The organism is Cryomorpha ignava, assembly GCF_010686655.1.
GTDB lineage: Bacteria > Bacteroidota > Bacteroidia > Flavobacteriales_D > Cryomorphaceae > Cryomorpha > Cryomorpha ignava.
Map to the genome: position 1 here is coordinate 1 of NZ_JAAGVY010000001.1, position 57,671 is coordinate 57,671.

Sequence of the window (57,671 nt, forward strand, 5' to 3'; positions counted from 1 at the left end):
ACCATTCCGCTCTCTTGCCAGGCTTGAACCAGAGCAAACATTTTTTCTTGTAACTTCATCAAAATTATTTTCGACAAAGATCAGGCGGGGGTGGGAATTAGGCAATATGGGATGGTCGGGTGGATACATCTATTGGATATAGAATAAATAATAGTACTGGAGATATTACATCTTTGGAAGTAATAATTGACCAAGTAAACGCCTCTGGAGCAGTGATTCAAAATATATATACTAAAACAACTTCGGTAGCTGGAGTTGCCAACTATACTTATGAGAATTTGAATGGATATTGTATCTCTAGTGCCGTTTGGGGAATTAATCCGGGTTTTGGAAATTGCAGTAATGGATATTCAGGGTATACAGGATATTTTGCCTATTCAAATGGTCTTTTTTCGTTAGGAAACTACTATAAACTTACAGTTAGCGTAAGTAATCTCTGCGGTTCAAGTACACAATATAGCTACCTATATGCTAGTGTTCCAAACGGATTAATGGTTAATGATGAGAACTTCTTAGATTTTATTTCCGAAAAAGCTAAAATCTTTCCAAATCCATTTACTTCTACAATTGAAATTGAATTTGAACCAAAGCCTTCCGAGCAATACCAAATCGAACTTGTTGACGTTCTTGGTAGGAAAATTGTATTATTAAAAAGTGCACAACTTGAAGGATCAACTTTTAATAGAAGTTTCGACACATCCAACCTTGCAAAAGGAATGTACATTTATAATATAAAGTCACACTCTGACAATTATACTGGACTAATTTATAAATAGCTTTTATGATTTCTTAAACTAAACCTTTCTATATATTTAAGTCATGAGGTTTATTTAACAATATGAGTTCTTCTGGAGTTATAATTTTGTTGGTCATAAATCATACAAAAGGAATAAATTGACTAGTATTTAACAAAATTTTACTTAAGAGTTTGAAAAAATAGCTTTCTCAACAGTTGTTCTTAACCAAGAAGAGTTGGCATTTGGAGTTTGAAACTCTAAATGCCAACTTCACTTTTTTGTCTTGGTGATCAAGAATTATTTAAAGCGTTCTAATCCAATCTTTCCTTTCGACAAACATCCATCATTTAAACCGAAAATGCAACAATGAGAGAATTGGTTGATAAAGCATAAAGTAAACGCAATGCTCTAATAATAACGATAACAAAGCACTAGCTGGTATGTATGGATACATTATTACCCAAAAAAAACCGGCAACTTAAATGAAGCCGGATTCATTAAAAATAAGGATTCGAATTACTGTTTCACAATTAAATTAGTTGAAACAATTTTAGAACTAGCGTCAACCAACTTCAGAATATAATTTCCCGCCGCTAATTCCTGAATAGAAATTCTATTACTTCCATTTAACGAAGTGCTTAACACCATTTTTCCAGTCACATTATAGAGCTCAACTGACGATACAAAGTTTTTTGAATTGTCGATTGAGATAAAATCTTGTGTCGGGTTTGGATAAACTTTAATTGCTTCGCTGAGCTTTTCTGCAAGCCCTACAGTATGATTAAAAAAGTAAGTTGCCGAGGTGGTATTAGTAGAATCGTTAGATTGATACACTTCAACTTCGATAATTGCTTGTCCCTCAAAATTATTTGGATAAACATGCACATCCATAGTACCATCTTCACCTGCTCCTAATGAAAAATCCATCATAGTTACAGTCGGAAGATAGCATTGATTTACGTCACACACCGCAACTTGCCATCCGGGAGTCATCTCAACCACAGTTAAACTCCAAGTGAGGACTAAGTTAAAGTCGAAACCATTCGTAATAAATGAATGTCCAATTCCTTCAAAATCTTCCGGCATTACACCATCCTCAAAAACAGGGTTTGGTGAAATAGACAATTGTCCGAATAAATATTTTGATGGGGCAATGAAGACAGCACTAACAGCTAATAAAAGATAGATTTTTTTCATATTCGTAATACTTAATACTTAAAACCGTTTAAAGTTGATTCTTCTTGGATTACTGCAAATATAAGTATTTGTTCTTCGCTTTTTGGATAAACCAAAGCATAAATAATCCATTAGGACTCCAAGCCAAGCAGTGAATGCCTCAATTATAAGCTGCTTCTCTTATCCAAATAAGATAGCTCTAGTTAGCTCATACTAAAAACAAAAAGCAAAAAAATTGCTACTAACATTTCGTCCGGTCTACACGCGGGCAGTCTGTTTGGTCTTGTAAATCCAAGAGTAAGCATACTCATCTTTTAATTGACTTGGAAATAAATTCAATCTCTTAACCTTTTTAAAACCAATAAATAATTAGTAAATTGATAACTTTAATCAACCGAATAATTATCTATTGCGGAAATTGTGAGTCCAACAGAAAGCTGATAATGAACTATAAAACACATCCAAAATCAGGAATCATTCCTCTTAAAGAAATACTTTTACAACTCAAATCTCACTAACTAATCTTTATAAAATGAAAAAAGCTTTACTTCTATTTATGGCAGCCAGCCTTTCGATTGGCACAATGAAAGCTCAAATTGCCAATGGTACGGTATTGGAGGAAAATGTAATTATTACCGACCTTGACGGAAATGTTCATGACATTTTTGCTTACCTGGATTCAGGAAAGACAGTTGTTTTAGACTTGTACGCAGAATGGTGCGGCCCTTGCTGGAATTACCACAACGATGATTTAGGTCACCCTGCAGGTGGCGCTCTAAAGGACTTGTACTACACTTATGGCGATGGAGTTGATGGCACAAATGAGGTAATAGTTATTGGTATTGAGTCTGACGCTTCCACTCCAGTTTCTGCAATCGGCGGCGGTGCTGGGAGCACATATGGATGGAACTGGCTTAGTGAAGTTCCTTATCCAATGGCAAATGACAATTCTGTAGCTGGTATTTTCGAACAGGCTTATTACCCTTATATTATCCGAATTTGCCCCAACAGACAAATTTTTGAATTAGGGCAGCAAAATGCTGAAAACATTATGACTGATGTTGGTGGATGTGTTACTGGTGGCGGAGAAATTAATCCAGCAGTTCTTTCTTATAATGGAACTGTTGCTACTTGTGACGATGTTGAGGTAGAAGTAACAATTCAAAACGTAGGTAGCGCTAATCTTACAGCAGTTACTTTAGATGCTTCAAACACAGATGGGTCACTTTTAACTTATGAGTGGACAGGTGATTTGGCTCCTTTTGAAACGGCAGATGTAACTTTGGGAACGACTACAATTTCTGAAACATCCGACATTACAGTCACTATAACTTCAGCGGATGAAGACTCTGATTTTAGTTCGGTGACACAGAATGTCGCAATGGCAGTAGAAACGACTAATGTTATTAATGTTCATCTTGAACTTGACACATACGGTTCAGAAACTACATGGAAGATTCGAAACTCAGATAATGTTCAAGTTGCAAGTGGTGGCCCTTATGGTGCTCAGTCGCTCCAAACATTAGATATCCAAGTAATCGTCGATGCATCAGAATGTTACTCTTTTAGCATTTATGATTCATTCGGTGATGGTCTGAATGGGGCTTCTTGGACAAATGGTACTGACGGCTTTTACACTGTTACATCATCTGATGGAACTGTAGTTGTTTCTGGCGGAGGTGCTGCTCAATTTTCAGTGGAAACTTCACCTTTTGAAACAACAAGTGATGCTTCTGCAATTGAGGATGTATTGGTAAACAATTCTTTCAATTTATTCCCAAATCCTGCAAGTAGTAATCTAAGCATTGAATTAGATTTGCTTTCATCTGAAAGAGTTACGGTTGATGTTTTCGACATCGTTGGTAAAAATGTTCATAGCGTTGACTTTGGTAAAATGTCTGCGGGTTATTCTTTGCATACTCTGAAGGTAAACGAGTTGAATGATGGAGTTTACATGATGAATGTAAAAATTGGAGAGAATAATATTGCGTCTAAATTTGTAGTTAGACATTAAACCTTTTTGAATAATTATAATCAATTTAGAATAACGTTCAGGGCAATTGTCCTGAACGTTATTTATATTTAAAAACCATGAGTATGAGAATTCTAATTGCTTTGTCATTTATACTGTGCATGAGTAACGCACTAATCGCCCAAAATAAAGTACCATCCGTAATTGTAAAAGACTTAAAAGGCCAGTCGTTTAATACCGCAGATATTTCTAATGACGGGAATCCCGTTATTATAAATTTCTGGGCTACATGGTGTTCTCCATGCAAAAGAGAGCTCAATACAATTGCCGAAGTATATCCTGACTGGCAGGATGAAACCGGAGTAAAACTTATTGCTGTATCCATTGACGACTCCCGAAGCCAATCGCGCGTTTTGCCATACATTAATGGATCAGCCTGGGATTATGAGGTATTGATTGATACCAACCAGGATTTAAAACGTGCCATGAATGTAAATAATGTACCTCATACATTTTTGCTAAATGGCAAAGGCGAAATAGTTTGGGAGCACAACAATTACAGCCCCGGCGACGAAGACAAATTATACGAGCAGATTTTATTACTGAAAAAGTAGTTTAAATAATGAGAATGTTGAGATTTTTTGGCCTCCTTTCCGGCCTGCTCATTTTAAATTTATCTGGACAAGCGCAAGATTGGATATCAAAGGGTGAAGTGTCTGGAAACTTCCAGCTCGATGGCCAGTACTACGTTGAAGATTCGGCGATAAGTGCGGTTGTTCCACCCGAGATTATGGCGCTGAGCGGCTTTGGAAATATCATTTACCGAAACGCAAAGTTCTCTACCGGCTTGCGCTTTGAAACCTACCTCCCCGCCCCTGTGGCATATCCCGCAGGCGCTCCCTGGAACGGAACCGGAATAGGTTATAGATTCGCCCGGTACTCAGGAGATGAAATTGATATTACTGTCGGGAATTTTTATGAGCAGTTTGGCTCAGGAATGATTCTAAGAACCTGGGAAGATCGAGGACTCGGTGTTGACTATTCACTAGACGGAATTCGCGTAAAGGCGAGACCGTATAAAGGAATTGAATTAACCGGACTCTATGGAAAGCAAAGATTTAACTTCAACAATGGTTTCCAAAATGGTGACGGCATTGTAAGAGGTCTGAATGGTGATTTCAATCTGTCAGAATTACTTGATTCTACAGTCACTATACCAGGTCAATTATCCATTGGCGGAAGTTACGTAAGCCGGTATGAAAAAAACCTGAGTAATACTTATGATTTTCCCGAAAACGTGGATGGCGGGGCGGCGCGCTTAAGATACAATTTAGGTGGATTTCAATTTTCCGGAGAGTACGCCTGGACAGGATTAAATCCGACTGCCACCAATGCACAAATTATAAATATTCCAGATAGCCTCGACCCAAGCGTTGGATTATGGCATCGTGGAGAAGGTGTAAATCTCAATGCGACTTATTCTGTAAGAGGTTTTGGGGTTTCAGTTACCGCATCTAGTCTGGCCAGCATGGCATACCAAAGCCAAAGAGCATCAGGACCCTTCGATTCTTGGATTAATTACTTGCCGGCCACAAGCGTATTGCAAACGTATGCGCTCTCGCAACTCTACCCATATGCCACACAGCCAAATGGCGAAAATGCCTATCGCGCTGATGTGTTTTATAACTTTAACCGAAAATCAACGCTCGGCGGAAAATATGGTATGAAGCTCGAACTGAGCTATACACACATAATGTCGCCCAGTATAAACCCGATAAACGATTTGAGTACTACCCGGCAAGGAGCAGATTTTACGTTGTTTAAGCCGGGCAATGAACTCTATTATACAGACTTTAATGCGCGTATAACCAAAAAGTTGTCTAAAAAATTTAAGGGAACTTTATTCTACCAAAATATTGCCTACAATAACGATATTATAAAAGGCGCTTACGACTATAATAACGTGGCGACAAAAGGTACCGTTTACTCCGATTTATTTGTGTTTGAAGGAAATGTAAAGCTTAATTCCAAACACAATATCCGCTTTGAAGCGCAAGCATTATTTACCGATCAGCACGTGCAAGATTGGGTGGCAGGTGTTATAGAATACACTGTATCACCACATTATTTTGTAACAGTAGTAGATCAATGGAATTATGGAAATGCAGACGGCGACAAATTCCACTTTCCTTCTTTAAGCATTGGCTATATACAGAAAACTACACGTGTAAGTATGACCTATGGGCGCCAGAGAGCGGGTGTATTTTGTGTAGGTGGTATATGTCGTGTTGTACCGGCATCTAATGGTCTGGCAATTAGTATTACCAGTAGTTTTTAAATTTCAGATTATGAAAAATTTATTTACATTCGTTTTACTCCTAACTCTAGGAACCGTTTTTTTTTCTTGTCAGGATGCAGAAGATGACTGTATCTATGTAGATAAAAGACGTTGCGATCCTGATTTTGTGCTGCCAGATATTACAGGTACCGATACGACATCTACAGATAGCACCGATGGCATTATAACCCTTGCTTCTCCTATTACAAATTACGATGAGAAAATACTACTCGAAGATTTTACTGGTTTCAGATGCACCAACTGTGTGCCCGCAACCGTAACTGCAGTAAATTTAAAAGCAGCTCATCCAAACCGATTGAGTATTGTAGGTGTACATTGTACTCCGTTCTTCGCAGCACCTCTTACATCAGATACTACTCAACCTTATCATAGTGACTTCAGAACCCCGGAAGGCGAACAGTTTTTTGACTACTACGAGATGGCAGGATTGCCAAATGGAGCAATAAACAGATTGGGAAGTCAAGGCAATAAATACATTCCCTTTGCCGAATGGACCGACAGGATAAATGCGCTTATCGCTGAAAACAACCCGGAAGTCTATATCAGCATTGAGAACATAACCGTTGATGAAGAAAATCAGGAATTGATTGTAAAGGTTTATGCAAAACCGCTAATACCTAGTGAAACAGCTTATTTAATTAATCTTTCTGTAACTGAAAGTGGAATTGCTGATGCTCAAAAAAATTCAAGTTCGCCAGGTGGCCAAATTCTGGATTACGTGCACAACCACGTATACCGCGGAAGTGCTTATGGCCCGTGGGGAATTGATGTTTTTAACGGCAATATAGACCTGAATACTAACGAAGTACTTTCGCTCAAGCTAAAAATAGACATCAATACTGAATGGAATTTAGAAAATTGTGAAATACTTGTTTTCATCAGCAAATCATCAAACCGTGAAGTTGTACAAGTTGAAGAAGCACATATATTGTAAATACAAGGTTCTAATAATTATCCTGCTCTTATTGTGGCGCAGCGATTTGTTGCTGGCACAGGATAGTGGCTCATCTGCTTTTAATCTAGACATTCACGCAGGTATAACTGCAAGCCAGGTTCAGGGCGATGGCCTAAGTGGATTTAACAAATTGGGCTTTACGGGCGGACTTGGAATTACGACCACCTTTTCTACTAAATGGGATGGCGGATTTGAGCTCAACCTGATTCAAAAAGGCAGCATAAAAAGACCTGATCCCGACGCTGGAAATTACACAAAGTATAGCATGTTGCTGAATTACATTCAAATTCCGGTCTATGGCAAATACAAGGTTAATTCAAAGCTCAGTTTTCTAGCCGGTCCTGCAATCGGAATTCTTATAAGCAGCAAAGAAGAAGATATGAATGGTGAACTAACCGGAACGCCCGATTTTGAGAAACTCGAATTAGCGCTCATTCTTGGTGCAGAATATTCCTTTTCTGAAAAATGGGCTGCTCAAATAAGGCTTGAACAATCTTTATTGCCAATAAGGTCGAAAGGTGACTATTCCTCTAACACTTTGAAAGGCAGGCAATACAGCACAGTACTTGGGGTTTTGATCTCATACTCAATCCGTTAAGCCTAACCAATTGATTCAGAGCTTGATTCAAATATTCAGACTTGAAAATTTGTTAATCCGTCGAAATTTCACATAACATCCACAGAAATTTGCCGTTTATGTAGTACCTTAATCACGAAATTTAAAACTGCTGGATAATGTTGGAACTAAGTAAGCAGATTCTCCAAAAAGTAAGCTTTGACCGCCTACTCTTTAAGAAAGAATTAAAGAAATCGCTAAACTGGGTAAAGCCCCATGAACGTTTAGATTTAAAAGCCTGGTGCCTAATCACCTTTGGCGTCATCTACAAAGATTTAATACTCGAAGTTTTCGAGTCAACAAACCTAAGCGCTTCATTTTGAAGCGCTTTTTTTGTGCTTCTATTTTATTTATTGCTAGATTTAATAGATGCCTCACGGGCAGGGTAATATAATTACCAGCCGAAAGCTTTTTCCCCGGCCTTTGTGAATGACCCTGGCAATCGTCTTCACTAAAGGAATAACTCTCCCTGATCTGGCTTAGGTGTGCGACCAAGGTGTTTATACGATGCTTCAGTAGCCTGCCTTCCGCGTGGAGTGCGCATTAAGAATCCCTCTTGAATTAAAAAGGGTTCATACACCTCTTCTATTGTGCCAGGATCCTCTCCTACTGCCGTAGCAATGGTTGTAAGTCCCACCGGTCCGCCTTTAAACTTATCGATAATGGTGACGAGGATTTTATTGTCCATCTCGTCAAGACCATAGGCATCAACTTCGAGTGCTTCGAGTGCTATTTGGGATATATCTAGGTCAATAACTCCTGTACCTTTTACCTGAGCAAAATCTCTGACCCTTCTTAGGAGAGCATTGGCTATACGTGGCGTACCACGAGACCTTCTTGCAATTTCGTGTGCCGCATTATTTTCTATTGGAATATTCAATATATCAGCGCTTCGCTTTACGATTGTTGCAAGTACATCATGTGAATAGTACGAAAGTCTAGAATTGATACCAAACCGGGCGCGCAGCGGTGCCGTAAGCAAGCCAGAGCGGGTTGTGGCTCCTATTAGTGTAAACGGATTTAAGCTGATTTCAACACTCCGCGCATTGGGACCTGTATCAATAACAAGATCGATTTTAAAATCTTCCATCGCTGAGTATAGATATTCTTCTACTATTGGCGAAAGCCTGTGGATCTCGTCAATAAAAAGCACATCGTTCTCTTCGAGATTGGTGAGTAAACCGGCAAGATCGCCCGGCTTATCAAGTACGGGGCCGGAAGTAACCCGAAAGCCCACACCGAGTTCTTGCGAAATAATATTTGCAAGCGTTGTTTTACCCAATCCGGGTGGACCGTGTAGTAAAACATGATCAAGGGCTTCACCTCTGTTCATCGCAGCAGTAACAAATATCTTCAGGTTCTCCAGAATTTTTTCCTGCCCCGAAAAATCTCCAAATGTCTTTGGCCGTAAAACACGATCTATATCTGCATCCGTATATGACGCCGAACCACGTAAGTCAAAATCTTCATCCATTGTCTTCAAAGATAAACAAGAAAAAAATAGGTTTAAAACAAAAAGCCGTACTAAGTAGCACGGCTTTTAAAAGTTATTTAAGAATTAGTTAATGCTCTTCTTCGTCGGGACTTAATGGAACTGTCTGCGGCACATAATCAAGCTCTTTACCCGGCTTACTATAATCGTAAGGCCATCTGTAAACGACAGGAAGGGCACCTGGCCAGTTTCCATGTATGTGCTCTACAGGAGTAGTCCACTCCAGCGTATTTGATTTCCATGGATTCTGAATTGCTTTTTGACCTCTGTAAATAGAGTAAAAGAAATTGAATAAGAAAATGCCTTGTGCAAACGCCGCCATAATGGCAAATAGACTTATGATTACATTCAAGTCTTGGATTCCATCAAACATTGGGAAATCAGTGTATTGATAATACCTACGTGGTGCTCCGGCAACGCCTACAAAGTGCATAGGAAAAAACACCCCATATCCACCTATAACTGTCAACCAGAAATGGGCGTAACCCAGCTTGCTGTTCATCATGCGTCCATACATTTTTGGGAACCAGTGGTAAACTCCTGAGAACATACCAAAAATAGCAGATAGCCCCATAACTACGTGGAAGTGGGCGACGACAAAATAAGTATCGTGAACCTGAATATCGAGTGTGGCATCTGCGAGAATAATACCCGTTAATCCTCCTGTAACGAATGTAGAAACCAAAGCGATTGAAAACAACATGGCAGGCGTAAAGATGATATTACCTTTCCATAACGTGGTTATGTAATTAAACGCTTTTACAGCAGATGGAATAGCGATAAGCAGTGTAGTAAATACGAATACCGATCCGAGGAATGGATTCATTCCTGAAATAAACATGTGGTGAGCCCAAACGATAAACGAAAGGAAACCAATAGCCAAAAGTGATCCTATCATCGCGCGGTAACCAAAAATTGGTTTTCGCGAATTTGTTGAAAGAACCTCTGATGCAATACCAAGTGCCGGTAAAATTACAATGTAAACTTCGGGGTGACCGAGGAACCAGAATAAGTGTTCATAGAGAATCGGGCTGCCTCCTACCGGATCGAGCGCTTCTCCTCCTATATATATATCGCTTAGATAAAAGCTGGTGCCCAACGTGCGGTCCATAACAAGTAAAAGAGCAGCTGCAAACAATACAGGAAATGAAAGTACGCCCAGAATGGCCGTAATAAAGAATGCCCATATTGTAAGTGGCAATCTTGTCATTTTCATTCCTTTGGTACGCAAATTGAGAATAGTAACAATGTAATTGAGACTACCCAAGAGCGATGAAGCGATAAAAATAGTTATACTGATAAGCCATAGAGACATCCCAAGACCTGATCCGGGCATAGCCTGTGGCAAGGCACTCAAAGGCGGATAAACAGTCCAACCACCACTAGCAGCACCAGACTCTACAAATAGAGAGGCGACCATAATAATGCTGGAAATAAAGAAGAACCAGTAAGACAGCATATTCAGAAAGCCAGAAGCCATATCTCTGGCACCGATTTGCAACGGAATAAGTAAGTTACTAAATGTACCACTCAAGCCACCGGTAAGCACAAAGAATACCATAATGGTACCATGTATAGTTACCAGAGAAAGGTACATATTTTTGTCCAGAACCCCATCTGGCGCCCATTTATCTCCAAGGAAAAAATTTAGAATTTCAAAACTCTCTCCCGGCCATCCCAGCTGCAATCTAAAAAATACAGATAGCATCATAGCAATTATAGCCATGACTATTGCAGTGATCAGAAATTGCTTACTGATCATTTTGTGATCTTGCGAAAACACGTATTTCGATACAAAGCTCTCCTTTGCGTGGTGATGCGCGTGCTGAGAGGCGTGTGCTTCAGTTATAGCTGCCATATGCGATTTTTTTCAATTATTTTTCAGCAATGATGCGTTTTTCTTCCAATTTTCCCGTTTCGGGTTTCTTTTCGATCTGACTAACCATTGTAGCGGCAAAAGTCTTTTGATCTAAAAGCCATTTTTCGTAATCTTCTTCTGTATCTACAATGATATCCATCTGCATGTTGTAGTGTGCAGATCCGCAAACCTTATTGCAAAGAAGGATAAAATTAAAATCAGGATCTTTTACTATAGTACGCATACTATCTGTTGTAATAGTAGGCGTAAATTTAAAATAAGTAGTCATACCAGGTACAGCGTTCATTTGTGCTCTAAAATGAGGGAAATAAGCACTGTGTATTACATCTGAGGAACGTATATTAAAACGCACCTCCCGATTTACAGGAATGTGAAATTCGCCTTTTACAATAATATCATCATCTGAAGCAGAAAAATCACGGCCACTTTGCTCGTACGCTATAACTTTTGCCAGCTGGCGGCGACGCATTCCAATTTTCTCCTCAATTTCCATAGCCTGACTGTGAGGTAAGATATTATTTACAAGATCATCTTCGCTCTTTTGAATTTCATCTTGCAACTCCTTGATTCTACCGGGCAAATTTTCATTTGAGATAACACCCATCGGATTTGGCCCGGTAATCATTGTAAAATTAAAATCTCCTAATACAGCATCATCGCCCGGATACCGAACGGTCCAGTCAAACTGGCGCCCGTACAACTCAACGTTTAATGCATCTTCTCCCCCTTCAAAATTTGTAATTTGATTCCAGGTGCGCAACCCGTAAATAATAATAACTGCAAGAACTATAGACGGAATAACTGTCCAAATCAACTCCAGCTTGTTATTATGAGCAAGGTAATATGCCTTTCTCTTTGGATCATAAGCATACTTATACGAAAAGAAGAATAAAAGGAAATTCACGATAAAGAATACCGTAAAAATAATTATCCAGTTGAAATTCATAAGCGTATCAACCTCCTGCCCGTGAGCCGAAGCGGCTACCGGGAGTAGAATATCCTGATGACTTATAAGCTCCCATATAAAGAAAGCGAAAAGGACAAGGCAAAAGATAAGCAGTAAAGCACCATTCATTTTATTCGCTGCGGGCGATATTTCTTCTTCGCGCTTATTGCCAATACCCATTGATAACTGGTAAACTTTGGCAATTTGTGCTACACCAATTACCGCAAGAATTATTACCAGTACTAAAAGCAGTTTCTCCATGATCTATTATCTAATAATCTCCAATTAAATGCTATGATGCAAACTTTCTTCCAGGTAAGGTGATTTTTGAGGTTCCAAGGGTGCTTTTGCCAATGAGGAAAATACACGATTGATAAACAAGCCCATAAATCCAAGTAAGAAGCCTACTTCTAACCATCCAAATGCCATTTTCTCCATTACTCCGGGAACAATAAGCATAAAGGTATCCATATAGTGTCCAATAAAAATAATCGTACCCATAGCAATCAAGAACCCGGGGTTGCGCTTCGCATCTCTTGACATCAACACAACCATTGGGAGTGCAAAATTAACAATAAACATCCCAAAAAATGGCACTTTGTACTCATTTATTCGAACAATAAAATAGGTGACCTCTTCAGGAATATTAGAATACCAAATAAGCATGAATTGCGAAAACCACAAATAAGACCATAAGAAGCTAAGTGCGAACACCCATTTTCCCATATCTTGAAGATGGCTTGAATTTACCTCTTTTAAATAACCTTTAGAAATCAAATAAAGCGTGAGAATTGTAATAATATTCATTGCCGATACCCACATACCCGAGAATACGTACCACCCGTAAAGTGTACTAAACCAGTGCGTGTCTATAGACATTAACCAATCCCACGAAAGTGTAGAAGAAAATACGGCAAAAATTACCAGATATACGGCGGCTCGCTTGTATCCTTTCATGTGTATTTCTGTACCTCCTACTTCATCTTCTTTCAGCGATCGCTTTCTAAACCAGTTTCCAAACAAAATAAAAGTAGCGAGATAAATCAGGGTACGAATCCAGAAAAATGGCTTATTCAAATACATGGTTTTATTTGCTATCAGCTCATCATAACTCGGATTAGCCATTACATCCGCACCTGCTTTTTCAGCTGCTTCTAGCGAATAAAAATAATCTGGATGGGCAGAACCTTCGCTTGCCGCAGTAACATATTGCATTGTAGTAGCTTCATCCATCCAGTGGTAAATGTGATTCCAGTGAAAGGTAGAGCCAATAAAAACAATAATCATTACAACTGAGGCGTAAGGAATAAATGAGAAAACAGCCTCCATTACCCGTCTAAGCATTACAGCCCAGGCTGTTTCTGTGGCAAAATGCAAGGCGTAGAAAAAGAGTGCTCCCAAGGCAATTCCCAGAAAGTAAAATCCATTTATCATCATATTAGACCACCAGCGTGCATGATGGTTTTCTCCATACACGAAGAATCCCGCTATGATGGCTATTGCACCCACAATCATGAGGATGTACGATACTAATTTTGCTCTACTTGAGAAAACGAAATTCATTTCCTGATCTTTAAATTCGATTATCAATTCGGCATTTCGGCCGTTCCAGTTGTATCAGCTTCAGATCCGTTTTGCTCAGTTACCTGAGCGTCGGGATTTTGAAGCGTCTTTACGAATGCAATAACTTTCCACCTGTCAGACTTAGATATTTGTGAAGCGTGAGACCCCATCAAACCTTTACCGTAAGTAATAGTGTGAAACATTTTTCCTTCGGACAAGTCTTTAAGTGTACCATCGTAAGCAGGAGGTGCGGGATGCCCCCCTTTTATTACAACTGCACCATCGCCTTTTCCTTTGGCACCGTGGCATTGCACACAGAAATTGGCATAAACCTCGGTACCTTCTAGAATAATTTTCTGTGATTGTGGATAAGGCGATTTCAATACCTCGCCTGCTAGCTCATAGCCTTCAGGTGTGTTTGGAATTGAATAAGGCATATCGTTCATTGCATATTCCGACATTGGAACGGTACCTTCAACAGGCTGCCGTGCTGACATGGTCAAATTCAATTCAGGACGTATCGTGTCTCTTATTTCTCCATAATCCACATAAGCCTCAATGGCCGGACTACGGTACATATCAGGCATATACTCATACCCGGGACTTTGCTCATCTCTAACACAGCTGCTTAGCAAAAGTAGGCCAAACGCCGTCGTAAAAAGTGCTTTTATATGTATTGACTTCGTTAAATTCATTTCTTAGCCAATTGTTTTTCGTTAATTTCAATTGCTCCCAGTTCCTTAAATAGTACGCCCATTGTTTCGGTCGATGCACCGGGATTCTCTTGGTCGGTAATTTCAATTACAAATTTATCATCTGTAGTGCGTGGATCAGGATTCACCGCAGGCATCCCCGGAAGGGTACCATTTCTAATCAAGTAGGTAATAACCATTCCATGCGCTGCAAGTAGTACTGTAAACTCAAATGAAATTGGAATAAACGCAGGTAAATTTTGAATAAGGCTAAAACTTGGTTTCCCACCAATATTCATAGGCCAGTCGTAAATCATGAAGTACCACATTCCCAATAAGGCCAGTGACAGCCCTAAAGCTCCGAACATGAATGAAACGATAGCAAGACGTGTGCGCTTTATACCAATTATAGGGTCAATACCATGAATTGGAAAGGGTGAATAAACATCCTTAATCTGAATACCGTCAGCTACCAGGCGCTTTGCAGCTCCGACAAGCTTCAAGTCATCGTCAAACATTACATGAATGACTCTGTTCGTATGTGTCATTTCAGCCATTAATGATTTTCTTTTTTATTTTCTTCACCTGAAACTCTTAAGATCGACTTCAATTCATTTAATGCAAGCACGGGGAAGAATCTTGCAAATAATAAGAATAAAAAGAAGAATATTCCAATTGTACCTATAAACACACCTATGTCGACCCATGTAGGATGAAACATAGACCAGCTTGATGGAACGTAATCTCTGTGAAGAGAAGTAACAATAATTACAAAACGCTCAAACCACATTCCGATATTTACCACGATAGATAAGATAAAAGTGAGAATGAAGTTGGTACGAATTTTCTTGAACCAAAACAGCTGTGGAGTAACCACGTTGCAAGTCATCATGATCCAATATGCCCAAAAATAAGGCCCACTAAATCTATTAATAAAGGCATAAGACTCATATTCTACACCTGAATACCATGATATAAAGAGCTCGGTGAGATATGCAACCCCAACTATAGAACCTGTAACGATAATTACAATGTTCATATACTCTACGTGCTTTCGGGTAATGTAATTTTCCAATTTCATAACCTTGCGCATTACGAGCAGGAGGGTAAGAACCATCGCAAATCCTGAGAATACCGCACCCGATACAAAGTAGGGGGGAAATATGGTGGTGTGCCAACCCGGAATAACAGATGTAGCAAAGTCCATAGATACTATAGAGTGCACGGAGAAAACCAGTGGTGTCGCAAGACCGGCCAATACCAGTGAAACCTCTTCAAAGCGGCTCCATTGTTTTGCTTTACCCGACCATCCAAAACTAAGCATTCCATATATTTTCTTTGTAAGCGGTTTGGTCATTCTATCTCTTATTGTAGCAAAATCGGGAATAAGTCCAATGTACCAGAATACTAACGAGACACTAAAATATGTGCTAATCGCGAAAACGTCCCAAAGTAAAGGTGAGTTAAAGTTTACCCATAATGATCCAAACTGATTTGGTAACGGGAAAACGAAATAAGCCAGCCAGATACGACCCATGTGGATACCCGGAAATACGGCAGCCATCATTACGGCAAAAATGGTCATTGCTTCCGCCGACCGGTTAATAGCCATACGCCATTTTTGGCGAAAAAGCAGCAATACTGCAGAGATGAGGGTACCTGCGTGGCCAATACCTACCCACCATACAAAGTTGGTGATATCCCAGGCCCAGCCTACTGTTTTATTAAGCCCCCATACGCCAATACCTGTGGATATTAGATACAGGATACAGCCTATTCCCCATAGTGAAATGAGTCCGGCGATTGTAATAAGCACGTACCAACCGGTAGGTGCCTTATTTTCTATTGGGCCTATTACGTCCGAAGTAATATCATGGTAAGATTTATTACCAAGTATCAACGGTGTTCTTATGGCAGCTTCTTTGTGCATCTATGCTAAGTTTCAGAAGTTACTTTTATGTATTTCGCACTTTTACTTTATAACTCACATTAGGCTTAACACCTATCTCTGCAAGTGCGTGATAAGTGCGATTATCGCCCTCATCACCGGAAATTTCACTCTTAGTATCATTCAAGTCGCCAAAAGAGATTGCATTTGTAGGACATGCTTCCGCACAAGCGGTTACAATTGTTCCGTCTTGTACTGGCTCACCTTTCATTTTGGCATCAAGCTTACCACTTTGTATTCTTTGAACACACATACTGCATTTTTCCATTACACCGCGAGAGCGCACAGTTACATCAGGATTGAGCACCATACGTGCAGTAGCATCCTGTGCAGGATTAACATCAGCGAATTTATCGTAAGCTTTATAATTAAACCAGTTAAAACGACGTACTTTAAACGGACAGTTGTTGGCGCAGTAACGTGTACCGATACAACGGTTGTAGGTCATTTGATTTAAACCTTCGTTGCTATGGGTAGTTGCAGCAACGGGACAAACCGTTTCGCAAGGCGCATGGTTACAGTGCTGACACATCATAGGCATGAAAACCGTTGTCGGATTCTCATACTCGGGAACTTCCATCTCGCGATAGGTATCAATTATACCTTCGTCTAATTCTGCTCCCTTCTCTACTGTCATGTCAGAGGAGTAGTATCTATCAATGCGCATCCAGTGCATATCGCGCGCTCTGCGTATCTCATCTTTACCTACTACCGGAACGTTATTTTCAGAGTGACAAGCAGTAACGCATGCACTACAGCCAATACAAGTTGAAAGGTCAATACTCATTCCCCAGCGGTGGCCTACCCCTTTTACAGGGTGAGCTTCCCAAATATCTACATCATCTACATCTTTTAAAGTGGCAATACCCTCTTCGCGTACTACTAATTTATGTGCGGGATTGTAGACTTCTTTTGGAGAAGATTTAAATGTCGAAAAAGTCGTTTCGCGAACGATAGAATCACGACCCATTAAAGTATGATGTGTCTGCGTACTCGCCATTGGGTAAACCATACCTGCGGCTTCAATATTTGCACCGGTAAGTTTGTATGACATAACTCCATTGGCAACAGCCACGAATGGATAAAGATTTTTTCCGATTACAACCTTAAGGTCGTTTTCATTTTTCTCGTATCCTCCTGAAGGCTTGGTGCGGTATGCGGCACGTCCAATTTCTTCCTGACCGGCTCCGCGTCCATAACCTAGGGCTATAGAAACAGTTCCTTTCTTTTGACCGGGCTGTGCTACAACGGGTAGCGTTTCGCTCATTCCATTAACGGTAATTTTAGCGAGCGATGCCGGAAGTTGTTCTCCAATATGCATATTGAAACCAAATGCTTCTACATCGACCGGATTCATTGCGATGTAATTATCCCAGGTAATTTTCGAAATTGGGTCAGGCAATTCCTGAAGCCATGGATTGGTCGCATGGCTACCATTTCCTATTCCAACTTTGGTGTATAATACCACTTCAAATGTGTCGCTGCCGCCGGCACTAACACCGTTAATTTTGCCCGAAGCAGATGATAATACATCAGAAGATACCTGCATGGACCAATCGGCCGATGGTACCTTTACACTTACTGACCCATTGCGCACGGCATTGAACCAGAAGTCATCGAACAAAATAGATGCGTCGCCAATAGAAGCAGAATAATCTTGCCAAACCGAACGAATATAATCGTGATAAGAAGTAGTATTTCCTGCCCAAGTTAAGAGGCTCTCTTGAAACTGGCGTGTATTGTAAAGTCTTGAAATTGTAGGCTGTGCAAGTGCAGAATGTCCTGTTTTGGGATAGAAGTCATTCCATGACTCCAAATAGTGATTATCCGGACAAATATACTTACAATGAACTGCTGTTTCGTCTGCCAATCGGGCAAAAGAAAGCGTAACACCTACCTTACTCATTCCCGAAATAAACGCTGCGCTATTGGGCAGTGAATAAGCGGGATTAATATCTCCATGAATTAACAATGCACCAACGCTTCCGGAATTCATATCCGCAACGAGTTGCATTACTTCTTCATCATTTCCTTGATTGATAAATGTTTCTACATCAGTAGAAATAGTTGATCCATAATTGCCAAGAGTAGTATTAATAGCATTTGCCACTACTTGTACATTCGGGTCATTGCTTCCGCAGATAAAAAGAGACTTTCCGCGGTTTGCGTAAAGATCTTTAGCCGCATTAGCTATACCTGCTTCCGGCAAACCATCTGTACTTCCAGACATGGATGAGCTGCCGGCAAGTTTTGCAACCTGATTGTAAATAGCGAGTACAACCGCACCTTCTTGCGAAGGCATAATCGGAACGCGCACATCGGCATTTGAACCCGTAAGTGAAAGGCGCGATTCAAATTGATAGTGCTTATTCATCCACTCTCCTTGCGGATTACGGTTTTTAGCATATTGAGGAACATACTGATTGTGAAGCAACCAGTTGTCCATAAAGTCAGCGTCAACGCTAACAATTGTCTTTGCCTTAGAGAAGTCGTAATCGGGTATAGACGATTTGCCAAAGCTCATTTCATTGGCTTTGCGAATACCGTACCGCGACACTGGGTCGTAGGTTACAACTTTTACTTTTTCTTCACCAAAGGCAGTTTTAAATTCTTTAATTGCTTTTTGGGTAGAAGGGCTAATGATTGACCCTGTTAATAGAACAATGCTTTTACCACTTTCGGAAACACCTCTTAATTCAGACTTCAATGCTGAATCCATTTCAGGCCAGGTGGCATCATCGCCAACCATTTTGGGGCCTTTGAGTCTTTTCCCATCGTACAAACTCAATACCGACGAGTTAACGCGCGCAGTAAGCGCTCCCTGATTGATTCCGTGCTTATTATTTCCTTTCAGAAAAATAGGGCGTCCCTCACGGGTTTTCACCACTATGCTAGCGAAATCAAATCCATCAAAGAAAGTGGACGCGTAATACGTAGGTATTCCGGCAGTAATCTGCTCGGGCTTATTCAAATAAGGAACAGAGTGTATTACAGGCGTTTCACACGCCGCTACAGTAGCCGCGGTAACGCTAAAGCCCAAAAATTTCAGGAAATCCCTGCGATTTGTAGACGTTTTAGACAAGTCGGTTTCCGTGATGAACTCATCAACAGATTGCGCTCCCGGAGCAAATTCGTTTTGGCTTGCTTTCTGAAATTCTTCAGTTTGATGAAGATCTTCAATTCCAACCCAGTATTTTTTATTTTCAGCCATACTATTCGTGCAGCGTTGTTTTTAATAATGACATTTAGAACATTCCCATCCACCCAGATCTTTCACTGAAATGGTTCCATCTTCCAAATACTTTTTGAGCTCTTCTTTTCCGTGATCAACAAGGCGCTCATGTACCTCGTCGTAATAACCATTACCGTCCATTCTAACAGCAGTATTATTGTGGCAATCTATACACCAGCCCATAGTGAGCGGTGCAAATTGGCCTGCAACTGTATAATCTTGCTGAATTTGGCCATGGCATTCCTGACATTCAATTTCACCTACCACATAATGCTGTGCGTGGTTGAAGTATGCCAGGTCTGGAAGGTTGTGAACCTTAACCCATTTAATTGGCTTTTCTTCGCCGGTATAGCTTCTTGACTCCAGATCCCAACCTATTGCGTCGTAAATCTTTGCGATTTCGGCAGTACCTTCAGCAGATTGGCCTTCATTAATACCGGTATGACAATTCATACAAACATTTGCAGAAGGAATACCGGCATGCTTGCTTTTCAAGGCACTTGAGTGACAATATACACAGGCAATTTCATTTGTTCCGGCGTGGAGGGTGTGGTTAAATTTGATAGGCTGCTCGGGAGTATAACCCTGATAAACACCTATTCCCATAAGGGCATCATAACCAAGCACCGTAAAATAAACCAAGACAAGAATACTGATAATGGCAACAAAAGTCTTGTTTTTCCACATCCATGCTTTAAAACGTTCTCCGCTTGAAAGTGCCGGCGCTACTTCTTCACCTTCCGAATCTAATATTGCAGAATTTAATCTTGTAAGCGACGAGCGCACGCCCACCAGCGAGAATATTAAAACTAGAAGAATAAACGCAACAATAATCAACCAAACAGCAGAAATACCTGTATCTGCTGCGGCTCCCGGAGCCTGCGCGGCTCCGTCTGCTGTTCCTGTAGCAGGAACAGCAGCAACAGCAGGTTGCCAATCTGCGACATACTTTAGAATGGCGTCAATCTCTTCATTGTTTACCAATTGCGCAGCCATAAGACCACCCTTGGGCATCCATTCAGCGAGCATCTTATCTACATAAGGATCGCCCATATCTTTAACCTTGGCCGGGTTTTTGATCCACTCGTACAGAAGTTCTTCTTTACCCGCCCAACGTTCCTGCACGCCTTTAAGAGCAGGCCCAACAAGATCTTTATCTACTTTATGGCACGCAGAACAATTCTGCTTAAAAAGTTTTTCACCGTCTTGCGCGTGTACACCAGAGAAGGCGGCCACCCCAAAAACTAAAACTGCAACCCATAATAATTTAAGAACCGTAGAATGTTCTTTAGAAATATGCTTCATATCTAACCGTGTGTTCAGATAAATGGCTTTTTGAAATTTGACACAAAACTATAATAAACATCAGTTGGTTTTGCCCTATTGTCATAAAATTGTCACAGTTCCAAATAATTTATAATCAATCTAAATAAAGGTCATCCCCTTGTTGTCGCCATTTCTGGTAATAATTTTGGTTCTTTCTATCAGATTAACACATCACTATGACCAATAGAAGTATATAAATTGCATTAAATTTGCACCACAAAAAGCAAAGCAAGCTATGGCCAAAAAATTTTCAATAATCACATTTATATTCTTTTTCGGTGTTTCCCTTCATTCCTTTGCTCAGGAAAACGAAGATTGGCGGCTTTATAAGCCAGGGAAAACTACAAATCGTCAAGATTCGCTTCGCACTATACGCGAAAATTTGAATATTCAACCCGAATTGGGGAGCATTAAAATGATCGAAGACAGCAGAATCACGCAATTAAACGAGCGCAAAAAAGAGTATCCGACAAAGATGGACGGATATCGTGTTCAGATTTATTTCGGCGATCGCAGTGCTGCTCAAGAAAAGCGTGGAGCATTTGTGAGAAGCAATCCTGAATTAGGTGCATATCTTTCATACCTGGCACCAAATTTCAGGCTTCGCGTAGGTGATTTTCGCTCCAGGCTGGAGGCAGAAAAGCTTAAAAAAGAAATAGCCCGGAATTTTCCGGGCTGTTATATTGTTAAAGACAAAATTGAGCTTCCACCACTAGAAGTTGCTAAAACAGAAGATTCTGAAAACCCTGCTGAAAATTAATCAGCCAGGGTTTGTTTTACCTCTATTTCTTCAAAGGCTTCAATAATATCACCAACTTTTATATCGTTGAATTTCTCTACATTTAATCCACATTCGTAGCCTTTCGTTACTTCCTTCACGTCGTCTTTAAAGCGTTTTAAGGTTCCCAGCTCTCCTGTGTAGGCTACTATTCCATCGCGGATAACTCGGATTTTAGCGTTTCTGGTTATCTTACCATCTGTTACAATACAGCCGGCAATAGTTCCCACCTTAGATATTTTGAAGGTTTCGCGAATCTCTGCATTACCCATAATTTTCTCTTCAATTTTAGCAGAAAGCATACCTTCCATGGCGTCTTTCACATCTTCAATTGCTGCATAGATTATTGAGTAAATCTTGATCTGGATTTCTTCTTTCTCGGCCAGTCTTCGCGCTCCACCTGAAGGCCTCACTTGGAAACCGACAATAATGGCATCTGAAGCTGTGGCTAGAAGTACATCACTTTCAGTAATTTGACCTACTGCTTTGTGAATTACATTTACCGCAATTTTTTCTGTAGATAACTTCTGAAGCGAATCTGCAAGTGCTTCTACCGATCCATCCACATCTCCTTTAAGGATTATATTGAGCTCCTTAAAGTCACCAATGGCAATACGTCTTCCAATCTCGTCAAGTGTAATGTGTTTTTGAGTACGTACACCTTGCTCGCGTTGCAGTTGCTCTCTTCTGGTAGCTATACCTCGAGCTTCGCGCTCATCTTTAAGCACATTAAACCTATCGCCGGCACTTGGTGCTCCATTTAAACCGAGCATTGAAACCGGAATTGACGGTCCCGCCGATTTTACAGCTACTCCTCGCTCGTTATACATTGCCTTTACCCTTCCTGTGTAATGACCTGCAAGTACGATATCGCCTACATTTAGGGTACCACCTTCAACTATGATAGTAGTTACATATCCACGTCCTTTATCAAGTGTAGATTCTATAACCGTACCAATGGCGTTTTTATCGGGATTTGCTTTTAATTCAAGTACTTCTGCTTCGAGCAATACTTTCTCGAGAAGCTCTTCAATATTAAGTCCTTTTTTGGCAGAAATTTCCTGACTTTGGAATTTTCCACCCCAGTCTTCAACCAGAATATTCATCTGAGCGAGTTGCTCTTTAATTCTTTCGGGTTTGGCGCCTTCCTTATCAATTTTGTTTATGGCAAAAATCATTGGGATTCCGGCAGCCTGTGCATGATTGATAGCCTCTTTAGTTTGAGGCATTACATCATCATCGGCAGCGACCACAATAATAGCTAAGTCAGTAACTTGGGCACCACGAGCACGCATGGCGGTAAAGGCCTCGTGACCGGGAGTATCTAAGAAAGTGATTCTTTTACCGTTTTCCAGCTCTACACTGTAAGCGCCTATGTGCTGGGTTATTCCACCAGCTTCGCCACCTATTACATTCTCTTTACGGATATAATCCAAGAGTGATGTTTTACCGTGGTCAACGTGACCCATTACGGTAACAATAGGCGCGCGATCTTGCAAATCTTCGGGCTTATCTTCTTCAACAGCGATTGCTTCCTGACCTTCGGCAGAGGTAAATTCTACCTCATATCCAAATTCTTCGGCAACTATAGTAAGCGTTTCACCATCGAGACGCTGATTGATAGAAGCCATAATACCGAGGCTCATACATGCCGAAATAATTTCGGGAATGCTAACGTCCATAAGGCTTGCAAGGTCGCTTACCGTTACAAATTCAGTAAGTCTAAGAGTTTTCGATTCTTCTTGTTGCTGTAGTGCTCTTTCTTCTGCTCTGGTTCTGTGCTCATCGCGCTTCAACCTTCTGTTTTTTACTCCTCTAGACTTGCTACCTCCGCTAAGTTTCGCAAGTGTTTCTCTCAACTCGCGATCTATATCTTCCTTGCTAACTTCCTGACGAGGACCGCCACCTTTAACTGGCTTTCTTCCTTTTTGCGGAGCTGCTGGTTTTCGTGGACCACCACCCTGCGTTCTGTCAGGTGGTGCAGCACCTGTTCTCTTTGGATCTACTTTAGGAGCAATGCGCTTGCGCTTGCGGCGACTTTGCTGTGTTTCAGTACCGGGGTCGGTACTCATTACAGGTTTCTTCTTTTTCTTCGGCCTTTCAGGAAGATCAATCTTTCCAACTACCGTAGGGCCAGCGAGTCTACCAACATTCGTACGAATGGTATTGTCGTCAACAGGCTTCGCTTCTTCCTTTTCTTTAGCAGGAGCTTCTTTCGGCTCGTCTTTTGCTTTTTCGTCTTTTGGCTTAGCTTCTATTTCCTTCTCTTCTTTTGCCTTATCATCTTTCTCTTCAGCTTTCGCCACTTCAGATTTGGCCTTCTCTGCCTCTTCTTTCGATTTCGCTTCTTTGGCTTCTGCCTCTTTCTTAGAAGCTTCTTTCTTCGAAGCTTCTTCTTTAGCTTTTGTCTCTTCCTGCTCTTTTGCTTTCGCCTCTTCTTCTTTCTTCTTCTCTTCCGCTAAAGCATTTTTCTTTTTATCCAGATCTATTTTACCCACTACAGATATTCCGGGACCTCTTGTTACACTTGGCCTAATGATATCATCATCATCTTGCGTGCCTTGTACATTCTTAATAAAAATCTCTTCTGGCTCTTCCTTAGCAGGCTTTTCTACTTGAGGCTCATTTCTATCCAGGCTCACAGTTTCACGCTTGCCCGACGATACACCCGCCAATTTTGATTTTTCTTTTAGCGTTTTGCTATCCTGAAATTCATTTTTCAGAATTTCATAAGCAGCTCCGTCTATCTTCGTATTCGGGTTGGTGTCTATATCGTGACCACTAGACGCGAGAAATTCAACAATTGTGGCTATTCCCACATTGAATTCCTTAGCGGCTTTACTTAATCTTACTGTTTGTGACTTTGCTGGCATATATATATTGCTCCGTTTCTACGAGATGATAAAATAAATGAAATACTTTGTTTAATCAAGCTCTTCGCGAAGGATTTTTATAATTTCTGCTATTGTTTCTTCTTCCAGGTCGGTTCTGGACACCAAATCTTCTTTGGTTAATTCCAATACACTTCTGGCGCTATCCAAACCTACAGCCTTTAATTCATCGATGATCCAACCATCAATTTCATCTGCAAACTCATCCAAATCTACATCCTCGTCGTCTTCTTCCGTTTCGCGATATACATCCAGATCGTAACCTGTAAGCTTGCTTGCCAATTTAATATTAAATCCACCCTTACCAATAGCGAGAGAAACCTGATCTGGCTTAAGGAATACCTCGGCCTTCATTTCTTCTTCGTTAATCTTTATATTGGTAATCTTCGCAGGGCTTAATGCTCTTTGTATTAATAACTGAATATTGGACGTATAGTTTATTACGTCAATATTTTCGTTTTTCAATTCGCGTACAATGCTGTGAATACGAGATCCTTTCATACCGACACAGGCACCTACCGGATCAATTCTATCATCGTAAGACTCTACGGCCACTTTGGCTCGTTCGCCCGGTACCCGAACTATTTTTTTAATGGTAATAAGTCCATCAAAAACTTCAGGTACTTCCATTTCAAACATACGCTCCAAAAATTCGGTCGCTGTGCGCGAAAGAATAACTATTGGGTTATTGTTGCGCATCTCAACTTTAGAAACTACTGCTCTTACAGCATCGCCTTTCTTAAAGTAATCTGATGGAATTTGTTCTGATTTTGGAAGAATTAATTCATTTCCTTCATCATCAAGAAGCAAGATCTCGCGTTTCCATACCTGGTAAACTTCTCCTGTAATAATCTCTCCTACCCGCTCGCTGTATTTTTTGTACAAGCTATCTTTCTCCAGCTCTATAACCTTCGAAACCAAGTTTTGACGCATCGAAAGAATGCTTCTGCGACCAAAATGCTCTAATTTAATTGCCTCTGTTGCCTCTTCTCCAATTTCAAAATCGGGCTCAATTTTTATTGCTTCCGAAAGTGCAATCTGGCTGTTATCATCTTCCACTTCACCATCTGGCACAATTTCGCGATTACGCCATATCTCAAGGTCACCTTCATCAGGATTGATAATGATGTCAAAATTTTCATCAGTACCGTGTTTTTTAATCAGCATATTCCGGAATACATCTTCCAAAATACGCATCATAGTTTCCCTATCGATGCTTTTAAACTCCTTAAACTCCGCAAATGATTCGAACAAATTTGTATTGCTCATGACTTCCTATTTGAATAAAATTTTAATTTTTGCCTGCTTTATTTCGGGGTAAGAAAGTACATGGTTTATTTCAACCAGTTCTTTTTTCTTTTTGCCCTCTATCTTTTCTTTCTTACTTTCTTTCACTTCAACTTTTTCCTGATCTGCACTCATCAACTCACCCTCAAACTCCTCGCCGGTTACAAGCCTAATTTCGAGGTGTCTGCCAACATTTTTTATGTACTGGCGGTAATCTCTAAGCGGTTTACCAAGTCCGGGCGAGCTTACCTGAAGCGAAAAATCTTCTTCTTCTCTATCAAGGTTATGCTCAATTTGTCGGCTAATATCAACACAATCTAAAATAGAGATAGGACCCATGCTTTCAAGCTCAACGCTAATCGCATTACCAGATTTGATTTCTACACTTAAAAGGTAGTAATCAGTATCTTCTATTTTCTCGGCAACCAGCGCCCTTATTGTATCTTCAGTTATCAAATCAAGATGGAATAAAAAGAGGGGCAGCTGCCCCTCTCTCTTTTTTGTCCTTTAATTGGCGCAAAGATAAGCATTATTTTGAGATAGCAATATGCTTATTTTCAAATTAATGCCCCATGGTATTATCCTTAATAACACGCACTTTACTCCCATCCTTATATTCTATTTCTTTAATGACATTTCCGGCAGGCGAATATTCTATAAATCGTCCATCGCGCCGGCTGTTTGTATACATTTCTTTGTACTGCACTTGTCCACCCCGGCGGTGATAAGTTAGCGACTCACCATTTAGCTTTCCGTCAGTATAAGTAGCTTCGCGCATTTTGCCGCCTTCCGGGAAAAAATAAATCCACCTTCCGCCGGGCTTGCCTTCTACGTAGCTTCCCTCTTGCTCCGGAATCCCATTTTCGCTGTACTTGCTATAAGGGCCGTTTAAGGATCCATCTTTATACCATGCATTTTCCTGCATGGTGCCATCGGGATACCAATATTTCCAGTTGCCATTCTTGCGATCGTCTTGCCAGGTTCCGGTATAGTTCGGTTGCCCGTTTGGAAACCATCCTTTCCAGCTTCCTTCTATTTTCCCTTTTACAAAACTGCCTTCATCTTTGGGTTTTCCGTTTTCGAACCACGATTTCCAAAGACCCTCTTCGAGCCCATTTACATACTCGCCTTCCTGAAGTTTCGTTCCATTTTCAAACCAGGTAGTCCAGGTACCCGTTTTCATATCAGAATTAAAATTTCCCACTCGCCATTTGCTTCCATCGGGGTAGTAATACGTCCACTCTCCCATTCGCTTTCCGTCATTCCATTTACCAACTGTTTGCAACGTGCCATCGATATACCAGTATTTCCACTCTCCATTCCGCTTCCCATTGGCAAAATCGCCTTTCATTTCTACGTGTCCGCTGTCGCGAAAAAATGTCCATTCATTGGTTTCCCTACCGTTTTCAAAAATTCCTTCTACCGCAAGGTTGCCGCTATTGAAGTATTCTTTGTATGGTCCGCTAAGCGAATCTCTATCAAAAGTGGTCGTTTTATACTTTCCACCCGTTTGTAGAAAATAAGTCCAAACCGAGTCTTTTTTCCCATTTTCATAATATCCTTCGGTTCGTTTTGTGCCATCGGCATACCAGGTTTCAGATTTTCCTGTCATTAGTCCACCTGTGTAAGATTCACGCGTTTTCAATTCGCCGGTATCGTAATAATCTACTAAATTTCCAGCTCCGTCTTCAACGAGTTGCTTTCCGCTTTTATCCCAGAAGTTCATTAACAGAACAGAATCTCTACCCACATAGTTTTCTTCCATTTTTAGTATAGAATCGGGATACCAGTATTTCCAAAGTCCGGTTTTATAGCCTTGATCATATTGACCTTTTTCTTTGATATTTCCCGGAAGGTAATACGCGGCAAAACTGCTGTCTTGCTTGTCCCAGTCAAAAAAGCCTTTCTCTTTTAGCTTGCCATTAAAAAAGTAGGTAATTACTTCACCATTCAGCCTTCCGGCCGCATACGTTGATTTTTCTTTAAGTACACCGTCTGAATAATAGTACTTCCATTCGCCGTTTTCTAAACCGTTGGTATACGTTCCTTCCGAACGTTTTATCGTATTTGCCTCGTCCCAATAATCAGCATAAGGTTGATCTTGTGCATACAATGCAATTTGCGCAAATAGAAGCACGAACGGTAAAAATGTTGACTTTATGAAATTCATGAAAACACAATCCATTTAAAAACTTTAAAGTTCGCTTCTTAACGAGTAGTACCTCGCTGAGATTGCTTTAAGTGCTAACAAATTTTTGTGTGAAAGGGTTGATTGGTTCTTGGTGATTGGTTTTTGGTTTTTGGTGATGCTTGCTATTTGAAAATTATTAAATGACCTCCCAATTATTAAAAAGCCTTTGTCAACTATATCAGTTTACATTTGTTAGAGTCTAACCAAACAAAAATGAAGAAAGTTTTAATAAGCGGCGGCAGCGGCCTTGTAGGTTCGGCATTGAGCAAAAAGCTCATTGAGCGGGGCTATACGGTAAATATTCTATCGCGATCTCCCGGAGAGAAAGATGGCATTAAGGCATTTGAATGGGATATTGAAAAAGCCGAAATAGACATGCACGCATACAAGGGTGTAACTGCGATAATTCACCTCGCCGGCGCCGGGATAGCCGATAAACGCTGGACCGATAAACGAAAAGAGATTATAATTGACAGCAGAGTAGAGTCTGCCAGACTCTTGTACCTCGGTGCTGTAAAAGCGGGAATAAAGCTAAGCGCATTTGTTTCTGCCAGCGGAATAAACTATTATGGCAGTAAAACTACCGATCATATTTTTGTGGAAACAGATCCACCTTCGTCTGAATTTATAGGTGATTGTTGTGTGCAATGGGAAGCAGCGGCTGATGAGTTTAAGGACTTAACCAGAGTAGTAAAACTCCGAACAGGCGTAGTACTATCCAAAAAAGGTGGTGCGCTTGATCGCATGGCTCAACCGGTAAAGTTGGGTGTTGGCGCACCTCTTGGAACCGGAAAACAGTATATACCTTATATCCATATTGATGATTTATGCGAAATGTACATTTACGCGATTGAAAACGAACATGTAGAAGGAGCCTACAACGCCTGCAATGGCGATTATGTAAATAACGTTGAACTTACTGAGGCGCTGGCTCGCGAACTGAATAAACCCCTTTGGATGCCACACGTTCCGGAATTTGCGCTAAAATTACTTTTTGGCGAAATGGCTCAAATTATTCTTTACGGAAGTCGCGCCAGTGCCGATAAAATAAAATCTACCGGGTTTGAATTCAATTTTCAAAATATGAATCAAACGCTTTTTGATATTTATGAGTGAAGAAAAGATCTGCCCCGCTGAAATAGCGGGGTAATCTCCTGTGTGGATTTGGCAATTTGGTAAAGCTGAATTGATTAGTGTATTGAAAAGCCTTACACTCCTCCCTCCAGTTACAAAATTTTACGGCCACAACTATTTTAGCGTTGCCCAATATTTTGGATGGTACCTAAAATGTTTCTCTTAGCCACTCCTCTTAAAGCTTATAGCTTCTTGCCTATTGCTCATTGCCTGTTGCACATTGCCTATTAAAGCTTACTTCCTCCTACCCTGCAGCATTTCAAGAAATTCCAGAAAACCTTCTTTCTGTGAATCGTTCAATGATGTATTGTCTATTTCGGCTTTAGCCAATTGAAAATAGCGCAGCGACTCGTCTTTAGTAATTTCATCAATTTTCAACTCTCTGAACAATTTCAACACCCTACTTACCTTTTTGTCACCATCGGAGATAGTGTTTTGAAAATAGATGCTTTCAAGCTCTGCCTGTACATCGGCGGAAGCCAACTCAAGTGCCTTGATAATCAGATAGGTCTTTTTATTTGAAAGGATATCGCCACCAACCTGCTTGCCAAAATCTTGAGGATTGCCAAAGGCATCGAGATAATCGTCTTGTATTTGAAAGGCGATTCCACAGAGCTTTCCAAAATTGTAAATATGCTTGCAATCATCCTCGGATGCATTTCCCAAAAGGGCGCCCATTTTTAAGCTACAACCGAGCAAAACTGCGGTCTTAAGACGAATCATTTCTATGTATTCGCTCACTGAAACATTCGTACGGCTTTCAAAATCCATATCGAGTTGCTGTCCTTCACAAACTTGCAGCGATGTAGTGTTAAACAAATCGAGAATAGCCTTTAAATGGTCGTGGCCGCAAAGGCTTAGCTGCTTGTACGCTTCAATAAGCATAGCATCGCCTGACAGAATGGCTGCATTGCTGTCCCATTTTTCATGTACTGTAGCTTTGCCACGGCGTAAGGGTGCCTTGTCCATAATATCATCATGAACAAGTGAGAAATTATGGAAAATCTCTACTGCGAGCGCTGTGCGAATGAGCTGCCCCTCTGCTGCGCCAAATGCCTTGCCCGAAAGTAGAACCAATGCAGGCCTAATACGCTTACCACCAAGCGCTAAAATATAGCGGATAGGTTGGTGGAGGGAATTATCAGGAAGAGAACCGGCATAATTTAATAGTGCCGCCTCAAATTTATTTTGAAGTGCATCGAGATGTTGTGTCATTTTAGCAAATTCAATAAGTATTGTCCATAACCGCTTTTTACAAGGGGTTGGGCAATTTCGTTGAGCTGATCGGCATTGATAAAACCCATTTGATAGGCTATTTCTTCAATACAGCCAATTTTGAGACCTTGCCGATCTTCAATAACCTCTACAAACTGGCCGGCTTGCATGAGTGACGAAAAAGTGCCGGTATCAAGCCATGCAGTTCCTCTGTCGAGAATAGCAACTTTGAGCTTTCCGGCTTTTAAATACTCCTTGTTTACATCGGTAATCTCATATTCACCGCGTGTGCTTGGCTTGAGCGATTTTGCAATTTGTACAACGTCATTGTCATAGAAATAGAGACCTGGAACAGCAAAATTTGATTTGGGCTTCGTGGGTTTTTCTTCTATTGAAAGTGCATTCATTTTATTGTCAAATTCTACAACTCCATATCGCTCTGGATCAGACACGTGGTAAGCGTAGACAATTCCTCCCTCGGGATTTGTGTTTTGCTGAAGGAGTTTTTCAAGACCCATTCCATAAAAGATATTATCGCCAAGAATGAGCGCTACTTTATTATTGCCGATAAATTTTTCGCCAATTACAAAAGCCTGGGCGAGGCCATTTGGAACTTCCTGCACGGCGTAAGTAAATTCACATCCCAATCTTTTCCCATCGCCTAGCAATTTTTTAAACTGTGGCATATCGTGAGGTGTAGAAATAATCAGAATCTCGTTTATTCCCGCGCTCATAAGGGTAGAAAGCGGGTAGTAAATCATTGGCTTGTCGTAAACCGGCATCAATTGCTTGCTAACAGCTATGGTAAGCGGATAAAGCCTTGTTCCAGAGCCGCCGGCGAGAATAATTCCTTTCATAACGATTGGTTTCTATTCAATTTTTTTCTCTCCTATTATTTCGAGATCATCCAGCTCAATGTCTTCCTCTTCATTGGTTATTTCAAGGAAGGGCTCTTCAAATGATTTGGTAATAACTCTGTGTTGCAAAGTCATAAGCAAACTAGGTAGCACGATAAGATTGCACAACATGGCTATCATGAGCGTAACCGAAACCAAAATCCCCAAGGCTATTGTACCTCCGAAATCACTGGCAGCAAAAATTCCAAATCCGAAAAATAGTATGATGGAAGTATAAATCATGCTCCTTCCTGTTTCATTAATGGCAGCCATAATGCATTCCTTAATATTCCAGGGACGCTGCTTTAGCTCAAGCCGATACCGCGATAAGAAATGTATGGTATCATCTATGGAAATACCAAAAGCAATACTGAAAACCAAAATGGTAGAAGGCTTAATGGCGATACCAAAATATCCCATAATTGCGGCAGTGCAAAGAAGCGGGATAAGATTTGGCCCCATCGAAACCAATATCATTCGAACTGATCCAAACAACAGAGCCATCAGAGAAGCGATCAAAATTATAGCAAAGGCCAGGCTAGTAAAGAGGTTTTTAATCAAATAATTTGTTCCTTTCAAAAATACAATACTCGTACCGGTAAGCGTGGTGGTATAATCTTTAGGAGGGAAGATGGAATCGATTTTTGGCGCCAAATGAGTCATTAAGCTGTCGAGCTCCTCGGTGCCGATATCAGCAATTTGGGCAGTAATGCGCGTATATTGCTTTGTACTGTCCAGAAATAGTTTTGAAATATCGCCAGAGCCTTCTTGGTTTCCCTGAATATAGGGGCCGATAAAAGACTTTTCGTAATTATTTAATAGCGCATATTTTTGCTCTGAACCATTGTAGTAAGCCTGTTTGGCAAATTTTACTGCATCTACAATTGAGAGTGACTTAGATATTTCGGAATACTGCGATAACTCAGTCTGTAATTTCTCAATCTTCTTTAGTGTTTTATCGCTCGTTACGTCGCCTTTTCCTTTTGTGCCAATCAATATATCAAGAGGCATAACGCCGTTGAAATTCTTTTCAAAGAACTTTAAATCGACAATTATCTGGTCATCATCCGGAAGGTCATCCACAATATTTCCGGTTGCCGAAACCTTCGATATTCCATAAGCGGCAATAAGTAGGACAACCACCACGGTACCATACACCTTCTTGCGGTGATTCTGTACAATATTTACCAGTGTAGCAAGAGCCTTATCAAGCGATTTTCTATCTAAGTGTCTGGTATGTCGATCAATGGGCGGTGGTAAAAAGCTGAGGATACTCGGAATTATTATCAGCGAAAGCAGAAAGACGAAGAGGATATTTATTGAAGCAATTACCCCAAATTCCTTGAGAATAGCGCTATGCGTGAAAATAAAAGTAGCAAAACCAATTGCCGTTGTGGTATTTGCAATAAAGGTAGCGCTACCAATTCTTTGAATAACGCGGGCCAAGGATTTTACCTGATTTCCGTGATTTTTAAACTCCTGATGGTACCTGTTGAAAATAAAGACACAGTTGGGAATACCAATTACAATTATGAGCGGTGGAATGAGACCCATAAGCACCGATAGCTTATAGCCAAGTAAGGAAATGCTGCCCAGCGACCATATTACACCAACAATTACCACGAGCAGGCTTACGAGAACTACCCGCATTGATTTGAAGAAAACAAAGAGGAGAATAGCCATAACCAGCGCTGCCAAACCGACAAACATGGCGAGTTCCTTCTTGATCATGGCCGTTTGCACTGTTCGGATATACGGCAAACCCGAATGGGCAATTTTCATATGATCTTCAGAAAACTTCTTGGTAAGCTCTAGAATGTTTTCAAGCGCCACAACCCGATCGCTGCTATTGAACACATCGCGATTTACAAAAAGCATCATCAAACTGGCATGTGTGCTATCGTTGTAGAGCATGCCGCGATAAAAGGGCAATGAGCGCATTACTCTTCTAATGCTGTCAACCTCTGCCTGGGTTTCCGGTTTGTGTTGAACGATTTTCTCTACGTTGAAGCGCTTTTCTTCCGTATTTTTTATGACCCGATAAGCATGGGCTTCAGAGAAAATAGAATCAACACCGTGAACTTTCTTTAAATCATTTCCAAGCTCGTACCAGGCTGCAAAATTGTCAAGATCATACAATTCTTCACCCTTAACTCCCAAAATGAGCACATTCCCATCTTCAGCAAATAATCTGGTAAAGTTTTCATACTGTATTTGGGTGCTGTCGGTTTTTGGCAAAATCCCTCCAAATTTGTAGGTCATTTCCACATATTGCGCCTGATAACCCATAAAAGCCGTAATCAGACCAAGTGCGACCAATAAAACAACTTTATTCCTTAGAATAAATCTCGCGGCAAATTCCCACATAGTTTTCTTTCAAGATAAGGGGCGTAAAGAAACAAAAATTTACTTTAGAGTAATCCTCAAAACCGTGGGATTGTTTAGAATGCCATTAAATATCTTGATTGCAACTAAGAAAGCGATCTCACGCAGCAAGCAAGTAATTCATACCTTTGTAGTTGATGGAAAAGTTGGATCTACTTCGGGACAAATGGCAATTGCTAAAGGCTATGAATCCTGTCCGAATTAGAAATGCGTCAAAACTCTGGTTGAGTTATCACCGCTCACGAATTACTAAGAAAAATCATCATTCGGGAATGCCGATGGCCATTTCTATTGAGCCTACAACTGCTTGCAATCTGGGATGTCCGGAATGCCCCAGCGGTTTAAAACAATTTACCCGGCCCACAGGCAATTTGCAAATGGAAGTCTTTGAAAAGCTCTTAGACCAGCTCTCAAAACGTTTGATTTATATTACATTTTACTTCCAGGGCGAGCCATTTATCAATCCGCGCCTCTCGGAAATGATTAAGAAGGCAGCCAACAAAAATATTTATACGGCCACATCCACAAATGCCCATTTCTTAACAAGCAAAAAAGCCAAAGAAGTAGTTGAATCTGGCTTAAGCCGATTGATTATAAGCATTGACGGCACCACTCAGGAAGTTTATGAAGCCTACCGCAAACAAGGATCTTTAGAAAAAGTGCTCGAAGGCACAAGGAACATACTGCACTGGAAGAAGGAATTAAAAAGTTCTACTCCGCATGTCATTTTTCAGTATTTGGTGGTAAAGCCCAATGAGCATCAATTAGATGAAGTTGTGGAGTTGGGAAATAGCCTGGGAGTAAACGAAGTTAAATTTAAAACGGCGCAGGTTTACGATTACATGCATGGAAATCCGCTGATTCCCGACAATCCGAAATATTCAAGGTATAAATTGCAATCGGATGGCACGTACGTGATTAAAAACAAACTGGTAAATCAGTGCTGGCGTATGTGGCATAGCTGCGTGGTTACTTTTAACGGCTCTGTGGTTCCATGCTGTTTTGATAAAGATGCCAGTCATAAATTAGGCGAAATAAGTGTGGTGCCCTTTCGGGAAATATGGAATGGGAAGCAATACAACAATTTTAGGCAAAGCATATTGAAATCGCGCAGCGAGATTGATATTTGTAAGAACTGTAGTGAGGGTACTAAGGTTTGGGGGTAGGTGGTTTTTGGTTTTTAGTTTTTGGCTTTCGGTGAGTTTGAGTTAAAGTGGGTTTCTTATTAAATGTTGAGTCAATTAAGCAGAAGGTGGGTTTGAGAGTCGGTTTTATAACTTCATTACCTTGCATACGCACTCCCAAAGATGGTCAATGAGATAGCGGCTAATATTCGTGACAACGTTTTTTAGCATCAAATTCTCAAGGAATACACCTTCAAAGAATGAGGATTATGGGAAACGAAAAAAAATTATGTACTTCTAAGTATTAAAATTCCCATATATGGAACTATTTTACCTTATATGGAATATCTTCACTATATTTGCCTAAAAGCTATTTAGAATTCATAATGCATGTTATTTCGTTTAAAAAATTGCGGGAATATTTTGGAACAGAACCGAAATCAAGAGCGGCACTTGTTGAATGGCATGCAAAAACGAAAAAAGCAGAATGGAAGAATTTTGCGGATATGCGGAAAACTTTCAACTCTGTGGATTATGTAGGAAACGACAGGTTTGTGTTTAATATAAAAGGAAATAATTAAAGGATTGTAGCCATAGTCATTTTTGAAATCAAGAAAGTCTATATCCGCTGGATTGGCAATCATACTGATTACGACAGGCTAAAAGAAATAAATGAAATATAAAAAATGAAAAACATATCAGATAAGGCATACCTTAAAGCGAATGATCGCCTAGAGGAATTACTTAAGCAAGTGAGTAATGACACTCCTTATGATTCTCCGCTATTGTTAGAACTTTCAGATGTAAGCGATGTCATCGAACAATACGAGGAGATTCATTACCCAATTGAACTTCCTACACTAAATGAAATGATAGAGTTGCGCATGTTCGAAATGAACTTAAAACGAAAGGATCTCGCCGAGCTTTTGAATACAAGTGCTTCCCGAGTAAGCGAATACCTGAACGGAAAAAGGGAAATCACGCTAAAAGTGGCGAAAGACCTGCACAAAAAATTGAATATTGATGCAGAGATTATTTTGCAGTGATCTGGAAACTACCCTTCTATAAAGCCCTTCAAAATTGCTCTCCCTTCAGGCGTAAGCACACTCTCGGGATGAAACTGAATTCCGTAAAATGGCTTTGTACTATGCTCCATCGACATGACTTCGCCATGTTTATCGCGTGAAGTAATTATCCAGCAAGTCGGCAGCTTTTCTTCATTGACCACCCAGGAGTGATAGCGTCCAATAAAAGGATCGACACTACAATTCTGATAAAGAATAGAATCCGGATGAGAAATATGTATTTGTTCAGAAACGCCATGATGAACGGTTTCCAGATTTTTAAGCTCCGCTCCTTCGGCAACAGCCATAGCTTGAAGTCCTAAACAAACACCAAGAATACGTTTCTCCAAACGCATCGATTCTCGCATTATATTGAGCAAGTTAGTCGATTCGTCTGGCAAGCCGGGGCCGGGAGAGAATACAATAGTGTGAAAGGCTGCTAAATCCTGCCTATCAATTTCATCAACTCGTTTTACTTCAACATCCTCATTGAGAATTGCTTCAATTATGTGAAGAAGATTGAAAGTAAAAGAATCGTAATTATCTACGATCAGGGTTTTAGAGGATAACATCAGAAAACCGTTACAACCACTATATCGTCATAATATCCTTTTCCTTTCGCTCTACTTCTATCTCAACTTTTTTGTTGTACGAATCAGTAAGTTCTTGGATTTCAATTTCAGCGCTCTTGGCTATATCTTCACTTAGTCCGTCCTTTTGGAGCTTCTTAATGTCGTCGTTTGCCTCTTTTCGCGCATTTCTAATAGATACTTTCGCATGCTCCGATTCCGCTTTGGCACTTTTAACCAAGTCGCGGCGGCGCTCTTCAGTAAGCGGCGGAACGGTAATCATAATCACTTCGCCATTGTTTTGCGGATTCAGGCCTAAATTGGAATAAGCGATTGCCTTTTCAATGGGCTCAATCATCGCCTTTTCCCAAGGCTGAATGCGAATGGTTTTAGCATCCGGCGTATTTACATTGGCCACTTGGGTAAGCTTTGTCATGGTGCCATAATAATCTACCATTACGCTTGACAGCATTGCCGGACTGGCTTTCCCGGCTCTTATTTTTAACAATTCATTTTCCAAATGGCTTACAGCATTTGCCATTGATTCTTCGGCAGCGCCGATAACAAGTTCTAAATCTTCCTGCATTGTATTGAGCAATTAAAAATTAACCAATGTTCCCACCTGCTCGCCGTCAATGACGCGTTTCAGGTTTCCACTGGCGTTAATATTAAAAACTATAATTGGGAGTTTATTTTCGTTGCAAAGCGTAAAAGCGGTAAGGTCCATTACATTTAATCCTTTTTCATAAACCTCATTAAAAGTAATGGTACTGTACTTTGTAGCAGTCTTATCTTTCTCTGGGTCAGCCGTATAAATTCCATCTACTCGGGTACCTTTCAAAATTACATCGGCCTCGATTTCAATGGCGCGCAGTGAAGCTGCAGAGTCTGTTGTAAAATATGGATTTCCGGTACCGGCTCCAAATATAACTATTCGTCCTTTTTCAAGGTGGCGTACCGCTCTTCGGCGAATAAAAGGTTCAGCAATTTGCTCCATCTTTATGGCTGAGAGTAATCTTGTTTTTAAATTGAGGGTTTCCAACGCCGATTGTAGGGCTATTCCGTTAATTACAGTGGCCAGCATTCCCATATAATCACCCTGAGTTCTTTCTATTCCACCTTCGGCGGCCTGCAATCCGCGAAAGATATTTCCACCACCAATCACGATGGCAATCTCTACGCCCATATCGTGAATTGACTGAATTTCGCGTGCGTACTGCATCAAGCGGTTATTATCTATTCCAAATTGCTTGTCGCCCATTAGGGCTTCTCCGCTGAGTTTGAGCAAAATACGTTTATACTTCATGGGTTTGTGCGCTTCTTTTAAACGATGGCGAAAAATATCAAAAAAAAAGGAGAAACTATCGTCTCTCCTTTAATCTGTATCATTTAGATTCTTAACTTAGTGAGAATCGCTTGAACGCCGTAACGCTCAGGCCTTTCTCAGCATCGCCAAGATATTGCTTAATTGACTTTTTATTGTCCTTAATAAACGATTGGTTCATCAAGGTGTTTTCCTGATAGAACTTATTTAATCGTCCCATGGCAATTTTCTCTGCCATTTCAGCAGGCTTACCTTCCTGAATAGCTTGTTCCTTGCCAACTTCAATCTCTCTGTCTATAACATCCTGTGGCACTCCGTCTTTATCAAGAGCTACCGGAGCCATTGCGGCCACTTGCATCGCTATATCTCGACCTAGCTCATCGTAGTTTCCGTCTTTATTCAGACCAACAACACTCGCAAGCCTATTGCCCGGGTGAATGTAAGCAACCACTTTATCGGCTTCTACAGTACCATAGCTCGAAAGTTGAACTTTCTCGCCTATAACACCAGTTTGCTCAGTAATTTTTTCAGCAATAGTAAGTCCGCTATCCATGTATGGAAGTGCTTTAAGCGCTTCCAAATCAGCCGGCTTTTTAGATATTGCCGTCTCTAATATATTCTCTGCAAATTTCACAAAATCAGCATTCTGGGCTACGAAATCTGTTTCGCAGTTGAGCATAATAATTGCACCCAATTTACCATTTTCAGTGGTCTTCGCAATTACAGTACCTTCAGAAGCATCGCGGTCGCTGCGCTTTGCAGCAACTTTTTGACCTTGCTTGCGCAAAAAGTCAACAGCTTCCTCAAAATCACCATTTGATTCTACAAGAGCCTTTTTACAGTCCATCATTCCGGCACCGGTTTGCTTTCTCAGTTTATTAACGTCAGCAGCAGTAATTTTCATTTCTTAAATATTTGATATTTTAAGCTCAAAATGCGTGTTAGAAAGCGAGCAACCCGAATTTCATAACCCACAAAAATCGCGTAAAGTGTTAGAATTAAGCTTTTTCAGCTTCCTTATCTTTCTTTTCAGATTTTGCTTTCTCGGCTGTTTTGTCAGCTTTCGCCGCAGCTTGCTTGTCTTTCGTTGACTTTCGTTCATCAAGACCTTCCATAATTGCGTTTGCAATTCGCTCTAGAACCACAGAAATTGATTTTGATGCATCGTCATTAGATGGAATCGGGAAATCAACTTTCGTTGGATCAGAATTGGTATCAACCATTGCGAAAGTGGTAATATTAAGCTTCTTAGCTTCCAAAAGGGCGATATTCTCTTTGTTGATATCAACAATAAAAATAGCCGATGGAATACGCGTAAGATCTGCAATACCACCAAGATTTTTCTCTAATTTAGCTCGCTGACGTGATATTTGAAGACGCTCTCTTTTTGAAAGTGTGTTCAGCGTTCCGTCTGCCTCCATCTTATCGATGCTTGACATTTTGCGAATTGCTTTTCTGATGGTAGCAAAGTTGGTAAGCATACCACCCGACCAGCGCTCAACGATAAAAGGCATTCCGGTTGGGCCGATTTTCTCTTCTATCGCAGCTCTCGCTTGATTTTTAGTGGCAACGAAAAGAATTTTCTTTCCTGATTTTGCTACCTGACCTATGGCTTTACAAGCTTCATCAAGCTTTGCAGCTGTTTTGTTTAGGTCAATAATGTGGATTCCTTTTTTCTCATCAAAGATATAAGGAGCCATGTGTGGATTCCACTTACGTGTTAAGTGGCCAAAGTGTACACCCGCGTCGAGCATTTCTTTAAAGCGGACATCGGTTTGATTTTCAGACATACTGATTTTTTAGTTTACATTCTGTTATAAAACAATTGACGGGTAGCCCTTCTTTAGGAATCCCGTCAATTTAGATACTAAACAAGCGAAATATTGAAAAATATTAACGCTTACTAAATTGAAATTTCTTACGAGCTTTTGGCTGACCGTATTTTTTACGCTCTACCATTCGCGGGTCACGGGTCATCAAACCTTCAGCACGAAGTTTTGCTTTCCACTCTGCGTCAACTTCTACAAGTGCGCGTGAAACACCAAGACGTATCGCCTCGATTTGACCTGTAATACCACCACCGTGTACATTTACATTCACATCATATTTACCTTCTGTTTCGGTAATCATGAATGGTTGTCGCACGCGGTACTGAAGCGGCATAGTTGGGAAATATTCTTTAAAGTCGCGGCCATTAACTGTTACGCTACCCGTTCCATTTTTCATGTAAACGCGTGCTACTGATGTTTTACGGCGACCAAGTGTGTTAATCACTTCCATTACTTGAGTGTATTGAGATCGATTGTTTTAGGTTTTTGAGCTTCGTATTTGTGCTCACCACCTACCACTACGTGAAGATTAGTATAAAGCTTGCTTCCAAGTTTTGTTTTAGGCAACATACCTTTTACGGCTTTCTCTACAAGAGCCATCGGTTTTCTAGCCAAAAGCTCTCTTGCAGTTAGCTCACGTTGCCCACCAGGATATCCGGTATGACGCACGTAAACTTTCTCTTCGAGTTTATTGCCCGAAAGAAAAACTTTTTCAGCATTAATTACGATTACGTAATCGCCACAATCTACGTGCGGGGTGTAATTCGTTTTGTACTTTCCACGAATCAATTTAGCAACCTTGGTTGCTAATCGTCCTAGAGTCTGGCCTTCAGCGTCAACAAGAACCCAGTCCTTGTTTACTGTTTCGCGATTGGCCGATACGGTTTTGTAACTTAGAGTATTCACTGTGTATAAGCTATTTAGCTGTATTTATCCCCTAAATTGGGGCTGCGAAGTTAATACAAATTTTGTTTTACACCAATACTTGTGCAAATAATCTTTTAACGAGATTACTCACTTTTCTGGTAAAGGTGATTTCCGAGTAAAAACTGCCCCTTCGCGGACAATTATTTTTTCGGAGTGCAAAAGTAATGATTTACACGAGATTTGGAAACAAAAGGATAAAATCATTCAATATTATTGAAAACCGTTTGGTAGTACCAAACGCTATTATTTGGCATTTTAAAGCCAACGCCGTTTTTTCAGCGGTATCCCTCGCATGAAAAATATAATTCTCCTCAATAAAACTGAAATGAACTATTTATTCAACCGATATGCCAGCACAATGTTAACGCGAGTCCAAGAGTATTCAAATTTTTCAGAGATATTAATATCGTCCTGACCGGGTACTAACAATTCCATTCTTACATTCATCCCTTCTATATTTCTCAACGACTTGGCAACAGCAATCCCAAGATCAAAACGCTCTGATAGTTTAAGATTCAATCCGACCATCACCTCTTGTGTGAATTGCCAGTTTGGAATATCTTCATCCGCACTCGCAGTCAAAGTTGAAGTGCGATTAGAGACCGCGCTGATTCCATAGCTATCCCAGCTTGCAGCGATGATATTAACCCCTCCAAAGATTTCAAAACGATCTGCAAAAGAGTAATGTGCTAAAATTGGAATACCCCATGCAAAATAGCTGAATTCAACAGTTGAGTATTCTCTTCCTTCAGGATTGTGCGAGAAGACCAATTTTTGTGCAAACTTTAACCGATCTGCCCCTATTCCAGTAGACACTGCGAGCTTGTTGAAACTGTATTTGGCCACCAGGTGCGAACCAAAACAAGCTGTTGCCTGCGGTTTAAATAATGATTCTTCAGCATTATTATTAAAAAGAGAACCCGCATTGGCTTTTAGATAAAAGTCAAACCTTCCGTTTTCATTTTGTCCGTAAACCTTATTGGTAACTAATAAAACGGGCAAGGCAAAAAGCAAAATGAATATCCGTGTATTCTTTGGTGTAAACATCTTTTTCATAATCCAAAAATTAAAGTTTATAAAAAATCAATTCAATATTTACTTATTCAGAAGGAGAGATTACAGCTTCAAAACACTCTTAATTCAATCTCTTAAGGAAAAGTTTTGACCTATTTCAATCCCTTTTCGACAGCTCAATATTGAAGCCACCAATTGGACTATCTGTCTTTACTGTGAATTCCTTATAGCGGTTTACAATCTTTTTTGATTACGAAAGAAATGCATTAAAAATGAAATATCCCTGACTTTGAAAAAATAAAAGTAAAAAAGCCATTCGTCGTCAAGAACAGCTTTAATATTAGCCCAATTATTATCAAAAAAGGGCTGAAACAAATTGCCCCAACCCTTTTAAATTTATCTGATAAAACGAAATTCTCGTCTTTAAAACTTAGGCATTCTCCAAAACACCAAGCTCCTTCCCTACCTTCTCAAAAGCAGCGATTGCCTTATCAAGTTGGGCAGTGCTATGGCCCGCAGAAATTTGTACACGAATACGCGCCTGCTCTTTCGGCACCACCGGAAAGTAAAACCCGATTACATAAATTCCTTCTTCGAGCAGCTTCTCGGCCATTTCTTGCGAAAGCTTAGCATCGTAAAGCATTACCGGAACTATGGCCGAATCGCCTTTTACAATATCAAATCCGAGTTTAGACATTCCTTTTTTGAAATGGGTAATATTGCTTTCCAATTTATCGTGCAGATCAGAACCATCCATTAATAAGTCAAATACTTTTAAAGATGCACCTACAATATTTGGAGCCAGCGAATTGCTATAAAGGTAAGGACGAGATCGCTGTCGCAGCAATTCAATAATTTCTTTACGGCCGGTAGTGTATCCGCCCATGGCGCCACCCATAGCTTTTCCAAGCGTACCGGTTATAATATCTACCCGTCCCATTACACCGCAGTGCTCAAGACTTCCGCGACCGGTTTTTCCAATTACGCCGGTAGCATGGCATTCATCTACCATTACAAGTGCATCGTACTTATCGGCCAAATCGCAGATTCCTTTCATATCGGCTACGACACCATCCATGCTAAAAACGCCATCGGTAACGATAACTTTAAAACGGGCACCTTTTTCAGTGGCCGCCTTAAGTTGAATTTCCAGATCGGCCATATCGTTGTTTTTGTAACGGTAACGCGCAGCTTTACAGAGTCTCACACCATCTATAATAGAGGCATGATTTAGAGAATCGCTTATAATGGCGTCCTCATCGGTGAATAAGGGTTCAAACACTCCTCCATTTGCATCAAAACAAGCGGCATAAAGAATGGTATCTTCCGTTTCATGAAATTCGGCAATTTTTGCCTCAAGCTCTTTGTGAATATCTTGTGTTCCGCAAATAAATCGTACAGAACTCATTCCATAGCCGCGCTCATCAAGCGTTTTCTTTGCAGCAGCAACAACATCGGGGTGAGACGACAGACCCAAATAATTATTTGCGCAAAAGTTTAAAACCTTCTGGCCGCTTGAGAGTGTGATTTCTGCACCTTGAACAGAAGTAATAATGCGCTCTTTTTTAAAAAGCCCAGCTTCTTCTATTGATTTAAGTTCTTCCTGAAGGTGATTTTTTATTTTGCCGTACATAATATTTGTGTTTGCCGCAAAATTACAAAATGAAATCTAAAAAAAACCCTTCACTAATAAGCGAAGGGTTTAAAAAGTAGTATTAAATCTGTATGATTAAACCAGTCCCTGATCGATCATTGAATCTGCAACTTTTACAAATCCGGCAATATTGGCACCTTTTATATAGTTTACTTTACCATCTTGGATTCCAAACTTAACACAGGCCTCGTGAATATCCTTCATGATGGTGTGCAGCTTGGCATCAACCTCTTCGCTGGTCCATGAAAGGCGCAGTGAATTTTGACTCATTTCTAATCCTGAAGTGGCAACACCTCCGGCATTACTTGCTTTTCCTGGTGCAAAAAGAATATTGTTTTTCTGCAAAAGCTCAACTGCCTCTGGAGTAGATGGCATATTTGCACCTTCAGCAACCAACATTAAACCTTTATCGATAAGTTTTTGTGCATCGTCCTCATTTAGCTCATTTTGTGTAGCACAAGGAAGAGCGATATCAACATTACCGGGAAGATCCCATGCGCGTTCGCCTTCAAAATATTCGGCATCCTTCACATCATCTATTAGGTCTGATATTCTACCGCGCTTCACATTCTTGATATTCATAATTTTGGAAAGAATGTATGGTGAAATTCCGTTTTCACAATAAATGTAACCGGCAGAATCGCTCATGGTAACAACTTTACCACCCATTTCGGTAGCTTTTTGACAAGCATACTGAGCCACATTTCCAGACCCGGAAACCGCTACAGTTTTACCTTGAAAAGAATTGTTCTCTACTTTAAGCATTTCGGCAGCGAAATATACGCAGCCGTAACCTGTCGCTTCCGGACGGATAAGTGATCCACCCCAGTTGCGCCCCTTGCCGGTAAGTACGCCGGTAAATTCATTGCGAATGCGTTTGTACTGACCAAACATATATCCAATTTCGCGTCCACCCACACCGATATCGCCCGCAGGTACATCTGTATCAGGACCTATATGACGGAAAAGTTCTGTCATAAAACTTTGGCAAAATTTCATTACTTCATTATCTGACTTTCCTTTTGGATCAAAGTCAGACCCACCTTTACCACCACCCATAGGCAGCGTAGTAAGGCTGTTTTTGAAAAGCTGCTCAAAGCCGAGGAACTTCAAAATGCTCAGATTTACTGATGGGTGAAAGCGCAAACCACCTTTATAAGGCCCTATGGCCGAGTTAAACTCGATGCGATAACCTCTATTTATCTGCGGTTTGCCGGCATCATCGAGCCACGGGACACGAAACATGATTACGCGTTCTGGTTCTACAATTCTTTCTAAAATTTTTGCTTCCTTATATTTCGGATTATCTTCCATAAAAGGAATAATTGTTTCAGCTACTTCTTCAACTGCCTGGAGAAATTCCGTTTCGTTGGGATTCTTAGCCTTTATCTTTGCCATAAAGGCATCTATAAGCGATTGGTGTTTCGCGTCTTCCATGATGAGAGTTATTAGGAAATGTGCGGCAAATGTAGAAAAAATATCATCCCAATAACAGCCCGTATCTTAAGTAGAACATATTACTATACCGCTCAACATTAAATACTTACAAATTTAGTCTTTGTGTTATTTTTACACTAAGTAGCAATACCTGTAGTTGCTTCTTAGCTTTTTATCACCGATCAGCGCTTTCCAATTCAAACATCTCATGCTTTATACCAATAAGGCTTGATAGCTTGAAAGCAAGGACCGTGGATGGGACGTGCCTCCCTCATTACATGCTATTTAGCGTTTTCTATACTTTGAATTTCGGATAAGCTCGTTAACATACCTCATAATTTTTCCCCGGAAGGGAACGCACCAAACCATTAAGCTCAAGGGTGAGCAAGTGTACCATAACCATGCTCATTGGCAATTCCGTAGCCAGACTTAGTTCATCGATCTGCGTTCTTCCTTTTTCGCGCAGGCAATCCATCAACTTTTCTTCTTCGGGTTTTAAATCGATAAAAATCTTTGTTTGAATTGGTTTGGCGTTGGCAGCTTTTGTCCAGCCCATAATATATTCCAGATCTTTTGCAGATTCGAGCAGTGCCGCCTTATTCGATTTAATCAATCTATTACAGCCGTCAGATTTTGGGTCGTGTATCCTTCCAGGAATGGCGAAAACATCTCGAAAATAGCTTGCCGCGAGATTGGCAGTAATTATAGATCCTCCCGAAATACCCGACTCCACTACAATTGTTGCATCTGTCATTCCGGCTACAATGCGGTTTCGCTTTGGGAAGTTTTCCCTGTCGGGGATGGTGCCAATACTAAACTCGCTGACCAAGGCACCCTTTTCTGCCATTTCTTTGGCAAATCGAGTATGCGAATTGGGATAAACGCTATCTAGCCCATGAGCCAAAACACCAACAGTGGGAAGGCCGAGCTCGAGACATGCCTTGTGCGCCTGAATATCTACTCCGTAAGCCAATCCACTAACAACAGTAATATTGTAAGGCAGCATGCTCTCTATCAATTCCCGGGTAACCTGCATTCCATAGTCGGTAATTTTACGGGTGCCTACAATGCTTACCATTCGCTTTGCCGATAAATCTGCCGGGCCTTTTTTGAAAAGCACTACAGGTCCATCACTGCAATGGGTTAAGCGGTTTGGGTAATTGGAATCTTGAAACGAAATAACCTCTACGCCCTTTTTTTCGGAAAACTCAAAATCTTTTTCGACGGCGTCAAAATCGCGAAAAGAAGATATTGCTCCAGCACGTACCAGGCTCATACCGGGCACCTGCATTAGCTCGCGTGAGCTGAGATTAAACACTTCGCGTGCTGTTCCAAAGTGCCGAATAAGTTTTTTTACGCTCATTACGCCAACATTTTCTACCATACTGAGCGCGAGCTGGTAAAACACCTCATCTTTATCTATTGGAATCTTTTTCATGAAAACTATTGCGTGTGCGGCTGTGTTAAAGCCCGAAAATAACTAAACTTGGCCTCAATTATGGAAAATGTTGAAAAACTCGGAATAATTCCTGCCAGATATGCCTCTACTCGGTTTCCTGGAAAGCCACTTGCGCTTATTCACGGAGTGCCCATGATAGAGCGGGTATACCGACAGGCAGAAAAGTCTGATCTCGATAAAATATTGGTTGCCACCGATGATGAGCGGATAGCAGATTGCGTTAAGAGTTTTCATGGAAATGTGGTAATGACCAGCCCCGACCTATCTTCAGGAACTGATCGTTGTAGAGCTGCGATTATAGAAAGTGGAATAAAAGCCAATCTTGTGGTAAATATTCAGGGTGATGAACCACTTATTGACCCCGGGCAGATTAATACCGTGTTAAGATTGCTTAGCGGACACGCCGTAAATATTGCTACCTTAATAAGTCCGGCACTTGGAAAAGAAGAAATAGAGAACATGAATCGCGTAAAAGTGGTGACTGATATAAACGGAAAAGCACTTTATTTTTCGAGACTGCCCATTCCTTTTTCAAGAAATATCGGAGAGAACATTTCTAAATATCATATTCATCTGGGAATTTATGGATTTAATGCGAGCACCCTTTTAGAGCTGGGAGAACTGAATACCGGTTTGTTAGAACAATTAGAATCACTGGAACAGCTGCGCTGGCTAGAAAATGGATATACCATTTACACCGCAAAAACCAGTGAGCGTGCAGATAGCGTAGATACACCTGAAGATCTTGAAAATATCGAAAAGAAATATTTTCTTTGACCCCTTGATTGAATAGATATGCGTAAATTTGAATTTGTATTAAGCATAGCCTGTGGAAATAGATAAATACATACAAGAACTTTTATACGATTACGACTGTGTAATAGTGCCTCAACTCGGTGGTTTTGTTACCAATTACCGTCCTGCTGTTGCTGATTTAAACTCAGGAATAGGGCATCCGCCGGGAAAGGATATTCGTTTTAATAAGAACCTTACTAAAAGTGATGGTTTACTGGAGCGTGCTGTAGCCGATGGTGCCAAAATAAGTTTTGAAGATGCCGGTATAGTTTTAAAAGACATTTCTGAAAAATATTGGTCGAAGTTGAATGGCGGAGCAAAAGTGCAATTTAAGCGTATTGGCGTTTTGTATATCGACGATCATAAAAACCTGCGTTTTGAGCCGGCTGCTGATCAAAATTACCTGAAAGCGTCGTTTGGTCTCGATTCATTTACCCTGCCGGCAATCACTGAAATGACGCAAAACCCGGATGAAGAGAAAAAACCGACACCTGTAATACCGATTGAGCGAGCAGAGCCGGAAACTATCAGATTTAAATCGAATAAAAGCATTTACTGGGTAGCAGCCGCTACCATACTTCCGTTTGTGGCTATGAGCGTCTATCTGGGTGTTTCCACAAATTTTAAAAGTCCAACAGAAATCACCCTCGCAGAGCTTATTCCTTTTGGTATAAATCCTGCCGAAGCCGTGAAGTTTACTCCGCGTGCAACATCCGCGGAAGCGAAACCTGCCAGCAACGATACTGACGGAACAGGTTTTCCTGAAAACACCGCTGTCTTTCCATTTTCATTTGAAACCAATACTGTGGATAGTTCAGGCGTATGGATAAATTTAAACGAAGAAAAAAAGCCTTTTGCCACTCCTGAAGAAGTTTCTCCATCAAAATCAAAACTCACCGGCACATACCATATTATAGCCGGCTGTTTTGGCGAAGAGGTGAACGCAAAGAAATTTGTAAATAACTTGAAGGATCGCGGATATAAAGCTGCCATTTTAGATTACCACAAGAAATTACACCGCGTAAGATTAGAAAGCTTTACTGATTATTCTACTGCCTTAAGCACTTTACAAGAGTTGAGAAATGACGGAACTTTTCCGAATGCATGGTTACTAAAAAAACCATTATCTTAAAGGAATGACAGAAAAGAAATTAGATTTGGGAAATTGCACATTGGAGGCACTTGAATGGGATGTTGTAGAGCTTCATATTAACCCGGAACAAATCTTGCAACCAGATGATGTGCGGAAAATATTTGATGAGATTCACAAAAAATTCCCAAAAGGCAAAACGCTTATGGTTACTGCGGGCGATAAAGCAACCCTTAGCCCGGAAGCACGTGAACTCGCCTCTTCCGAAGATATTACGCATCAGATTCTTGCCGATGCAATCGTTACAGAGCATTATTCGCACCAGATGTCGTCAAACTTTTTTGTACGCTACAACCAACCGTATCGTCCTACAAAACTTTTTAAGACAATAGAAGAAGCTAAGGATTGGTTAAAATCATACGCAGCGGAGTAGAATTTTTAGAAATTATATTTTAGGAATCTTTTCTTTTGCGCGTTCTTTTGCGCGCCCGTCGGTAAAGCATAATTGCAATGCTTAGCACTATGCCAAGGGCAATAATACCGCCGGCTCCAAAAATCCAGCTCATGGTATTTTTAAACACCACCGTAAATACGATTGCGAAAAGCAAAACGGTAGCAAGCTCATTGTAGAATCGCAGCTGTCCACTTGTCATAGGATATTTATCGCGCTGCTGCTTTCTGAATATAACATGAAGGGAAATGTGGTAAAGCAAGAGCAGAAAAACGAAACCAAGCTTTACGTGCATCCACGGAAGTGAAAGATAACCCGGCGCAATAACAACCATAACTATAGCTGTAAGAAGGGTGATAATCATTGCGGGCCAGGTAATAATAAACCAAAGCCTACGCGCCATAAGTTTTAACTGTCTAATTACAGCACCACGCTCATTTTCGGGCAGTTGCATAGCTTCTACCTGATATATAAAAAGGCGCGGAATGTAAAACAAACCCGCAAACCAGGATACGATGAAAATGATGTGCAGCGCTTTTGCCGCAAGATACCAGGAGCCAATCATTGGTGCAAAACTAAGAGATGAAATTGGATATATTTCAAAAAATATAGAAGTGCTCAATTCAGCTCGAACAAATAGGGGTTTATTGATAAGTTGAGCTCGAGCAGGGCAAAACGAAATTCTGCGCTTATCTTTGCAGTCCAAAAATGACATTGTAATGAGCGAAAAGAAATTTGCGAGAGAAACGTTTGCTTCTACTTCAAAAATTATTCTTCCCAACGATACCAACACATTGGGAAATCTGATGGGAGGTCAGCTATTGAACTGGATGGATATAAATGCGGCTATTTCGGCACAGCGCCATTGCCGCCGTGTGGTGGTTACGGCAGCCGTAAACAATGTATCGTTTAACCGTCCGGTAAAATTGGGCGATATACTTACTATTGAATCAAAAGTATCGCGTGCTTTTTCATCGTCGATGGAAGTATTTTTGGATGTTTTTACAGAAAATCACCGTACCGGAAAACGTACCAAATGCAATGAAGCTATTTACAGCTTTGTAGCTGTAGATCAAGTGGGTCAGCCCATAAATGTGCCTGAGATGATACCGGAAACAGATCTTGAAAAAGAACGTTTTGCGGGAGCTTTGCGCAGACGACAGCTAAGTTTGATTTTGTCTGGACGAATGGATCCGAAAGATGCTACTGAGCTGAAGGCGCTATTTGCTTGATAGTTAAACAGGTGCTGTCATTTATTCCGCAGCAGGAGAGATTATAAGTAATGTCAATTAAATTGACTGAAATTGCCTAATTAACTATATCTACCGATAAACTACCGCAGCTTTATCTCGCAAGTTATAAGACGATGACATCACCTCCCCATATGCGCCAACACTTCTTATCGCGATGATGTCGCCTCTTTCTGTTTTAGGAAGGGCAATGGCCTTTCCAAAACAGTCTGATGATTCGCAAATAGGACCTACAACATCGTATTTTGAAGAGGGGTCATCGTTTAATTTGCTTAAGTTTTGAATAAGGTGAAAAGACTGGTACAAAGCTGGTCTAATCAGTTCTGTCATTCCGGCGTCAAGAATTGTGAAGTTGGTTTTTATACCCTCCTTAATATATAAAACTCTGGAAATCAAACTGGCGCATTGAGCCACTACAGACCTGCCCAGTTCGAAATGCAATTCCTGATTTGGTCTGAGATTCAAAAACTTTTTGAAAATCTGGAAGTAAGTCTTAAAATCCGGAATAGGCTCGCCATCGGGATTTTGGTAATTAACACCCAATCCACCTCCTACATTAATGTGGTGTATCTCAATACCCCGGTCGCTAAACTCCCTTTGGTAATCATTCACTCTATTGCAGAGGTTTTTAAAAACAGATAAGTCCAGAATCTGTGAACCAATGTGAAAGTGTAAACCAAGTAATTTGATGTTGGTCAATTTTGCTAATAACTCAAACAGGGCGCTCAATTCCCAATGGTTGATACCAAATTTATTTTCTTCAAGACCCGTGGTGATGTAGTAATGCGTTTTGGCATTCACATTTGGATTGAATCTGATGGCTATCGGTGCCTCAAGCCCCATCTTACCCGCCATAGTATCTATTACTTCCAACTCTGGCAATGATTCTACATTGAATGTGAATATCCCGGTTTTCAAGGCATATTCTATTTCTTCATCCGTTTTTCCCACCCCGGCAAAAGCAATTTTGCCTGGCTCAAATCTATTTTTGATAGCCCACTTAATTTCATTGCCGCTAACGCAATCTATTCCCAGTCCGTACTCCTTTATTTTTGCTAAAATACGATCATTCGTATTTGCCTTAATGGCATAATGAACTTTGTAATTGAAACCCGCAATTTCATCATTAATCACCTTAAGCGTTTCGTCCAACACGGTTAAGTCGTAATAGTAAAAAGGCGTTTTGTGGTTTTGAAAACCCGCAATTATTTCCTTATTGAACATGGCTTCAGGAAAATAAGGTATTTAGATTTTGTAATGCCATTTTTTTATGATCGGTATCAACCAAAAGAGAAATATTGTGATTGCTGCCCCCGTATGAAATCATTCTGATTGGAACTTTTTTAAGTGCATCAAACACCTGATTGGCAACTCCTTTATCCGTTCGTATAAAATCGCCTACGATACAGATAATGGTTTGATTTTGATCCACTTCTACATTCCCATATTTAGCTAATTCAATTTGGATAGCTTCAAGGTGTGTTGCGTCATCGATCGTTACAGAAACTGCTACTTCAGATGTGGAAATCATGTCAATGGGCGTTTTATAGAGCTCGAATATTTCGAATACCTTTCTCAAAAAACCATAAGCTAAGAGCATTCTGCTCGAGTTTATTTTAATAGCCGTTATATTGTCTTTAGCAGCCACGGCTTTTATACCACTGCCCGACGATTGCGCGGTAATTAAAGTGCCCTCCGCATCAGGAGCCAGGGTGCTTTTGAGCCTTACCGGAATATTTGCTTTTTTGGCCGGTAAAATGCTTGAAGGATGCAGAATTTTTGCACCGAAGTATGCAAGCTCTGCAGCCTCATCAAATGTCAATTGTTTTATTGGATGGGTGTGGTCAACAACCCTCGGGTCATTGTTGTGCATACCGTCAATATCAGTCCAGATTTGCACTTCATTGGCTTGTAGAGCCACCCCAATAAGCGAAGCAGAATAATCACTTCCGCCTCGTTTAAGGTTATCCAATTCTCCATACACATTGCGACAAATAAAACCTTGGGTGATAAAAAGTTGGACTTCCTCATTCACAGAAAGCAAGCGATTGAGATTTTCTTTTATGTAAAAGTAATCGGGTTCTAAATCCTTGTCAATTCGCATAAAACTTAGAGCAGGCAACAAAACCGATGCGGTATTTATTTCTGCTAAATACAAATGGAATAAGGCGGTTGACAGTAATTCACCTTGAGCCAGAATAGCTTTTTCCTCATGCAGGGTAAAAGAGTCTAAAGTAAAGGAATGAAGGTAATCAAAGTGAGATTTTATTAAGTCTTTGCCTTTGGTCTTGAATTCTATAGAGCTAAAAAGCTCTTCTACGATTTGAAGATATTTTGCGCGCAAACCTTCTACCAGATTTGCTGCAATTTCGTTTTTCTTTTCGAAAAGACAGTTTGCAACTTCAACGAGACTATCAGTAGTGCCAGACATTGCCGACAAAACCACAACTTTTGGCTCTGGGGTTAGAACCAAATTAGCCACTTCTTTCATACGTTGGGCGGACCCTACGGAGGTACCACCAAACTTCAATACAACCATTTTGTAAAATTTAGGTGAAAGTAAATAAAAGTGATTGCTTCATCAATGAATCGGCTTTTATTGTATAAAGTAATGTTGAATGGGTCGCTTTAAATTTAGCAGAACGAATTTGTGGTTTACGATTGTCGGAATAATGTATATTTGACTCTCTGTTCTTACGAAAACGGCATGAAAGGCGAGATGATGAGTCGAATTTTTTGAAATTATGATATTGATTACCAGCTTCTTATAAATTTCTTCTCTAAAATATTTGCTTTTTACATAAATTATACTCTAAATTTGTCATTCCTATTGAAAGGACAATGAATAATTCTTCGCTACATATTTCTATTACCAGCGCAATGCCTACTCACATGATGTGTTTTATGTGTTGTATGTGCACCTGCATGCGCTGAAGCGAAAGAAATCCCATTAAGTAAATTTTATGTGATACTTGCCCGCTGAAGCCTATGCTTCGGACGGGAATTCCTGTATCCAGTCCCCTCGTTTTATCTCTCTACGCTTTTATCTAATAATCCATATAAATCTCAAAAATCATGAGCACAACTAAAGAAAAATTAAGATTTGAAACCCTCCAGCTGCACGCCGGCCAAGATGTAGATCCAACAACCAAATCGCGGGCAGTACCCATTTACCAAACCACCTCTTACGTTTTTGAAAACAGCGAAAAAGCTGCTAATCTTTTTGGGTTGAGGGAGTTTGGCAATATCTACGGCCGCATAATGAATCCCACTACGGATGTGTTTGAAAAGCGCATCGCAGCTCTGGAAGGAGGTACGGCCGCCGTGGGTACAGCATCCGGACAAGCCGCCCAGTTTCTGGCCCTCAACAATATAGCACAAGCGGGCGATAGCATTGTTTCTTCATCGTCGCTTTACGGCGGAACTTACAATCAATTTAAAAACAATTTTAACCGCCTGGGCATTGAAGTAAAGTTTGGGGATGTAGATAAAGTGGAGAGTTTTGAGCGCCTTATCGGCGAAAATACAAAAGCGATCTATCTTGAAACAATTGGCAACCCCGCTTTTAATATTCCCGATTTTGAAGCTTTTGCGAAACTTGCCGGGCGCTATAAAATTCCATTGGTTGTAGATAATACTTTTGGAGCTGCCGGCTATCTCTTTCGGCCTATTGAACACGGAGCAAATGTGGTGGTAGCTTCTGCAACCAAGTGGATTGGAGGCCACGGCACCAGCATTGGCGGTGTGGTGGTAGACGGTGGAAACTTCAACTGGGGGAATGGCAAGTTTCCACAATTTTCGGAGCCATCTGATAGCTACCACGGTCTCAATTTCTGGGATACTTTTGGCGAAGGAAATCCACTTGGCTTGCCAAATATCGCCTTTGCACTAAGAGCCAGAGTAGAAGGTTTGCGCGATTTTGGTGCCGCTCCATCGCCATTCAATAGCTTCTTGTTTTTGCAGGGAATAGAAACCCTTAGCCTTCGCGTGCAACGCACTGTAGATAACACTTTGGAGCTGGCCCATTGGCTGGAAGCCCAAGCCGAAGTAGAATGGGTAAATTATCCCGGACTTCCTACCAACCAGTACCATGCTCTGGCCAAGAAATACTTGCGAAACGGCTTTGGTGGTGTACTCACTTTCAAAGTAAAAGGTGGAAAAGAACACGCTGATAAAATCGTTGACAGCCTGAAGCTGGTGAGCCACCTCGCGAATATTGGCGATGCCAAAACGCTTATCATCCACCCCGCTTCTACCACCCACGAGCAACTTTCGCCCGAAGAACAGAGAGCGAGTGGTGTTGTGCCGGGATTACTTCGCGTTTCTGTAGGTATTGAACATATCGAAGATATCAAAGCCGATTTTGAGCAGGCCATAGAAGTTTCAAAAACAATAGGTGAGCCCGTTTTAAACTGATGGAAGACAAGATATTTCAATCGGAAGTTGATTTGGAATTGGGCGATGGCGGGCTGCTAAAGCGGCCTGCCATCGCCTACCAAATATGGGGAAAGCCCAAGCCCGACGGCAGCAATGTGGTATGGGTGTGTCATGCCCTTACGGCAAATGCAGACCCACTTGACTGGTGGCGCGGACTATTTGGAAATACCGCTATTTTCAATCCAAAAGATTACTGCATTGTATGCGCCAATATACTTGGCTCTTGCTATGGAAGTACGGGTCCCCTTTCGGAAAATCCAGAATCGCGAGAGCCGTATTATTACGATTTTCCCAAATTGACGGTGCGCGATCTCATCAAAGCACATAAGTTGCTGGCGAAGAATCTTGAAATTGATAAAATCGGGGTATTAATCGGTGGTTCTTTGGGTGGCCACCAGGCCTTGCAATGGGCAGTTGATGAGCCCGATAGGTTTGAAAATCTTATAGTTATCGCCACATCAGCAATCCATTCGCCCTGGGGCATTGCCTTCAACGAATCGCAGCGCATGGCTATTGAAGCCGATGGCACATGGGGAGAATTATCGCCCGAAGCAGGCCTTTTAGGAATGAGCGCTGCACGTAGTATGGCATTGCTTTCATACCGCAACTATTCAGCTTACGCGAATACGCAGGCAAGAACCGATACCGATATCCCATGGAAATGGCGGGCTAAATCTTATCAAAATTACCAGGGCAAAAAGCTGGCGGAACGGTTTAATGCCTTGAGCTATTACTGGCTTACCCACACTATGGATAGCCATGATATTGGGCTTGGGTATGGTGGAGTTGAAGCAGCCCTTGGTCGAATTAAAGCCAAAACACTCTCTATTTCAATTGATAGCGATTTGCTTTTTCCGCCAATGGAGCAAGAGAGAATAGCCCAGAGAATCAAAAATGGAAAGCATTTATCTATACAATCTGACTTTGGCCACGATGGATTTCTAATCGAAACTAAAAAGTTATCAGAAGCGATTTCTGGCTTTCTAAAATCAAAAGACATCCACCTTAAAAAAGAAATTACAAGCGAAATTAATCATCACAACACGATAAAAATGAAACAAAAAATAGGAATTATTGGTCACGGAACGGTTGGTGCGGCGCTCTACAAGCAAGTTGAGAACCTTCCGGAATACGAAGTGATAAAAATTGCTGTAAAGCACCCCGCGAAGCACAAAAATTTGACGGGTAGCCTTTTGGCAAGAGACGCCTGGGAGATTATTGATCATCCCGAAATTCAAATTGTACTCGAAGCAATAGACCATTCTGGCGATGCTTTGGACTATGCTCTAAAGACCTTAAAGCAGGGCAAAACTTATATTTCCGCAAGCAAGAAGATGCTCGCAGAAAATCTCTCCGTTTTACTTCGCACCGAGCGCGAATATGGTGGGCATCTGCTATACGAGGCGGCTGTAGGTGGCGCAATACCTGTTCTTCGCGCAATCCGAGAACATCTTACTGCAGAGCCCATAAGCCGCATAAGGGGAATTATCAATGGCTCATGCAATTACATTCTCACTAAAATGGCTCTGGAAGGTATTGAATTTGAAACCGCTCTTGGACAAGCACAAGAATTGGGTTTTGCCGAGTCAGATCCTGCCAGCGATATTGATGGGTTTGACACGTATTACAAAGCTGTTTTGCTTGCAGCTGCTTCCTTTGGCGAGATGCCTGAATTTACGCGCGTAAAAATGGAAGGCATCAGAGAGGTGAGCCTGGCTGACGTAAAGCGTGCTGCCAAACAAAACGAAAAAATAAAGCTGGTAGCCGACATTCAAAGAGTCGATGATCGCTTTATTATAGACATCCGACCCACCTATATTGAAAAATCCGATCTTCTTTTTCACATTGATAATGAGTTGAATGGCGTAATAATTTACGGGCAGCATACGGGGCCATTGCTATTTCAGGGGCCCGGTGCAGGAGGGAATCCAACAGCTTCGGCAATGGTGGGCGATCTGCTGAATGCACGCAATGGGTTGACAAAAAAAGTACAGAAGCTATTATTGGCTTTGAACTGATACGGATTAGGATATTGAATTTTTATGACGTTTTCCTTTTCAATTATTGGCTGGTTAGATAGTTCCGAATAATAGCATGTTTTAAAACACGGCTATGATCCCTATAAAAACACGTTTAAAATAAATGCTTTTCACGCTGTAAAAATTTAAAGCGATTTCAGCTTAACTCCAACCAGAAAGGTACGTGGAAGGCTTGGGCCATAGATATAATTGCTGTCCCGATTTTTTCCAATATCGAAATCGTTTTGATATGCGTCAAAAATGTTTTTCGCGCCTGCGAATATCTCCAATCCTGTCTGCCCTTTCTTTAAGGCAAAGGTGTGACCAGCGCGCAAACCAACTTCTGTAAAGGGCGATGACGTGTAATACGCATCATCCCTATGACCAGTATCTTCACCTCCAAGATGTAGAATATCCATTTTGCCTGTGTACAGAAAATTTGCGGAAACATTCGTAATTCTCGAGATATTGTAGGTAAGGGTCGCATATCCATACGTATTTGGTGTGCGCAAAAACTCGCGTTTGGCGGGAAGACCTTCCATGTTTTCAACAGGATCATTAAACAGACTGGTTTGAATAGTGAAACCCGCTTCTATATTAACAACGTAATCAAAATTAGCTCTTGCCTCTAAGGTAATTCCCTGCACGGTTGCTCCCGATCCATTTCTCTTTTCAAAGCGCTCGCCAAAATCATCTTCGCCAAGCGGAAATTGATAAAACGCATCATCAAGCGTCGTATAAAAACCCTCTACGGTAAATCCGAAAATGTAATGCTCCGTAGCTCTATCGTAATTTACAGAGCCTGTAAAACTGTTTGATCTTTCTTCTTTCAAATTATCGGCCAGAGTGATGCGCGAAACGCCACCACCTGCAAAGGCAATGTGTAGATCGGCATCGAAAGCCTGCGGAGCGCGGAAACCAGTACCCCAGCCCAATCGGAATTGCATGTTTTTGTCAAGTTTATAGAGCAACGAGAGTCGCGGACTGAAAACCATGTTATCAACCAAATTGTGCTTATCGAGTCTGAATCCGGCCAGAAAGTTCAGCTTTTTGGTTACATCCCAATCGTTTTGCACAAAAATGCCCAGATCTGTTGTTGTTTGATCTATCAGATAATTATAGGCATCAATTTCGTCGTAAACGCTGTCATACAGATATTCACCGCCGATAGTAAGCACGGCGCTTCCGCCTAAAAATTGCTTAAATTTATTATCAAACTGGAGTCCACCTTGGTGGGTAATTACATCGGAAGCTCCATAAGGCGGATCGGCAAGAAAAACTTTTAGCTGTTCATCATCATCAGGCACAATGCCTGTGTAGTGCTGCCTATCTGTGCGCTGGGCGCCGTAATAAGCGATCAATGAATTATTATCTTCATTAAAATTGATTTGATAATCAAGGCTTCCCATAAAAACATTGTGCGTGCGCTCTTCAGATTGCTTAGCCAGGTGGGCTGCCCCCTTTACCATTTCGCCACCATAGCGGTATTCGTTAATGCTGCTAAGGCTTATTTCAAGTTTCTGATTTTTTGCCGGAAGGAAAAATAGGTTGGCACCAAA

Annotated in this window: 49 protein-coding genes and 1 pseudogene (1 of these 50 running past the window's edge); 18 read left to right on the forward strand and 32 right to left on the reverse strand. The window is 40.9% G+C overall.

The genetic code is table 11. The features are described 5' to 3' along the window. Positions 1-119 precede the first annotated feature (119 nt). Positions 120-776 carry a T9SS type A sorting domain-containing protein gene (locus G3O08_RS21610; protein ID WP_163282613.1) on the forward strand — a complete coding sequence of 219 codons (657 nt, stop codon included), beginning with the start codon at positions 120-122 and terminating at the stop codon, positions 774-776. 477 nt (positions 777-1,253) lie between these two features. Here the strand turns inward: G3O08_RS21610 and G3O08_RS00010 are convergent, their stop codons facing one another. Continuing rightward, complete coding sequence (locus G3O08_RS00010; protein ID WP_163282614.1) at positions 1,254-1,934, reverse strand: T9SS type A sorting domain-containing protein; 681 nt, start codon at positions 1,932-1,934, stop codon at positions 1,254-1,256. Between the two features lie 511 nt (positions 1,935-2,445). Here G3O08_RS00010 and G3O08_RS00015 point away from each other — a divergent pair. The 6 genes from G3O08_RS00015 to G3O08_RS00040 all read left to right on the forward strand — a co-directional run bounded on the left by G3O08_RS00015 (position 2,446) and on the right by G3O08_RS00040 (position 8,138). Beyond that, positions 2,446-3,927: a T9SS type A sorting domain-containing protein gene (locus G3O08_RS00015; protein ID WP_163282615.1), complete on the forward strand. Its 1,482-nt coding sequence runs from the start codon at positions 2,446-2,448 to the stop codon at positions 3,925-3,927. An 83-nt stretch (positions 3,928-4,010) separates the two neighbouring features. Further along, positions 4,011-4,499 carry a TlpA family protein disulfide reductase gene (locus G3O08_RS00020; RefSeq protein ID WP_163282616.1) on the forward strand — a complete coding sequence of 163 codons (489 nt, stop codon included), beginning with the start codon at positions 4,011-4,013 and terminating at the stop codon, positions 4,497-4,499. 14 nt (positions 4,500-4,513) lie between these two features. Then, positions 4,514-6,223, forward strand: coding sequence for a DUF6029 family protein (locus G3O08_RS00025; protein ID WP_163282617.1), 1,710 nt, complete (start codon positions 4,514-4,516; stop codon positions 6,221-6,223). Between the two features lie 10 nt (positions 6,224-6,233). Then, entirely contained in the window at positions 6,234-7,178 is a 945-nt protein-coding gene (locus G3O08_RS00030) for an Omp28-related outer membrane protein (protein ID WP_163282618.1), read from the forward strand. Next, positions 7,156-7,797 (forward strand): porin family protein, encoded by a 642-nt coding sequence (locus G3O08_RS00035; protein ID WP_163282619.1) that lies wholly within the window; start codon positions 7,156-7,158, stop codon positions 7,795-7,797. The genes G3O08_RS00030 and G3O08_RS00035 overlap by 23 nt, the downstream gene beginning before the upstream one ends. Positions 7,798-7,934: 137 nt before the next feature. After that, complete coding sequence (locus G3O08_RS00040; protein WP_163282620.1) at positions 7,935-8,138, forward strand: hypothetical protein; 204 nt, start codon at positions 7,935-7,937, stop codon at positions 8,136-8,138. Between the two features lie 128 nt (positions 8,139-8,266). Here the strand turns inward: G3O08_RS00040 and ruvB are convergent, their stop codons facing one another. From ruvB to G3O08_RS00085, 9 genes are all read right to left on the reverse strand, one after another. Continuing rightward, entirely contained in the window at positions 8,267-9,289 is a 1,023-nt protein-coding gene (gene ruvB, locus G3O08_RS00045) for a Holliday junction branch migration DNA helicase RuvB (protein WP_163282621.1), read from the reverse strand. An 88-nt stretch (positions 9,290-9,377) separates the two neighbouring features. Then, on the reverse strand, positions 9,378-11,165 hold the full coding sequence (locus G3O08_RS00050; RefSeq protein WP_163282622.1) for a cytochrome c oxidase subunit I: 1,788 nt from the start codon (positions 11,163-11,165) through the stop codon (positions 9,378-9,380). A gap of 16 nt (positions 11,166-11,181) precedes the next feature. Further along, positions 11,182-12,393 (reverse strand): cytochrome c oxidase subunit II, encoded by a 1,212-nt coding sequence (locus tag G3O08_RS00055; protein ID WP_239540798.1) that lies wholly within the window; start codon positions 12,391-12,393, stop codon positions 11,182-11,184. A 24-nt stretch (positions 12,394-12,417) separates the two neighbouring features. Beyond that, the gene (locus G3O08_RS00060; protein WP_239540799.1) at positions 12,418-13,722 is read right to left on the reverse strand and encodes a quinol:cytochrome C oxidoreductase; all 1,305 of its coding nucleotides are present in this window, start codon (positions 13,720-13,722) and stop codon (positions 12,418-12,420) included. After that, positions 13,719-14,390 (reverse strand): c-type cytochrome, encoded by a 672-nt coding sequence (locus G3O08_RS00065; RefSeq protein ID WP_163282623.1) that lies wholly within the window; start codon positions 14,388-14,390, stop codon positions 13,719-13,721. The genes G3O08_RS00060 and G3O08_RS00065 overlap by 4 nt, the downstream gene beginning before the upstream one ends. Beyond that, positions 14,387-14,944 carry a DUF3341 domain-containing protein gene (locus G3O08_RS00070; RefSeq protein WP_163282624.1) on the reverse strand — a complete coding sequence of 186 codons (558 nt, stop codon included), beginning with the start codon at positions 14,942-14,944 and terminating at the stop codon, positions 14,387-14,389. The genes G3O08_RS00065 and G3O08_RS00070 overlap by 4 nt, the downstream gene beginning before the upstream one ends. Next, positions 14,944-16,317: an NrfD/PsrC family molybdoenzyme membrane anchor subunit gene (gene nrfD, locus G3O08_RS00075; RefSeq protein WP_163282625.1), complete on the reverse strand. Its 1,374-nt coding sequence runs from the start codon at positions 16,315-16,317 to the stop codon at positions 14,944-14,946. The genes G3O08_RS00070 and nrfD overlap by 1 nt, the downstream gene beginning before the upstream one ends. A 25-nt stretch (positions 16,318-16,342) precedes the next feature. Then, positions 16,343-19,546 (reverse strand): TAT-variant-translocated molybdopterin oxidoreductase, encoded by a 3,204-nt coding sequence (locus G3O08_RS00080; protein ID WP_163282626.1) that lies wholly within the window; start codon positions 19,544-19,546, stop codon positions 16,343-16,345. Positions 19,547-19,567: 21 nt separating this feature from the next. Further along, on the reverse strand, positions 19,568-20,872 hold the full coding sequence (locus G3O08_RS00085) for a c-type cytochrome (protein ID WP_163282627.1): 1,305 nt from the start codon (positions 20,870-20,872) through the stop codon (positions 19,568-19,570). Between the two features lie 256 nt (positions 20,873-21,128). Here G3O08_RS00085 and G3O08_RS00090 point away from each other — a divergent pair, with 256 nt between their 5' ends. Then, a complete protein-coding gene (locus G3O08_RS00090) occupies positions 21,129-21,653 on the forward strand; it encodes an SPOR domain-containing protein (protein ID WP_163282628.1) in 525 nt (174 codons plus the stop codon). On the opposite strand, the gene infB is transcribed toward G3O08_RS00090, so the two are convergent. From infB to G3O08_RS00110, 4 genes are all read right to left on the reverse strand, one after another. Then, positions 21,650-24,544 carry a translation initiation factor IF-2 gene (gene infB / locus G3O08_RS00095; protein WP_163282629.1) on the reverse strand — a complete coding sequence of 965 codons (2,895 nt, stop codon included), beginning with the start codon at positions 24,542-24,544 and terminating at the stop codon, positions 21,650-21,652. The two genes, G3O08_RS00090 and infB, sit on opposite strands and share 4 nt — an antisense overlap. Before the next feature lie 51 nt (positions 24,545-24,595). Next, positions 24,596-25,831: a transcription termination factor NusA gene (gene nusA, locus G3O08_RS00100; RefSeq protein ID WP_163282630.1), complete on the reverse strand. Its 1,236-nt coding sequence runs from the start codon at positions 25,829-25,831 to the stop codon at positions 24,596-24,598. Between the two features lie 6 nt (positions 25,832-25,837). Beyond that, complete coding sequence (gene rimP, locus G3O08_RS00105) at positions 25,838-26,305, reverse strand: ribosome assembly cofactor RimP (protein WP_163282631.1); 468 nt, start codon at positions 26,303-26,305, stop codon at positions 25,838-25,840. A 106-nt stretch (positions 26,306-26,411) separates the two neighbouring features. Further along, a complete protein-coding gene (locus tag G3O08_RS00110; RefSeq protein WP_163282632.1) occupies positions 26,412-28,019 on the reverse strand; it encodes a toxin-antitoxin system YwqK family antitoxin in 1,608 nt (535 codons plus the stop codon). Between the two features lie 234 nt (positions 28,020-28,253). On the opposite strand from G3O08_RS00110, the gene G3O08_RS00115 reads away from it, so the two are divergent. Next, a complete protein-coding gene (locus G3O08_RS00115; protein ID WP_163282633.1) occupies positions 28,254-29,156 on the forward strand; it encodes a TIGR01777 family oxidoreductase in 903 nt (300 codons plus the stop codon). A gap of 252 nt (positions 29,157-29,408) precedes the next feature. Here the strand turns inward: G3O08_RS00115 and G3O08_RS00120 are convergent, their stop codons facing one another. From G3O08_RS00120 to G3O08_RS00130, 3 genes are read right to left on the reverse strand one after another with little or no spacing between them, the layout of a single operon-like run. Next, complete coding sequence (locus G3O08_RS00120) at positions 29,409-30,389, reverse strand: polyprenyl synthetase family protein (RefSeq protein WP_163282634.1); 981 nt, start codon at positions 30,387-30,389, stop codon at positions 29,409-29,411. Further along, positions 30,386-31,246, reverse strand: coding sequence for a glucose-1-phosphate thymidylyltransferase RfbA (gene rfbA / locus G3O08_RS00125; RefSeq protein ID WP_163282635.1), 861 nt, complete (start codon positions 31,244-31,246; stop codon positions 30,386-30,388). The genes G3O08_RS00120 and rfbA overlap by 4 nt, the downstream gene beginning before the upstream one ends. A 12-nt stretch (positions 31,247-31,258) precedes the next feature. Continuing rightward, on the reverse strand, positions 31,259-33,652 hold the full coding sequence (locus tag G3O08_RS00130) for an efflux RND transporter permease subunit (RefSeq protein ID WP_163282636.1): 2,394 nt from the start codon (positions 33,650-33,652) through the stop codon (positions 31,259-31,261). A gap of 155 nt (positions 33,653-33,807) precedes the next feature. Here G3O08_RS00130 and G3O08_RS00135 point away from each other — a divergent pair, with 155 nt between their 5' ends. The 3 genes and pseudogenes from G3O08_RS00135 (at position 33,808) to G3O08_RS00145 (ending at position 35,840) form a co-directional block, all read left to right on the forward strand. After that, positions 33,808-34,836 (forward strand): radical SAM/SPASM domain-containing protein, encoded by a 1,029-nt coding sequence (locus G3O08_RS00135; protein WP_163282637.1) that lies wholly within the window; start codon positions 33,808-33,810, stop codon positions 34,834-34,836. A gap of 344 nt (positions 34,837-35,180) precedes the next feature. Further along, positions 35,181-35,477 (forward strand): annotated as a pseudogene (locus tag G3O08_RS21025) (type II toxin-antitoxin system HigB family toxin). A gap of 3 nt (positions 35,478-35,480) precedes the next feature. Continuing rightward, a complete protein-coding gene (locus tag G3O08_RS00145; RefSeq protein WP_163282638.1) occupies positions 35,481-35,840 on the forward strand; it encodes a helix-turn-helix domain-containing protein in 360 nt (119 codons plus the stop codon). Positions 35,841-35,848: 8 nt separating this feature from the next. On the opposite strand, the gene G3O08_RS00150 is transcribed toward G3O08_RS00145, so the two are convergent. From G3O08_RS00150 to dprA, 11 genes are all read right to left on the reverse strand, one after another. Continuing rightward, complete coding sequence (locus G3O08_RS00150) at positions 35,849-36,430, reverse strand: anthranilate synthase component II (protein WP_163282639.1); 582 nt, start codon at positions 36,428-36,430, stop codon at positions 35,849-35,851. 19 nt (positions 36,431-36,449) lie between these two features. Continuing rightward, on the reverse strand, positions 36,450-37,013 hold the full coding sequence (frr, locus tag G3O08_RS00155; protein ID WP_163282640.1) for a ribosome recycling factor: 564 nt from the start codon (positions 37,011-37,013) through the stop codon (positions 36,450-36,452). Positions 37,014-37,025: 12 nt separating this feature from the next. Then, a complete protein-coding gene (gene pyrH / locus G3O08_RS00160; RefSeq protein ID WP_163282641.1) occupies positions 37,026-37,733 on the reverse strand; it encodes a UMP kinase in 708 nt (235 codons plus the stop codon). 91 nt (positions 37,734-37,824) lie between these two features. Continuing rightward, the gene (gene tsf / locus G3O08_RS00165; RefSeq protein WP_163282642.1) at positions 37,825-38,655 is read right to left on the reverse strand and encodes a translation elongation factor Ts; all 831 of its coding nucleotides are present in this window, start codon (positions 38,653-38,655) and stop codon (positions 37,825-37,827) included. Between the two features lie 94 nt (positions 38,656-38,749). Beyond that, positions 38,750-39,541 (reverse strand): 30S ribosomal protein S2, encoded by a 792-nt coding sequence (gene rpsB, locus G3O08_RS00170; RefSeq protein ID WP_163282643.1) that lies wholly within the window; start codon positions 39,539-39,541, stop codon positions 38,750-38,752. A 103-nt stretch (positions 39,542-39,644) separates the two neighbouring features. Beyond that, entirely contained in the window at positions 39,645-40,031 is a 387-nt protein-coding gene (rpsI, locus tag G3O08_RS00175) for a 30S ribosomal protein S9 (protein ID WP_163282644.1), read from the reverse strand. Continuing rightward, positions 40,031-40,486, reverse strand: a complete 456-nt coding sequence (gene rplM / locus G3O08_RS00180) for a 50S ribosomal protein L13 (RefSeq protein ID WP_163282645.1) — start codon at positions 40,484-40,486, stop codon at positions 40,031-40,033. Before rplM ends, rpsI begins: the two co-directional genes overlap by 1 nt. 351 nt (positions 40,487-40,837) lie before the next feature. Continuing rightward, positions 40,838-41,563, reverse strand: coding sequence for a hypothetical protein (locus tag G3O08_RS00185; protein WP_163282646.1), 726 nt, complete (start codon positions 41,561-41,563; stop codon positions 40,838-40,840). A gap of 388 nt (positions 41,564-41,951) precedes the next feature. Then, on the reverse strand, positions 41,952-43,154 hold the full coding sequence (kbl, locus tag G3O08_RS00190) for a glycine C-acetyltransferase (protein WP_163282647.1): 1,203 nt from the start codon (positions 43,152-43,154) through the stop codon (positions 41,952-41,954). A 96-nt stretch (positions 43,155-43,250) separates the two neighbouring features. After that, positions 43,251-44,612: an NADP-specific glutamate dehydrogenase gene (gene gdhA / locus G3O08_RS00195; RefSeq protein WP_163282648.1), complete on the reverse strand. Its 1,362-nt coding sequence runs from the start codon at positions 44,610-44,612 to the stop codon at positions 43,251-43,253. Between the two features lie 322 nt (positions 44,613-44,934). Beyond that, complete coding sequence (gene dprA / locus G3O08_RS00200; protein ID WP_163282649.1) at positions 44,935-46,050, reverse strand: DNA-processing protein DprA; 1,116 nt, start codon at positions 46,048-46,050, stop codon at positions 44,935-44,937. A gap of 60 nt (positions 46,051-46,110) precedes the next feature. Between dprA and kdsB the strand changes: the two genes are divergently transcribed. Genes kdsB through G3O08_RS00215 form a run of 3 tightly spaced genes read left to right on the forward strand, consistent with a single transcriptional unit; the run spans position 46,111 to position 48,389 of the window. Then, positions 46,111-46,848: a 3-deoxy-manno-octulosonate cytidylyltransferase gene (gene kdsB / locus G3O08_RS00205; protein ID WP_163282650.1), complete on the forward strand. Its 738-nt coding sequence runs from the start codon at positions 46,111-46,113 to the stop codon at positions 46,846-46,848. 52 nt (positions 46,849-46,900) lie between these two features. Then, positions 46,901-47,998 (forward strand): HU domain-containing protein, encoded by a 1,098-nt coding sequence (locus tag G3O08_RS21615; RefSeq protein ID WP_163282651.1) that lies wholly within the window; start codon positions 46,901-46,903, stop codon positions 47,996-47,998. A gap of 4 nt (positions 47,999-48,002) precedes the next feature. Then, positions 48,003-48,389 (forward strand): DUF7793 family protein, encoded by a 387-nt coding sequence (locus G3O08_RS00215; protein ID WP_163282652.1) that lies wholly within the window; start codon positions 48,003-48,005, stop codon positions 48,387-48,389. A 19-nt stretch (positions 48,390-48,408) separates the two neighbouring features. Here G3O08_RS00215 and G3O08_RS00220 read toward each other — a convergent pair whose 3' ends face one another. Beyond that, positions 48,409-48,972, reverse strand: coding sequence for a CopD family protein (locus G3O08_RS00220; RefSeq protein ID WP_163282856.1), 564 nt, complete (start codon positions 48,970-48,972; stop codon positions 48,409-48,411). 154 nt (positions 48,973-49,126) lie between these two features. Here G3O08_RS00220 and G3O08_RS00225 point away from each other — a divergent pair, with 154 nt between their 5' ends. Next, entirely contained in the window at positions 49,127-49,639 is a 513-nt protein-coding gene (locus tag G3O08_RS00225) for an acyl-CoA thioesterase (RefSeq protein WP_163282653.1), read from the forward strand. A 90-nt stretch (positions 49,640-49,729) separates the two neighbouring features. Here the strand turns inward: G3O08_RS00225 and lysA are convergent, their stop codons facing one another. Both lysA and G3O08_RS00235 read right to left on the reverse strand, forming a co-directional pair. Beyond that, positions 49,730-50,881, reverse strand: a complete 1,152-nt coding sequence (lysA, locus tag G3O08_RS00230; RefSeq protein WP_163282654.1) for a diaminopimelate decarboxylase — start codon at positions 50,879-50,881, stop codon at positions 49,730-49,732. A gap of 4 nt (positions 50,882-50,885) precedes the next feature. Beyond that, a complete protein-coding gene (locus G3O08_RS00235; RefSeq protein ID WP_163282655.1) occupies positions 50,886-52,196 on the reverse strand; it encodes an aspartate kinase in 1,311 nt (436 codons plus the stop codon). 536 nt (positions 52,197-52,732) lie between these two features. Between G3O08_RS00235 and G3O08_RS00240 the strand changes: the two genes are divergently transcribed. Continuing rightward, entirely contained in the window at positions 52,733-54,073 is a 1,341-nt protein-coding gene (locus G3O08_RS00240) for an O-acetylhomoserine aminocarboxypropyltransferase/cysteine synthase family protein (RefSeq protein WP_163282656.1), read from the forward strand. Then, a complete protein-coding gene (locus tag G3O08_RS00245) occupies positions 54,073-56,112 on the forward strand; it encodes a homoserine dehydrogenase (protein ID WP_163282657.1) in 2,040 nt (679 codons plus the stop codon). Before G3O08_RS00240 ends, G3O08_RS00245 begins: the two co-directional genes overlap by 1 nt. Before the next feature lie 146 nt (positions 56,113-56,258). Here G3O08_RS00245 and G3O08_RS00250 read toward each other — a convergent pair whose 3' ends face one another. Next, a protein-coding gene (locus tag G3O08_RS00250) for a TonB-dependent receptor (protein WP_163282658.1) crosses the window boundary here: on the reverse strand, positions 56,259-57,671 show its 3' portion. Its footprint extends 903 nt past the window's final position; 1,413 of the gene's 2,316 nt are visible here — the last part of the coding sequence; its start codon lies beyond the right edge, outside the window; its stop codon occupies positions 56,259-56,261.

What these genes read in the sequence shown, in the direction of transcription:
- G3O08_RS00240 (WP_163282656.1), top strand. Translation starts at nt 52,733, where the DNA reads ATGAGCACAACTAAAGAAAAATTAAGATTTGAAACCCTCCAGCTGCAC.
- G3O08_RS00145 (WP_163282638.1), top strand. Translation starts at nt 35,481, where the DNA reads ATGAAAAACATATCAGATAAGGCATACCTTAAAGCGAATGATCGCCTA.
- G3O08_RS00235 (WP_163282655.1), bottom strand. Translation starts at nt 52,196, where the DNA reads ATGGTTGTATTGAAGTTTGGTGGTACCTCCGTAGGGTCCGCCCAACGT.
- G3O08_RS00130 (WP_163282636.1), bottom strand. Translation starts at nt 33,652, where the DNA reads ATGTGGGAATTTGCCGCGAGATTTATTCTAAGGAATAAAGTTGTTTTA.
- kbl (WP_163282647.1), bottom strand. Translation starts at nt 43,154, where the DNA reads ATGTACGGCAAAATAAAAAATCACCTTCAGGAAGAACTTAAATCAATA.
- dprA (WP_163282649.1), bottom strand. Translation starts at nt 46,050, where the DNA reads ATGAAAAAGATTCCAATAGATAAAGATGAGGTGTTTTACCAGCTCGCG.
- G3O08_RS00080 (WP_163282626.1), bottom strand. Translation starts at nt 19,546, where the DNA reads ATGGCTGAAAATAAAAAATACTGGGTTGGAATTGAAGATCTTCATCAA.
- frr (WP_163282640.1), bottom strand. Translation starts at nt 37,013, where the DNA reads ATGCAGGAAGATTTAGAACTTGTTATCGGCGCTGCCGAAGAATCAATG.
- rpsI (WP_163282644.1), bottom strand. Translation starts at nt 40,031, where the DNA reads ATGGAAGTGATTAACACACTTGGTCGCCGTAAAACATCAGTAGCACGC.
- G3O08_RS00120 (WP_163282634.1), bottom strand. Translation starts at nt 30,389, where the DNA reads ATGACACAACATCTCGATGCACTTCAAAATAAATTTGAGGCGGCACTA.
- G3O08_RS00040 (WP_163282620.1), top strand. Translation starts at nt 7,935, where the DNA reads ATGTTGGAACTAAGTAAGCAGATTCTCCAAAAAGTAAGCTTTGACCGC.
- infB (WP_163282629.1), bottom strand. Translation starts at nt 24,544, where the DNA reads ATGCCAGCAAAGTCACAAACAGTAAGATTAAGTAAAGCCGCTAAGGAA.
- G3O08_RS00085 (WP_163282627.1), bottom strand. Translation starts at nt 20,872, where the DNA reads ATGAAGCATATTTCTAAAGAACATTCTACGGTTCTTAAATTATTATGG.
- G3O08_RS00185 (WP_163282646.1), bottom strand. Translation starts at nt 41,563, where the DNA reads ATGAAAAAGATGTTTACACCAAAGAATACACGGATATTCATTTTGCTT.
- nrfD (WP_163282625.1), bottom strand. Translation starts at nt 16,317, where the DNA reads ATGCACAAAGAAGCTGCCATAAGAACACCGTTGATACTTGGTAATAAA.
- G3O08_RS00215 (WP_163282652.1), top strand. Translation starts at nt 48,003, where the DNA reads ATGACAGAAAAGAAATTAGATTTGGGAAATTGCACATTGGAGGCACTT.
- G3O08_RS00030 (WP_163282618.1), top strand. Translation starts at nt 6,234, where the DNA reads ATGAAAAATTTATTTACATTCGTTTTACTCCTAACTCTAGGAACCGTT.
- G3O08_RS00220 (WP_163282856.1), bottom strand. Translation starts at nt 48,972, where the DNA reads ATGATTGGCTCCTGGTATCTTGCGGCAAAAGCGCTGCACATCATTTTC.
- G3O08_RS00010 (WP_163282614.1), bottom strand. Translation starts at nt 1,934, where the DNA reads ATGAAAAAAATCTATCTTTTATTAGCTGTTAGTGCTGTCTTCATTGCC.
- gdhA (WP_163282648.1), bottom strand. Translation starts at nt 44,612, where the DNA reads ATGGAAGACGCGAAACACCAATCGCTTATAGATGCCTTTATGGCAAAG.
- G3O08_RS00245 (WP_163282657.1), top strand. Translation starts at nt 54,073, where the DNA reads ATGGAAGACAAGATATTTCAATCGGAAGTTGATTTGGAATTGGGCGAT.
- G3O08_RS00015 (WP_163282615.1), top strand. Translation starts at nt 2,446, where the DNA reads ATGAAAAAAGCTTTACTTCTATTTATGGCAGCCAGCCTTTCGATTGGC.
- G3O08_RS00115 (WP_163282633.1), top strand. Translation starts at nt 28,254, where the DNA reads ATGAAGAAAGTTTTAATAAGCGGCGGCAGCGGCCTTGTAGGTTCGGCA.
- tsf (WP_163282642.1), bottom strand. Translation starts at nt 38,655, where the DNA reads ATGAAAATTACTGCTGCTGACGTTAATAAACTGAGAAAGCAAACCGGT.
- rpsB (WP_163282643.1), bottom strand. Translation starts at nt 39,541, where the DNA reads ATGTCTGAAAATCAAACCGATGTCCGCTTTAAAGAAATGCTCGACGCG.
- G3O08_RS00070 (WP_163282624.1), bottom strand. Translation starts at nt 14,944, where the DNA reads ATGGCTGAAATGACACATACGAACAGAGTCATTCATGTAATGTTTGAC.
- G3O08_RS00225 (WP_163282653.1), top strand. Translation starts at nt 49,127, where the DNA reads ATGAGCGAAAAGAAATTTGCGAGAGAAACGTTTGCTTCTACTTCAAAA.
- lysA (WP_163282654.1), bottom strand. Translation starts at nt 50,881, where the DNA reads ATGTTCAATAAGGAAATAATTGCGGGTTTTCAAAACCACAAAACGCCT.
- G3O08_RS00055 (WP_239540798.1), bottom strand. Translation starts at nt 12,393, where the DNA reads ATGGAGAAACTGCTTTTAGTACTGGTAATAATTCTTGCGGTAATTGGT.
- G3O08_RS00025 (WP_163282617.1), top strand. Translation starts at nt 4,514, where the DNA reads ATGTTGAGATTTTTTGGCCTCCTTTCCGGCCTGCTCATTTTAAATTTA.
- nusA (WP_163282630.1), bottom strand. Translation starts at nt 25,831, where the DNA reads ATGAGCAATACAAATTTGTTCGAATCATTTGCGGAGTTTAAGGAGTTT.
- G3O08_RS00065 (WP_163282623.1), bottom strand. Translation starts at nt 14,390, where the DNA reads ATGAATTTAACGAAGTCAATACATATAAAAGCACTTTTTACGACGGCG.
- ruvB (WP_163282621.1), bottom strand. Translation starts at nt 9,289, where the DNA reads ATGGATGAAGATTTTGACTTACGTGGTTCGGCGTCATATACGGATGCA.
- G3O08_RS00090 (WP_163282628.1), top strand. Translation starts at nt 21,129, where the DNA reads ATGGCCAAAAAATTTTCAATAATCACATTTATATTCTTTTTCGGTGTT.
- G3O08_RS00020 (WP_163282616.1), top strand. Translation starts at nt 4,011, where the DNA reads ATGAGAATTCTAATTGCTTTGTCATTTATACTGTGCATGAGTAACGCA.
- G3O08_RS00110 (WP_163282632.1), bottom strand. Translation starts at nt 28,019, where the DNA reads ATGAATTTCATAAAGTCAACATTTTTACCGTTCGTGCTTCTATTTGCG.
- kdsB (WP_163282650.1), top strand. Translation starts at nt 46,111, where the DNA reads ATGGAAAATGTTGAAAAACTCGGAATAATTCCTGCCAGATATGCCTCT.
- rfbA (WP_163282635.1), bottom strand. Translation starts at nt 31,246, where the DNA reads ATGAAAGGAATTATTCTCGCCGGCGGCTCTGGAACAAGGCTTTATCCG.
- G3O08_RS00135 (WP_163282637.1), top strand. Translation starts at nt 33,808, where the DNA reads ATGGAAAAGTTGGATCTACTTCGGGACAAATGGCAATTGCTAAAGGCT.
- G3O08_RS00050 (WP_163282622.1), bottom strand. Translation starts at nt 11,165, where the DNA reads ATGGCAGCTATAACTGAAGCACACGCCTCTCAGCACGCGCATCACCAC.
- G3O08_RS00150 (WP_163282639.1), bottom strand. Translation starts at nt 36,430, where the DNA reads ATGTTATCCTCTAAAACCCTGATCGTAGATAATTACGATTCTTTTACT.
- pyrH (WP_163282641.1), bottom strand. Translation starts at nt 37,733, where the DNA reads ATGAAGTATAAACGTATTTTGCTCAAACTCAGCGGAGAAGCCCTAATG.